Below are 54,448 nucleotides of genomic sequence, written 5' to 3'. Positions count from 1 at the left end.
CGGCTGCGTGCCCAGCGTCGTGCTCGCGTGCTTGAGCAGTTCGGCGCCGATGAGTGAGCCGCCCTCGGTGTTGAACACGAGCTTCAACACGTCGGTGGTGACTTCATGGCGGACCGCTGCCGGCGCCGGGGCGGGCGTGCCCTGTGGCGCCACAGCCGCGCCTGCCGTCGTGGTTGCCGCGGTGCTGCCGGGCACGGACGCGTCGGCAGGGGTCGCCGGTGGGGCATCCTTCGCAGCGGGCGCGGTCACGGCGGCAGACGGGAAAAACGTTGGCGCTTTACCGTTGTGGATCTGCCACTTGTCCCAGATCAGGACCATCGAAAAACCAAAAACCACCCACAGGATGGACCGACGGATGTCATTCATGACGGGTTCTTCTTTTCTGAGGAAGGGGAAACCAGATGGGAAAACAGGCCGGGCGCCACGTCGGGCACCGGATCGTGACCGCCCTCGCACCAGGGTCCGCAGCGACCCAGGCGCCTGAGCATGAGGTAGCCACCGGCCAGTGCACCGTGCCGCTCCAGCGCACCGATCGCATAGATGGAACAGGTGGGTTCAAAACGGCAGCTGCTGCCCAGCCAGGGACTGAGCAGCAAACGGTAGCCCTTGACCAGGCCCACCAACGCCTGGCGCGGCCAGTCAGACACCATGGGGCGCCTCCGTCCGGGTCGCCACAACGGCCGGGCTGACCGGAGCAGGACCGATCACGCGGCCCAGCAACTGATCCAGCTCGGCGCGAACCGCGCGCTTGAGCACATCGGAAGTCGCACTCACAAACAGCTTGCGGCTGAACTCGCTGCGCAGGCGAACCACCAGCGCTGCCTGCGGCAAACCGGTCGCGACGTGGCGGGCGGCTTCGTAGATCTGGCGACGGATCGCGTTGCGCGTGACCGCGCGGCGCGCCCAGCGCTTGGGCAGGAGCACGCCCAGCCAGACATCGGCCACAGGAAACAAGGGACGTCCCAAATGCTCGCTCACGAGCGACGCTCGGTGCAAGGCGAAGTGGGGGGTTTTGGCCACAGGGGCTCCCGCCATGACGGCCTGGAACTGCTGCCGGGACCGGATGCGCTGCATGGCCCGTTGTGCCTCGCTGTCTGTCACCGGGAGCCGGTAACGGAAGTCGGGACCGGCCAATACCGGCGGAGCACGTTCAGGCTCAGAGAGCCAGACGCTTGCGGCCCTTGGCGCGGCGAGCGTTGATCACGGCACGGCCGCCACGGGTCTTCATGCGGACGAGAAAGCCGTGGGTGCGGGCGCGGCGGACTTTGGATGGCTGGTAAGTGCGTTTCATGATGCTCAGTAAATGTCGGGGAAACCCGCAATTATCGCAAATAAAATCAAAGCCCGGCAAGCACTTGGCCGCTTTTCTGTCTGCCTTGCTTCAGAAAGCCCCGGCAGGGCAGCACAGCACAGGGGGAAAACCGCCTTGTGGATAAGTCACCGGCCACACTACAATGGACAGTCTGCCCCGAGTCATTTGTCCACAAAATTCAGCGTTCGCCTTTCCCAGCATGATCGAGGGCACCCCCCCAGACACCCCATCCACCGACGCCCAGTCCCTCTGGCTGGCCTGCGTCGACAAGCTCGCACAAGAAATCCCCGAACAGCAGTTCAACACCTGGATCCGGCCGCTCTCGGCCAGTGTGTCAGCCGATGCCTCCAAGGTCGTGGTGTCGGTGGCCAACCGCTTCAAGCTGGACTGGATCCGGGCCCAGTACGCGTCCCGCATCGCCTTGCTGCTGGAGGCCATTCAGGGCACGCCCGTGACACTGGAGTTGGCGCTCGCTCCGCGTGAGGGCCCCAGCAGGACGTCACCTGCACCCCGAACAGTGCAGGACCAGGTGCTGGCCGAGCTGCCCGATCTGGCGCCTGCAGAGATCACGAGTCCGCGCGCCCCCAAGTCCCGGCTCAACCCGGCGCTGACCTTTTCCACCCTGGTGGAAGGTTCGGCCAACCGCATGGCGCGCGCCGCGGCGATGCACGTGGCGGGCAGCCTCGGACAGCTTTACAACCCGCTGTTCATCTACGGCGGTGTCGGTCTGGGCAAGACCCACTTGATGCACGCGATCGGCAACCACCTGCTGTCCGACCATCCACAGGCCAAAGTTCTCTACATCCACGCCGAACAATTCGTCTCGGATGTGGTCAAGGCCTACCAGCGCAAGACTTTTGACGAATTCAAGGCCCAGTACCACTCGCTGGACCTGCTGCTGATCGACGATGTGCAGTTCCTCGCCAACAAGGAGCGCACACAGGAGGAGTTTTTCAACGCCTTCGAGGCGCTGCTGGCCAAAAAGTCGCACATCGTGCTGACCAGCGACACCTACCCCAAGGGTCTGCCGGACATCCACGAGCGACTGGTTTCGCGTTTCGATTCGGGCCTCACGGTGGCCATCGAGCCGCCCGAGCTGGAAATGCGCGTGGCGATCCTGATCAACAAGGCGGCGGTGGAAAATGCCGTCATGCCCGAGGAAGTGGCGTTTTTTGTCGCGAAGAACGTGCGCTCCAACGTGCGCGAACTCGAAGGCGCGCTGCGCAAGATCCTGGCCTATTCGCGCTTCAACCAGAAGGAAATCTCGATCCAGCTGGCGCGCGATGCGCTGAAAGACCTGCTGTCGATCCAGAACCGGCAGATCAGCGTCGAGAACATCCAGAAGACCGTCGCCGACTATTACAAGATCAAGGTCGCGGACATGTACAGCAAGAAGCGCCCGGCCAGCATCGCCCGGCCGCGCCAGATTGCCATGTTCATCGCCAAGGAGCTGACGCAAAAAAGCCTGCCCGAGATCGGCGAGCTGTTTGGCGGGCGCGACCACACCACGGTACTGCACGCGGTGCGAAAAATCGGCGCCGAACGCCAGCAGAACACCGAGCTCAACCAGCAACTGCACGTGCTGGAACAGACGCTCAAAGGCTGACCGGCGTGAGGCAGTGCGCACCCGCTCGCCACGGCCGGCACAGCCCGCATCTGACGGGGAAGGTGTTTTCAGGACTCGCGCTTCAAAAAGGCGAAAATAGGCGGTATTTGGCTGACAGAAAGCCCTTCTTGGGGCTTGGGAAGTCCCACCCGCCAACAACCGGCAACCAGAGACGAAAGAGTCTGACATGATCGTTTTGAAATCGACCCAGGACAAGGTGTTGGCTGCGCTGCAGTCGGTCGCGGGTATCGTTGAACGCCGCCACACGCTGCCCATCCTGGCCAACGTGCTCGTGCGCAAGACCGGGTCGGCCGTGCAGCTGACCACCAGCGATCTGGAGATCCAGATCCGCACCACGGCCCAGCTCGACGGTGACGACGGCAACTTCGCCACCACCCTGGGCGCGCGCAAGCTGATCGACATCCTGCGCACCATGCCGGGCGACCAGTCCGTCAGCCTCGAATCGAGCGCCGGCAAGCTGATCCTCAAAGGTGGCAAGAGCCGCTTCACGCTGCAGAGCATGCCGGCCGAAGACTTCCCGCTGGTGCAGGAATCGGCCAGTTTCGGCCCGGTGTTTGCCGTGCCACAGAAGACGCTGAAAAGCCTGCTGGGCCAGGTGTCGTTCGCCATGGCCGTGCACGACATCCGCTACTACCTCAACGGCATCCTGTTCGTGGCCGAAGGCAAGCAACTCAGCCTGGTCGCCACCGACGGCCACCGTCTGGCGTTCGCCAGCGCGACGCTGGACGTGGAAGTGCCGAAGCAGGAAGTGATCCTGCCGCGCAAGACGGTGATCGAGCTGCAGCGCCTGCTGTCCGACAAGGAAGGCGCGATCGAGATGCAGTTCGCCGCCAACCAGGCCAAGTTCAGCTTCGACGGCATGGAGTTCGTCACCAAGCTGGTCGAGGGCAAGTTCCCCGACTACAACCGCGTCATCCCGCGCAACCACAAGAACATCATCACCCTCGGTCGCGTGCCGCTGCTGGCCTCGCTGCAGCGCACCGCCATCATGACGAGCGAGAAGTTCAAGGGCGTGCGCCTGAACATCGAGCCCGGCGTGCTGCGCGTGGCGTCGAGCAACGCCGAGCAGGAGGAAGCGGTGGACGAGCTCGACATCGACTACGGTGGCGACACCATCGAGATCGGCTTCAACGTCACCTACCTGATCGACGCGCTGCAGAACATGTCACAGGAAATGGTTCGCATCGAACTGTCCGACGGCAACAGTTCGGCGCTGCTCACGAACCCCGACGACAACGCCTTCAAATACGTTGTCATGCCGATGCGGATTTGATCGTTCCCGATCCAGGTCTCCCCAAAGCCCGACCCGCTGCACAGCGGGTTTGGCCTTTCTAGCGTTTCTGAAAAGTCCACCATGTCCGAAGCCAACAAGCCCGCAGAACCCGAATCCGTTGCCGTCAACACCGGTGAAGCAGGGTCCGCCAGCTCGAATTTCCAGCCCACCATCGACGCCCACCAGGCCGGCGCGAGCGAGGGGTATGGCGAAGGGGCCATCCAGATCCTGGAAGGCCTGGAAGCGGTGCGCAAGCGCCCGGGCATGTACATCGGCGACACCTCCGACGGCACCGGCCTGCACCACCTGGTGTTCGAGGTGGTGGACAACTCCATCGATGAGGCGCTGGCCGGCCACTGCGACGACATCGTCGTCACCATCCACAGCGACAACTCGATCAGCGTCACCGACAACGGCCGCGGCATCCCCACCGGCGTGAAGATGGACGACAAGCACGAGCCCAAGCGCTCGGCCGCCGAGATCGCGCTGACCGAGCTGCACGCCGGCGGGAAGTTCAACCAGAACAGCTACAAGGTCTCGGGCGGCCTGCACGGCGTGGGCGTCAGCTGCGTGAACGCGCTCTCGCAATGGCTGCGCCTGACCGTGCGCCGTGAAGGCCTGGTGCACCAGATCGAGTTTGCCCGCGGCTTCGTGCAGAACCGCCTGCTGGAAACCACCCCGAACGGTATCGAGATCTCGCCCATGCGGACTTCGGGCGCGACAGAGAAGCGCGGCACCGAGGTGCACTTCCTGCCCGACTACGACATCTTCAAAGAGAACAGCGACTTCCACTACGAGATCCTGTCCAAGCGCCTGCGCGAACTCTCGTTCCTGAACAACGGCGTGCGCATCCGCCTGAAGGACGAACGCAGCGGCAAGGAAGACGACTTCTCCGGCGCCGGCGGCGTCAAGGGCTTCGTGGATTTCATCAACAAGGGCAAGACCGTCCTGCACCCCAATGTGTTCCATGCACTCGGCGACCGCGCCAGCGACCAGGGCACCAACATCGGTGTGGAAGTCGCCATGCAGTGGAACAGCGGCTACAACGAGCAGGTGCTCTGCTTCACCAACAACATCCCGCAGCGCGACGGCGGCACGCACCTGACCGGCCTGCGCGCCGCGATGACGCGCGTCATCAACAAGTACATCGAAGAAAACGAGTTCGCCAAGAAGGCCAAGGTCGAAGTCACCGGCGACGACATGCGCGAAGGCCTGTGCTGCGTGCTCAGCGTCAAGGTGCCCGAACCCAAGTTCAGCAGCCAGACCAAAGACAAGCTGGTGTCCAGCGAAGTGCGTGGCCCGGTGGAAGACATCGTCAGCCGCCTGCTGAGCGACTACCTGCAGGAGCGCCCGAACGACGCCAAGATCATCTGCGGCAAGATCGTCGAAGCCGCCCGCGCCCGCGAAGCCGCCCGCAAGGCGCGCGAGATGACCCGCCGCAAGGGCGTGCTCGACGGCATGGGCCTGCCCGGCAAACTGGCCGACTGCCAGGAAAAAGACCCGGCGCTGTGCGAGATCTACATCGTCGAGGGCGACTCCGCCGGTGGCTCCGCCAAGCAGGGCCGCGACCGCAAGTTCCAGGCGATCCTGCCGCTGCGCGGCAAGATCCTGAACGTCGAAAAAGCGCGCTACGAAAAGCTGCTCACCTCCAACGAAATCCTGACGCTCATCACCGCGCTGGGCACCGGCATCGGCAAGGCCGGCGGTGACGGCAATGGCAACGGCGGCTCGGGCGGCACCGGCGCCGACGACTTCAACGTCGCCAAGCTGCGCTACCACCGCATCATCATCATGACCGACGCCGACGTCGACGGCGCCCACATCCGCACCCTGCTGCTCACCTTCTTCTACCGCCAGATGCCCGAGCTGGTCGAGCGCGGCCACATCTACATCGCCCAGCCGCCGCTCTACAAGGTGAAGGCCGGCAAGGAAGAGCTGTACCTGAAAGACGGCCCCGCGCTGGACGGCTTCCTGCTGCGCATCGCGCTGAAAGACGCCAAGGTGTCCACCGGCGGAGCGACCAACACCGTGCTCGAAGGCGACACCCTGGGCGAACTCGCCCGCAAGCACCAGGTGGCGGAGCGCGTGATCACGCGCCTGTCCAATTTCATGGACGCCGAAGCCCTGCGCGCCATGGCCGACGGCGTGTCCATCAAGCTCGACACCCTGGAAGAAGCCGAAGCCAGCGCCGTGGCCCTGCAGGCCAAGCTGCGCGAGCTCACCACCAGCGGCGTGCCCGCCGAAGTGGCTGGCGAGTTCGACGCCCGCACCGACAAGCCCATCCTGCGCATCAGCCGCCGCCACCACGGCAACATCAAAAGCAGCATCATCACGCAGGACTTCGTGCACGGCGCCGACTACGCCGCCCTGGCCACCGCCGCCGACACCTTCCGCGGCCTGCTCGGCGAAGGCGCCAAGGTCATGCGCGGCGAAGGCGACAAACAAAAGGAAGAAAAGGCCAGCGACTTCCGCACCGCCATGCAGTGGCTCATCAGCGAAGCCGAGCGCACCACCAGCCGCCAGCGCTACAAAGGCCTGGGCGAAATGAACCCCGCCCAGCTCTGGGAAACCACCATGGACCCCACCGTGCGCCGCCTGCTGCGCGTGCAGATCGACGACGCGATCGAAGCCGACCGCGTGTTCACGATGCTGATGGGGGATGAAGTGGAACCGCGGCGGGATTTCATCGAGACGAACGCATTGCGGGCGGGGAATATCGACGTCTGATTTCGAAAACTCGGCACTTCGGGTATGCGCTACTGGTGGGTTAACCAGAACCAAACATACCGTCACGAAGTGCCGGGAGGTTACCTGTGGTCCCCAAAGGCGAAGACGAACGGACAGGTCAACCCGTTCTATGAGTTCATGCGTGAAGTCTCGCCTGGGGACGTGATTTTTTCCTTCTGCGATACGAACATCAGAGCAATTGGTATCGCCGAATCGAACGCCTACGAGGCACCAAAACCGCTTGAGTTTGGAAGCGTTGGCGCCTACTGGGAAAAAATCGGGTGGCGTGTGAATGTGCGTTTTGTAGAGCTGAAGAATGTCATTCGTCCCATGAATGAGATGGATCGACTTCGCCCGTATCTTCCAGTTAGGTACTCACCGCTCAGACCCAATGGTCATGGCCAGCAAAATATCTACTTGACCGAAGTTCCTGAACTCTTGGCAACACGCCTTGTTGATCTGATTGGTGTTGAAGCAAGGGGGATCATTCAAGCCTGGAGCGCATCGGAACCGGGGGTAAATGAGTTGTACAGCGGACAGTTGGCTTGGGAAGAACATCAAGTTCAAAATATATTGACTGACACCAAGATCGCCGAAACGGAAAAGCACGCCATTGTTATGGCGCGCCGAGGGCAAGGACTGTTTCGATCAAGAGTTGCTCAAATTGAGAGACACTGTCGGCTGACGGGCGTTTCAAATCCCGAGTATTTGCGGGCAAGTCATACAAAGCCTTGGCGAGATGCAAGTAACGCGGAGAGGCTTGACGGCGAGAACGGTTTCTTGCTCACGCCAGATGCGGATTTGCTCTTTGACCGGGGATTCCTCTCGTTCAAGAGCAACGGGGATGTCTTGGTGTCTCCCGTGGCCGATCGCTGTTCGATGGCCAAGATGGGAATCTCGTCGAACATGCTCGAGAACGTTGGGCAGTTTTCAGCAGGCCAAGGTCAATACCTAGAATTCCACCGAGACATGGTCTTCCTCAGGGCAAACGTGAAGAGATAGTTTTGGAAACTTCGTACTTTTGATGCAAAACTCCTTGGTGATGTAGCAAACGTACCAATCGCCAAAACACTGGTCCAGATAGACCAGCGTCCCTTCCACCACCTGCAGCGTCTGAATCGCTGAAGTCGCAGCAGGAAAAAATTTGGCTACATCTCGCCTATTGGCAAACCGCACTGTCAACTCTTGCCCAAAAAACGTTCGCACTTAGTGCACAGGGCCACAAGGTGTAGGTCAGAACGTTGTCCTACCCTACAAGGTCTCCCGCTGATCAAACCCGGGAGACCCATCAAAGGGTTGCTCTTGGGTCACCGCCACCCCATCCACCCGCGCCCCCATCGGCCCGCGCTGCGCCCAGCCAATGAGCGCCTGCACCGCCTCCACCGGACCGCAAACCACGGCTTCCACGCTGCCGTCTTGCCGGTTGCGCACCCAGCCGCTCAGGCCCATGGCGTTGGCCTGCTGCGCCATGTTCCAGCGGTAGCCCACGCCCTGCACGCGGCCGGTGATGCGCAGGTGGCGGGTGATGGGAGTGGTGTCGGTCATGGGGACGGCTGGGCCATTTGCGCGATGGGTGCGGGCGAGACGAAGGACGGGGTCTGGAAAGGGTTGCCCTGCATGAGCACGATGGCGGCGGTGGGCGCGGCGGCCACGGCAAACAGCACAATGGCCACAGTGGCGGCGCGCAGTTGCTCGACGTGCACGATGGCGATAGACACCATGGTGAGCAGGCCGAGGAAGGCCATGCCCATCCACTTGAGCGGGTTGACATGCATCTGGCTCAGGGCGATGCGCTGGTCGCGGTCGTTACGCAGGTGGACGACGGCGCCCAGCATGAGGCTGTGCACGCTGGCGCTGGCGGCGTGCGCCATGGCGGGGCTGGCGACGAGGCTGAGCAGGTGATCGGCGCTCTGTTGCGCGGCGGGGCTGCTGCTGCGGTGGGCGAGCTGCTGCCATTCAGAGGCGGTGGCGGCGGCGTGTTCGCTCACCGCGGCGCGCAGCGCGGCCTGCGGCACCTCGGGCAGGCCGCGCGCGAGCGCATCGAGCGTGCGCAGGCTGTCGGCTTCGCGGTAGACGGCGCTCATGGCGCGGTCGTGGGCGCTCCAGGTGTCGTTCGCGATGAAGGCGAGCGTGAGGCCGAACAACACGCCCAGGATGTTGAGGAAGGGCGGGACGACACCGCTTAGCGTGAGCATGCCCGCGCGCCAGCGCGGCGCGGCGAGCACGCGCAGCAACAGCAGGGCGGCAACGGCGGTGCCGATCAGGGCGACAGCGGCGTAGGCGTAATGGTCGTAGATGGCGAGGCGGGTGGGTTCCATAGGCCAATCATGCGCGAGTGGCCAAGGCCCTTCAAGCGCGGCGCGGTGCACATGACGCTGACCCGCACCTGGAACGCGGCCCGATCCGATTGGGGCGCGGGTATGCTCCCCGCACGTTTGAATCATTGTTCTCGGGGGTCTGGATCGTGTGGGCTGTTTGTCTGTGTGCGGATTGGTGCAGTGCCTGCCGGGCTTGGCGTCCGGTGATGGCGGAGCTGGCTGCGCGGCATCCGGAGTTGCAGTGGCGCTGGCTGGACATTGAGGATGAGGCCGAGCTGATGGACGCGGTCGGGATCGACATCGAGACCTTTCCCACGGTGTTGCTGTGCCGCAAGGACCAGGCGCTCTTCATGGGTGCGATCCCGCCGCAGGCGGAGGCCCTGTTGCTGTTGATGGACCGGCTGGGTGGGGCGGTGGAATCGCCTGCGGGCATCGGTGGCCCGGCGGCGGTGCTGGCGGCGCATCTGTGGGGCCGGCAGGACGGGCCGGAGATGTCCGCGGTTTAAACCGCCTGCGCCTCGAAGCCGGCTTCCTGCAGCCGGGCCGCGATGTCGTCGGCCGAGATCATGCCGGTGTGGCTGACCCAGGCGGTGTGTTCGGCGAGGTTGACGTCGGCCTGGTTGACGCAGGGCAGGTCTTGCAGCTCGAACATGACGGCGTCGGCGTCTTCCTGCGTTTGCAGGGTGGGGATGTGGAAGGTGGTTTCGGGCATTCGGGCCTCTTTCTAACTGGTTTCAATATAAACTTGCATTTATATTTATCATTAAATATAATGCCGAATTGGACTGTGTTCGGTGGCTTCCGCCAACCCACACCGCCCAGCCGGTGGCATCTCAGGCCCCGGTCAGCGCCGACGCCATTCGGTCGCGATGTTCTGTTGAGCTGCAGACACCCCCACCATTCAGCTTCGCGCAGGTTCGCAACGGCTCAGGCCTTGTGCATCTTCGCAAAACCCGTTCCTGCGGTGTCCCTCGGACGCTGCTCATTCATGCGCTGTCGGGCTCGGCCTGGCTGAAGCGCAATTTCTTTGAAAGGCTCTGTCATGAGCACCAAACTTTACGTGGGCAACCTGCCTTATTCCATCGACGACGCCATCCTGCGCAACAACTTCACGGAGTTTGGCGGCGTGACGTCGGCCAAGGTCATGATGGACCGCGACACCGGTCGCTCCAAGGGCTTCGGCTTTGTGGAAATGTCCACCGCCGAACAGGCCGAGGCCGCGATCCAGAGCCTGAACGGCATGTCGGTTGACGGCCGCTCGATCGTGGTGAACATCTCGCGCCCGAAAGAGCCGAGCACCGGCGGCTACGGCGGCGGTGACCGCGGCTCGCGCGGCGGCTACTGAGCACTGACGCCTCAGTTCTGAAAACCGGCCTTCTGGCCGGTTTTTTTTCGTCTGCGCCGGGCGCAAGCGGGTCACGCTCCGGTGAGGCCCAGGAAGCTGTCGAGGATGTGGAAGTGGTCGTCGTGGAAGCGGTCTTCCATGGCGGCGAGTTCGCCGATCGGCACCCAGCTGGCCGACAAGGCGTCGTCGCTGCCGCTCACCTCGGGCAGCCGGCGCGCGCCCAGATCGAAATGGTGGGCGTGGGTGATGACGCGGCCGCGCTGGCTGCGGTCCGGGTGGTCGAACACGCGCACTCCCTTGAGCGCGTGGGCGATGTCACCGGGCAGCAGGTGCAGGCCGGTTTCTTCCTGCAGCTCGCGCAGGGCCGACTGGTAGACCGTCTCGCGCTGCTCCAGGAAGCCGCCGGGCAGCGCGTACAGGCCCTTGCCGGGCGCGCGGCCGCGCACGATGAGCAGCACATGGCCCGCGCATTCGATCAGCGCGTCCACCGTGACGAACACGGGCGGGTAGGGTGCGCTGGCCCAGAGCGCGTGCTCGGCGCGCAGGCTGGCCCATTCGGCCGCGAGTTCGCGGTAGCAGGGCAGCTGCGCCCAGGCGCGCAGGAAGCCGAGGGTGGACGGCGGCGCCTGGCTGACCAGGGCCGCGAGCGCGGGCTCCAGCGGTTCGCCAGCGGCGCCGAAGAAGGCATCGCGCAGGGTGCTGGAATGCATGTCGCCCTGGCTGCCCACGTCGTCGAGCAGCCAGCCGGGGAAGTCGCTCAGGTACTCGCTGGTGGCGTCTTTGCGGTGGCCCACGAGCACGGTCTGGCCCGCGGGCAGATCGCCCAGCTGCGCCCGCACGCCCTCGCGCACCGCCGCCACCCAGCGCTGCCCATCGAAGTAGTCGCGCACGGGCACGAAGCCCACACGCCCGGCCTCTTCGGCTGTCAGCGCCAGGCGGATCATCTCGACGCGCTCCTCCCACGTGAACGGGTTCTTGGGCGTGCGCGCCTGGAACGCCGAGCCGATGAAGATGACCACGCGCGGCGCGAGCAGCAGGGCGCGGCGGATGACCGCCAACTGGCCGAAGTGCAGGCCCTGGAAACGGCCGATGCAGATGGCTGCGGTGAATTTGTGTGTTGATGTGTTCATGGTGTCTTACGGACTTGCCATCGGAGCGAGAACAAGGCGCAAAGCCGCAGACAGTGCTGTAGCACAGCAAGGCTTTGCAACGCAGTTATCGCTTTGATGGCAAGTCCGTATCAGAAGTGTTGGGCGGCGATGGGCATTTGACGCCCCGAGCCAAAGGCGCGGGCACGCACGCGGATGACGGGTGGGGCCTGACGGCGTTTGTACTCGCTGCGGGCGACCAGGCGGCGGATGCGGTCCACCAGCGCCGCACCATCGGGCAGTTGCACGAGTTGGGCGACGTAGGCTTCGACCTGTTCGCGTTCCTCGTGCGCCAGGCCGTGGCCTTCGATCAGGTGCTTGAGCACTTCGTCGAGCACCTCGTAGGGCGGCAGGCTGTCGGTGTCCTTCTGGTCGGGCGCGAGCTCGGCGGAGGGCGGCTTCCCGATGATGGCGCGGGGAATGATCTCGCGGCCAGTGGCCTCGTTGAGGTGGCGAGAGAGCGCGAAGACCTCGGTCTTGTACAGATCACCGATGAGGCCGAGACCACCGTTGGTGTCGCCATACAGCGTGCAGTAGCCGACCGACATTTCCGACTTGTTGCCGGTGGTGAGCAGCAGGTGGCCCCAGGTGTTGGAATATTCCATGAGGATGGTGCCGCGGATGCGCGCCTGCAGGTTCTCCAGCGACAGGCCTTGCAGCGGCGCGCCAAAGGCGGCTTCGAAACCGGCGCTGTAGCCCTGCACCAGATCGGCAATGGGGTGGCGGTACAGACGCACACCGAGACCGTCGCACAGGGTTTGCGAATCGTCCACCGAACCCGCCGAGGAGTACACCGAGGGCATGGTGATGGCGGTCACGCGATCCGGGCCGAAGGCCGCGGCGGCGAGCGCGAGCGTGATGGCCGAGTCGATGCCGCCCGAGGAGCCGACCACCGCCTGCGTGAAGCCGCAGCGGCGCGCGTAGTCGCGCAGGCCGAGCACGATCTGCTGGCGGTAAAAAGCCATGGTGGACAGGCCGGCGGCGGGCACGGCGGGCAGGGGCTCGCCGTCGGCGGCCCTGAAGCCGTGGGCGTCGATTCGCAGCGTGGTCACGTCTTCTTCAAAACGGCGCGCCTCGAACACCACACCCGCCTTCGGCTCGACGGCAAAAGACGCGCCGTCGTAGACCAGCTGGTCGTGACCACCGATCTGGTTCACATACAGGATGGGCAGGTGGTTGCGGTGGCTGGCGGCGGCGAAGATCTGGTGGCGCTGCTCGCGCTTGCCGATGTGGGACGGGCTGGCGTTGATGGAGACCACCAGGTCGGGCGCGGCGTCGCGCAGGCGGTCGAACGGGTTGACGGCGTAATCGCTGCCGTCGTCGTTCCAGCCGTCTTCGCAGATCAGGAAGCCGACCTGCGCGGTGCCGATGCGCAGCACCTTGGCCACGTCGGGGCCGGGCTCGAAATGGCGGCGCTCGTTGAAGATGTTGTAGGTGGGCAGCAGCTGCTTGGCGTATTCGAGCAGCACCTCGCCACCGCGCAGCACGCGCAACACATTGCGCAGCGGCTTGCCCGGGCCGGTGTGCACCGCAGGCAGGCCCACCACCCAGTGCAGCGCGGGCATCTGGCGCGAGGCCTGGAGCAGGGCTTCGAAACCCACGGACACCCGCGCCATGAATTGCGGTTCGTCGAGCAGGTCGCCGGGGTAGTAGCCGGTGAGCGAGAGTTCGGAGAAGACGACGAGGTCGGCCGCATCGTCGCGCGCGCGTTGCGCGGCGGCGATCATCTTGCGCACGTTGCCGTCCATTTCGCCGACGGTGACGTTGAGCTGTGCGAGGGTGACCTTGATCATGAGTCCTCCGCAAGGATGGGCACGTTGAACACCTGGCGCAGGTAGGCGAGGAAGGTCTGGTCGTCGCACAGGGTCTTGCCCGGCGAGTCGGAGAGCTTGGCCACCGGCTGGCCGTTGGCGCTGGTGAGCTTCATGACGATGTTGAGCGGCGTGAGGCCCACGTCGTTGGTGAGGTGCGTGCCGATGCCGAAGCCCAGCTGCGTGCGGTTGCCCAGGGCGTGGTACAGCGCCAACGCCTTGTCGATGGTGAGACCGTCGGAGAACACGAGGCGTTTGGTGTGCGGGTCGATGCGCAGCTTCTCGTAGTGGGCCAAGGCCTTGTTCGCCCACACCAGCGGGTCGCCCGAGTCGTGGCGCAGGCCGTCAAAGAGCTTGGCGAAATAGAGGTCGAAGTCGGCGAGGAAGGCGTCCATGCCGACCACGTCGGTGAGGGCGATGCCGAGGTCACCGCGGTATTCCTGCACCCAGTCTTCCAACGCCGCCTTCTGGAAATCGCGCAGGCGCACGCCCAGCGCCTGGTAGGTCTGCAGGTACTCGTGGGCCATGGTGCCGATGGGCACGAGACCGAGATCGCGCGCGAGCAAGACGTTGGACGTTCCCTTGAAGAACTGCGGCGCCTGGTCCTGGAATGCGGCCACCACTTCACGTTGCCAGCTGCGCGAGAAGCGGCGGCGCACGCCGAAGTCGAACAGCTCGAAGGGGTGGCGCAACGGCGCTTCGTGGTCCAGGGCGCGCAGCTGGTCGAGCTTGGTCTGCAGTCGCAAACGCCCCTCGGCTTCAGCGGCGGCACGGTCGAAGCGGCGGAAGTAGAGCTCGTTGACGATGGCGAGCACGAAGATCTCGAACGCCATGACGTGCACCTGCGGTCCCCGGGCGACGATGCGCAGGTGTGCGCCTTCGGCGCGTGCTTCGATGAAGTTGCGCTGGAAACGGAAGATGCGCAGGAAGTCGACGAAGTCGCTCTTGATGTAGCGCAGGCCGCCGATGTAGGCCAGCTCGTCTTCGCGGAAGCTGAGCGCGCACAGGGCATCGAGCTCGGAGTTCACCTGCGGCAGCAGCTCGGCCAGCGGGTAGGCGGGCGGGTTGCGGCAGACGAAGCTGTATTCGGCCTGCGTCTGCGGAAAGCGGTGCAGCATGGTCTGCCACATCGTGTACTTGTAGAGGTCGGTGTCCAGCAGGCTGGTGATGACGGGTTCCATGGTGGCTCCTGGCTCAGGCGTTGGCCTGAAGAAGGGGAAGGACTTCGGCGCAGGTGGCGCCGCGGGCACCCTGGCGCTGCATGTCGTCGAGGAAAGCCTGCGCCTGTGCTTCGAAGCCTGCGACCGGACTCATGGCGTCGCTGACCAGCAGCAGCTTGCCCAGCTGGCGCGAAGGCAGGTATTGCGCGAGGTGCTCGGTCGTGGCCTTGACGCAGTGGCTGCTGGCTTCGCCCGCGATGACGATGAGATCGGACTCGTCCAGCTGCGCGATGAGATCGCGGTTGAGCTGCGTGTCGGGGTCGGTGGCGTCGGGCACCTCCGCCTGCATGGCGCTGTAGTGCTCGGTCCACGGGTTCGTTCCCTTGATGATCTTCTGCACCACGCCCAGGCGCTGGTCTTCCCAGCGGTTGTAGGCGGCCTTGACGGCGGGGTGCACGTTGTGGCCCCAGCTGCCGATCTCGCAGTGCACCGGCCACACCATGAGCGTGTAACGGCCGGCCTGCTCCAACGCGTCAAGGTAGGCCAGGGTGCGCGGCAGCGCGGCGGGGTCGCGTGGTGCGTAGCTGCCGGCGCGCACCTGCGCGGCGGTGATGGCGGTGAAGGGGCTCACGGCCTCGCCCGCGCCGGTCTGCCAGAAGGTGGGGTGGGCGATGTCGTAGCGCTGGTGCGAGTCGAGCGTGACGACGATGCTGGAGAGGCCGGCGCCGCCCTGCTCGATGAGTGACGCCAGGCGCAGCATGTCCGCGTGCGCGCCGCTCACCGGCAGCGCGGGCGCGGCCAGCGCGTTGCGCACCGGGTCGAAACCGCGCCAGGCCTCGGGCAGGTCGCAGAAGTCGTTCTGCGGGTCGATGATCAACAGGGCGATGGGGCGGTTCATGGTGTCCTCCTGGGTCGATGGCAGGGTAAACGAATCGGCTGTTTTGTCTTTGAGTTGTACTGTACAACTTATATGGGTTGTATAGTACAACTCAATCAAACGGTGTCAAGACATGTCTTCTTCTCGTGTGGTTTTCAAGGCGGTGGCTTTCGAGCGGCCCCTGGTCACGGTCGATGTGGTCATCTTCACGGTGATGGCCGATCAGCTCTGCGTGCTGCTGGTGCGACGCCCCGAGGGCGCGGGCGAGCCCTACCCGGCGCGCTGGGCGCTGCCCGGCGGCTTTGTCGATGTGGAGCGCGACGCCTCGCTGCTGGCCTGCGCCGAGCGCAAGCTGCGCGACAAGACGGGTGTGGCCGCGCCCTACCTGGAGCAACTGGGCAGCTGGGGTGACGCAAAGCGCGACCCGCGCGGCTGGTCCACCACCCACGCGTACTTTGCGCTGATCCCGCAGCCCGAAGCGGCCGAGGGCAGCGCCACCATCACCGAGTGGGTGCCCTGTGACCAGGCCGCGCGCCGGCGCCTGGCCTTTGACCACAACACCATCCTGAGCACCGCCATCGAGCGCCTGCGCAGCAAGGTGGAATACACCTCGCTGCCCGCCTTCCTGCTGCCCGAGCCGTTCACGCTGCCGCAGCTGCAGCGGGTGTACGAGGTGGTGCTGGGCCGTCCGCTGGACAAGAGCGCCTTTCGCAAGCGCATGCTGGACGCTGCCTATCTCGAAGAAGTCGGCATGGTGACCGGCGACCACGGCCGCCCGGCCATGGGCTACCGTCTGCGCGAGCGCGACCAGGCCACGGTGTTCCCGCGCACGTTCAAGTCGGGGGAGTGAGCGTCAGGCGCTGACCGCCCGGTCCAGCGCCTGATCGATGTCCCACAGGATGTCGTCGATGTGCTCCAGACCGACCGAGATGCGCACCATGTCGGGCGGCACGCCGGCCGCGAGCTGCTGGGCCGCATCGAGCTGGCGGTGGGTGGTGCTGGCGGGGTGGCTGATGAGGGTGCGCGTGTCGCCGATGTTGACGAGGTGGCTCATGAACTGCGCGCTTTCGATGAACTTCACACCTTGTTCGAGCCCGCCTTTCACGCCGAACGCGAGCAGGCCGGAGGCTCCGCGCATCTGCTCTTTCATGAGCCCGTGTTGCGGGTGGTCGGGCAGGCCGGGGTAGTTGACCCAGCCCACGCGCGGGTCGTCTTTCAGGTACTGCGCCACGGCGAGCGCGTTGGCGCAGTGGCGCTCCATGCGCAGCGGCAGCGTCTCCACGCCCTGCAGGATCTGCCAGGCGCTGGTGGGCGAGAGTGCGGCGCCGAAGACGCGCAGGCCTTCCATGCGGCAGCGCATGGTGAAGCCGAAGTCGCCAAAGGTTTCGTAGAACCTCACGCCGTGGTAGCCGGGCGAAGGCTCGGTCATGCCAGGGAACTTGCCGTTGTCCCACGGGAATTTCCCGCCTTCGACCACCACGCCGCCGAGCGTGGTGCCGTGGCCGGCGAGGTATTTGGTGGCGCTGTGCACCACGATGTCGGCGCCGTGTTTCAGCGGGTTGCAGAGGAAGGGGCTGGGCACGGTGTTGTCCACCATCAGCGGCAGGCCGTGTGCGTGGGCCACGTCGGCCACGGCCGCGATGTCGAGCACGACCATGCTCGGGTTGCCCAGCGTTTCGGCAAACACGGCGCGCGTGTTCGGGCGGATGGCGGCGGCGAAAGCGTCGGGGTCCGTCGCGTCCACGAAGCTGGTCTCGATGCCGAACTTCTTGAGGTTGACCGCGAGCATGGTGACGCTGCCGCCATACAGCGCGCCGGCAGCAACGACGTGGTCGCCCGCCTGCAGCAGCGTGGTGAGCGCCAGCGCTTCGGCCGCCATGCCGCTGGCGGTGGCCACCGCCGCGCGGCCGCCCTCCAGCGCCGCCACACGCTCTTCGAGCGCGGCGACGGTGGGGTTGGAGAGGCGCGAGTAGACATTGCCGAAGGTCTGCAGGTTGAACAGGCTGGCGGCGTGTTCGGCGCTGTCGAAGACGAAGCTGGTGGTCTGGTAGATCGGCAGGGCGCGCGCGCCGGTGGCGGCGTCGGGGATCTGGCCCGCGTGGATGGCCAGGGTTTCGGGCTGGAAGCTGCGGTCGGCCATGGTTCAGCCCTGCCTTGGCCGGTGGGCCGAGATGACCTGGGTGTTCACCCCGGCCCAGTTGAGCCCGCCGAAGAGGCGCGCGTGTTCGATCTTCACGCAGCGGTCCCACACCGAGTCGAGCCCGGCGGCGGTGGCGATGCGGTCGGCTTCTTCGCTCATCAGGCCGAGCTGTTGCCACAGCGTCTTGGCACCGATGGCGACGGCGCTGCGTGCCACGGCCGGGATTTCTTCGGCCTTGCGGAACACGTCGACCATGTCGACCGGGAAGGGAATGTCTTCCAGCCGCGGATAGCTCTTTTCGCCCAGGATTTCCGGGTAGCGCGGGTTCACCGGCACGATGCGGTAGCCGTGCTCCTGCAGGTACTTGGCGGCGAAGTGGCTGGGGCGGTGCCATTCGGCCGAGAGGCCGACCACGGCGATGATGCGGTCGCGCGCGAGGATGCGGCGCAGGGTGGGTATGTCGTCTTGCATGGTGCACACACAATAACGGCATGGCGACCGAACGCAAGGCCCTGCCTGTCATCAACCCGACGCGCTGCACCGGCTGCGGCTGGTGCGTGGGCGTCTGCCCGCCGCACGTGCTCTCGCTGGAGACGGCCCCGAACTGGCAGAAGAAGAGCACGCTGCACGACGCGGCGGGCTGCACCGGTTGCGCGAAGTGCGTGGTGAAGTGCCCCTTCGACGCCATCACGATGGTGCGTATACCCGATCCCGCCGATTTGCGCTGAGCGCCCACCACTTGGGTCGGCGCAGCGCCGTCTTCTGCGCGACAGCCGACCTCATTTGCTGCAATGCAGCAAGATGGCCCATCCGCCCACGCCGTGTGGGCGCCCCCCATCGGAGAAAACCCTTGAGCGATCTGTCGTCACCCATCCACGCCCCCGTCCTGCTCGACAAACTGCAATGGCGCTACGCCGCCAAGAAGATGGACGCCACCCGGGCCGTGCCGCAAGACAAGGTGGACCGCATCGTCGAAGCCGCGCGCCTGGCGCCCACCTCCAGCGGCCTGCAGCCCTACGAGATCATCGTCGTCACCAGCAAGGCCGTGCGCGAGCAGATCCAGCCCATCGCCTGGAACCAGGCGCAGATCACCGACGGCTCGCACCTGCTCGTGTTCGCCGCCTGGGACAACTACACGCCCGAGCGCATCAACCACATGTTCGACCTCACGAACGAACAGCGCGGCGGCACCAACGAAGGCTGGGAAAATTACCGCCAGCTGCTGCTCAAGACCTACCCGCCGCGCGACGCCGAAGTGAACTTCCAGCACGCCGCCCGCCAGGCCTACATCGGCCTGGGCGCCGCCCTGATCGCCGCCGCGTTTGAAGAGGTGGACAGCACGCCCATGGAAGGCTTCGACCCGGCCAAGCTGGACGAGATCCTGAAGCTGCGCGAACGCGGTCTGCGCAGTGTCGCGATCTTGCCGCTGGGCTACCGCGCCGACGAGGGCGACTGGCTGGTGAACCTGAAGAAGGTGCGCCGCCCGCTGGAGCAGTTCGCGACCGAAGTGAAGTGATGTGATCTGACCGCGCCGCTGGTCACGGCGCGGCCGATCAAGCGTGGCTACTGCCCCACGGCCTGCCGGGCCAGTTTGAGAAAGCGCGCACGGTCTGCGTCGCCCAGTGACGGCAGGATGTCGTCCTGCAGGCTCCTCACGACCGGGACCAGCGCCTTGAAGATGCGTTGCCCTTCGGGGGTCAGCGACAGTTCGCGCGCCCGGCGGTCCCGCTCGCTGACGACGCGGCGCACCCACCCCTTCTGTTCCAGACGCTCGATGACGCCGCCGATGGTGGCGCGGTCGTAGGCGATCATTTCGGCCACCCGCGCCTGGTCCGTGCCGGGCTGGTTGTGGATCGCGTCGAGCGCCGCAAACTGGATCGGCGTCAGATCAAAGCCCGCCGCCTGCGTGCGCTGCACGAAGACCAGGGTGGACTGCTGGTGCAGGCGGCGGATCAGGTGCCCCGCCATGTCGAGTGAGTCCATCCTCTCGCTCCGTTTCAAAGTTCTGCTTCCCATCGGGTGCGCCGGCTGGCCCCGTTGATAAGTATACGTACCGTATTGACACCAAATAGTAAGTATAGATATCATTTGCACACACACCGAATTTTCATGGTGCTCTTCAAACCCAGGAGACAAGCAATGCAGTTCTACAAGGATGGCTTCCGCGGCGGCAACCCCGACGTCAAACAGGCCGCGCCCAACCGCCGCAACCGGGGCGTCAACGAACCCTTGCCCGAGAAGGTCGACGTGCTGATCGCCGGCACCGGCCCGGCGGGCCTGTGTCTCGCCGCCCAGCTCGCGCAGTTCCCGGATATCGAGACGATGATCGTCGAGCGCATGCCCACCAACATCATCAAGGGCAAGGCCGACGGCATCAACACGCGCACCATGGAGATGTTCCAGGCCTTCGGTTTCGCCGACAAGGTCAAGCGCGAGACCTACTGGGTGAACCAGACCAACTTCTGGATGCCTGACCCGGTCAACCCGCAGCACATCAAGCGCGTCGGCCGGGTGCAGGACGTGGCCGACGACAGCTCGGAAATGCCGCACATCCTGATCAACCAGGCGCGGCTGCACGAGCTGTTTCTCGAAGTCATGAAGAACTCGGCCTCGCGCCTGGAGCCCGACTACAGCTGGGAGATCGTGAGCCTGACGGTGGACCCCAACACCGACGACCACCCGGTGACGGTGACGCTCAAGGACGCCAGCGGCGTGAACTGGTGGGCCACGCGCACGGTGCGGGCGAACTACGTGGTCGGCTGCGACGGCGCCCATTCGGCGGTGCGCAAATCCATCGGCGGCGAACTGCACGGCGACGCCGCGCACCAGGCCTGGGGCGTGATGGACATCCTGGCCAACACCGACTTCCCCGACGTGCGCCAGAAGTGCCTGATCTCGTCGGCCAGCGAGGGCAACGTGCTGATCCTGCCGCGCGAGGGCGGTTACGTGTTCCGCATGTACGTGGAGCTCGACAAGCTCAAGGACGGCGAGAAAGCCGCGAGCCGCAAGTTCACACAGGAGGACATGATCGCGGCGGCCAACCGCATCATCCAACCCTACTCGATCGACGTGAAGGAAGTGGTCTGGTGGTCGATCTACGACATCGGCCACAGCCTCACCGACAAGTTCGACGACGTGCCCGAAGGCTCGGACCGCGCGCCCCGCGTGTTCACCGCCGGCGACGCCTGCCACACCCACTCGCCCAAGGCGGGCCAAGGCATGAACGTCTCGATGCAGGACACCTTCAACCTCGGCTGGAAGCTGGTGCACGTGCTGCAGGGCCGCGCCGACGCCAGCCTGCTGCGCAGCTATTCGAAAGAGCGCCTGACCGAAGCCAAGCGCCTGGTCGAGACCGACCACGAATGGTCGCGCATCATGTCGGCGCCCACCACCCAGGCCGAGCGCGACGGCACCGAGGAGCCGCGCATCATCCGCCAGTTCAAGGCCAACCTCGAATTCACCGGCGGCACCGCGGTGAAGTACGACACCTCAACCCTGTTCGCGCCGCCGACGCACCAGGCGCTCGCCCAAGGCGAAGAGATCGGCCGCCGCTTCCACTCGGCCCCCGTGGTGCGCCTGTCCGACGCCAAGCAGATGCAACTCGGCCACGCCGCCGAGGCCGACGCGCGCTGGCGCATCTACGCCTTCGCCGGCCAGGCCGACAGCTCCAACCCGGGTTCCGCGATCCACAAGCTCGCGGACTGGCTGGAGACCGACCCGAAGTCCCCGGTCATCAAACACACCCGCCAGGGCGAAGACATCGACGCGGTGATCGACGTGCGCGCCGTGTTCCAGCAGACCTTCGACCAGCTCGCCTACGAGCACATGCCCTCGCTGCTCAAGCCCAGGACCGGCCAGCTCGGCCTGCAGGACCACGAGAAGATCTTCTGCGTGGACCACAAGGGCGCGGGCGACATCTACGACATGCGCGGGATTGACCGCGAACGCGGTTGCATGATCGTGGTGCGCCCCGACCAGTACATCGCGAATGTGCTGCCGCTGGACGGGTTTGAGGAACTCTCGGCGTTCTTTGCCGGGGTGCTGCGCTGAGGTAGCGGGTACTGGGACATGGGCTGAGCACCCCGCACACTTCGGCGCAGACCGAAGCATGCGGGGGCCGGCCGGCCGCACAGTGGACTCCCTGTTCCACACCCGTGCCCGACGCCATGGCCGCCACCTCCATCACCTGCTTCATCCGCTACCAGATCGACCCCTTCCAGCGCGAGGCCTTCCGCCGCTACGCCGAGGCCTGGGGCCGCATCATTCCCCGCTGCGGCGGCAACCTGCTCGGCTACTTCCTGCCGCACGAAGGCAGCAATGACATCGCCTGGGGTTTGATCGGGTTTGACGACCTGGCCGCCTACGAGCGCTACCGCGCCGTGCTGCGCACCGACCCCGAAGGCCGCGCCAACTTCGAGATGGCGCAGGCGCAGCGCTTCATCCTGCGCGAAGAGCGCACCTGGCTCGAAGACGTGGCCGGCACGGTCCACCAGCCGCGGCAGGTGGCGCCATGATCGCGGTGATCTTCGAAGTCGAACCGCACGAGGGGGCCGCGCCGCGCTACCTCGACACCGCGGCCAGCCTGTTGCCCGAGCTGCAGACCATGGACGGTTTCATCTCGGTGGAGCGGTTCGAGAGCCTGGCCCGGCCGGGGCGCTACCTGTCGCTCAGCTTCTGGCGCGACGAGACCGCCGTGCGCGCCTGGCGCGAACAGGACCACCACCGCGCTGCGCAGCAGGCCGGGCGCTCGGCGGTGTTTGCCGACTACCGCCTGCGCGTGGCCGCGGTGCTGCGCGACTACGGCCTGTACGAACGCACGCAGGCGCCCGAAGACTCCCGGGCTGCGCTACGCTGAGGGCCATGACCCGCAACCAGCACGAACCCCGCCTCGCCCGCGTGGCCGCCATGGTGGCCGACCCGGCGCGTTCGCGCATGCTGGCCTACCTGCTCAGCGGCGAATGCGCCAGCGCCAGCGAACTGGCCCGTGCCGCGTCCGTGACGCCCGCCACCGCCAGCGGCCACCTCACCCAGCTGCTCGACGCCCGCTTCGTGGTCTGCGAACCGCGCGGGCGCCACCGCTACTACCGCCTCGCCGACGCCGACGTGGCCCACGCGCTGGAAGCCCTGGCCGTGGTGGCCGAGCGCGGCGAACACGAACAGCAATGGGCCTCATCGCCCGAACGGGCTCGGCTGCGCGAGGCGCGCTGCTGCTACGGGCACCTGGCGGGGCGGCTGGGCACCCGGCTGTTCGACGGCCTGATGGCGGCCGATGGACTGCAGCCGGCGAGCAGCGGCTTCACGCTCACCGACAGCGGCCGCGCGTGGCTGCTGCGGCTGGGTTTCGAGGCGCCCGAGCCCGGCAAGAAAAGGCGCTACGCCTACCCGTGCCTGGACTGGTCCGAGCGGCGCGACCACCTGGCGGGCGAACTGGCCGACCAGCTGTACCTGCATCTGGTGGCGCAGGGCTGGGTGCGGCGGGGGACGGGGCGGGATGTGGCGGTGACGCCGGTGGGGCAACAGGCCTTGCTGCCCCTGTTGGCCCCTCAAGCGTGAGGGGCCGGCTTGGCCAGGTCACGGTCCAGCAAACAATCGATGAAAGCGCGCAGCACCGCAGCCTGTTGGTGCCGGTTCGAGTAATAGATGTACAGGCCCGGGCGCGTGATCGACCAGTCGGCCAGCACCTGCACAAGCTGTCCCTGGGCGAGATGCTCATCGACGCGTTCGCGGTCGAAGGCGTAGGCAATGCCCAAGCCTTGCAGTGCGGCGGCGACGCCGATGTCGGACTGGTTGGTGACCAGTGGACCTGTCACCGCCACCTCGACCCGCCTTCCCCGTTTTTCGAACTCCCACTGGTAGGCCCGGCCGTCGGACTGCAGCCGCCAGTTGATGCAGGCGTGGTGATGCAGGTCGGCGGGTGATTGCGGCAGACCGCGCCGCGCCAGGTAGTCGGGCGACGCCACGGCGACCATCTTCACGTCCGGCGTCAGGCGCACCGCGATCATGTCCTTCTCCAGCCGCGCGCCCACCCGGATGCCCGCATCGAAGCGGCCCGCGACGATGTCGCTCAGCCCGTCGTCGACCACGATGTCCAGCGACACATCCGGGTGCGCACGGTGAAACCGGCCCAGCCGCGGCGCGATGATCTGCCGCGCCGCCATCCCCAGGGTGTTGATGCGCAGCGTTCCGCTCATCTGCCCCCCCGCCGCGCTGGCCTCGGCCACGGCGTCGTCCATCGCCCGGAACAGCGGTGCGATGCGGGCGTGCAGCTGCTCGCCTGCTGCGGTCGGCGCCACGCTGCGGGTGGTGCGGTTCAGCAGCCGCGCACCCAGCCGGGCTTCGAGCTGGCGGATGGTCTGGCTCAGCGCGGAAGGCGACACACCGAGGTGCTCGGCGGCCCGGGCAAAGCTGCTGCGCTCGACCACGGCGGCAAAGGCTTTCAGTTCGGCGTAGTCGGAGCCGCGCATTGTGTACTCATTGCTAAATAACCCATTCGGATTCTAGGTGATTTACTAATTTCTCCAGCGGTCGCATCCTGAGGCCTTCAACCACCAGGAGTCCTCACCATGACCACTCTGAAGCTTCCTGAACCCATCGCCGCCTACTTCGCGGCCGACCGGCAGAACCCCGACGCGCTGGCCCGCTGCTTCACCGCGCAGGCCACCGTGCAGGACGAAGGCCACACCCACACCGGCCTGGACGCCATCCGGGCGTGGAAGGCAGCCGCATCAACCCAATACGCCTACTCGACCGAACCCTTCGCGCTCGACCAGGACCACGGGCACCACGTCGTCAGCGGCCGGGTGACCGGCAACTTCCCAGGCAGCCCGGTGGACCTGCGGTACCGCTTTCGCCTGGAACGCGGCCTGATCGCCTCGCTGGAGATCGCACCATGAGCTTCGATCTTCAACTTCAAGGCCGGCGCGCGCTGGTCTCGGGCGGCACCAAGGGCGTGGGCGCGGCCGTGGTGCGTGCGCTGCACGCAGCGGGCGTGCAGGTGATGACGACGGCGCGTTCGCTGCCCGCGACGCCCATCGACGGCGTGACCTGCATCGCCGCCGATCTCACCACGGCGCAGGGGGTGGCGGACGTGGCGCAGTCGGTGCTCAGCCAATGGGGCGGCGTGGACATCCTCGTCAACGTGCTGGGGGGCTCCAGCGCACCGGGCGGCGGCTTCGCGGCCCTGGACGATGCGCACTGGTTCAACGAGCTGAACCTGAACCTGATGCCCGCCGTGCGGCTCGACCGCGCGCTGCTGCCCGCCATGCTGGCCCAGGGCTCCGGCGTCATCGTTCACGTGAGCTCGATCCAGCGCCTGCTGCCCTTGCCGGAATCGACGACCGCCTACGCCGCGGCCAAGGCGGCCCTGTCCACCTACAGCAAAGCGCTGTCGAAAGAGGTGACACCGAAGGGCGTTCGCGTGCTGAGCGTCGCGCCCGGCTGGATCGAGACGGAGGCCTCGGTGGCGCTGGCCGAGCGGCTGGCAAGCCAGGCCGGGACGGACTACGAGGGCGGCCAGCGCATCATCATGCAGTCGCTGGGTGGCATCCCGCTCGGACGCCCGGCCCGGCCGGAGGAAGTGGCCGACCTGATCACCTTTCTGGTGTCGCCGCGCGCGGGCTCCATCTCGGGCTCAGAGCACCTGATCGACGGTGGCACGGTGCCGACGGTCTAGGGCCCGGTGGCCAGCCGTCCGACATCGCTGGTCATGCGCCTTGCCGATGCGGCGGCAGGCGATGCGACCGCCGGAACGCCTCGGGCGTCGTGCCGACCCGGCGCCGGAAGAACTTGACGAAGTTCGTCGGTTCGCTGAAGCCGAGCAGCTCGCCGATCGCCACCGATGTCGACGTGCTGTGCACGAGCAGACGCTGGGCTTCCAGGGCCACGCGCCGGTCCACCGCCTCCTTGGCCGAATGCCCCAGCACGTCCTTGCAGGCGCGCGTCAGGGTACTCGTCGAGACGCGCAAGCGGCGGGCGAGCAGCGCCACCGACGGGCGGGTATCGACCATGGCATCCAGCTCCCGCCGCATGCGCCGGACCAGCATCGCCGGCACCGTCGGCGATGTCGCCTGGCCCGTCGCCGACCGGCTGAGGCGGAGCATCATGCACATGAGCAGTTCGTGCGCCATCGCAGCCGACAGCTCGTCCAGCAACGGCTGGTCGAGTTCCCTGCGCAGCATCGTGGCCAGGGAGCGCCAGTCCGCCAGCCCGTCGGCGTCCATCAGGAAGTGAAGCGGCCACTCCTCCAGACGCAGCAGTGCCATCGTCCCCTGCCGGAACCTGGCGACCGTCGGCTGCACGACCGCCGGGTTGATCAGCAACACATCCGCATCGAAGCCATCCGTCGGCTGCCATTGCTGCACCTGCCCGGGTCTCACGAAGACAACCCCGCCCGCGCGCAACCCGAAGCGCTCGAAATCGACCCGATGGTCCCCGCGCCCGGTGGTGGCCACGAGAACCATGAAGAACTCGACGCGCTCCGTCTCGAAAAACTGCTCCACCGGCACACGGGCGCGCAGTTCCGACAAGCGCATCAGCTCCACGCCGATGGGGTTCAGCCGCGCACTCTCGAAGCGTGTCTCGCGCAGCACCTTCCGGTTCTGGGTCACCAGCCATCCTTTCAACCCATCGATGGGCACATGCGCGATTTCTACCATCAATTGCTCGACGATGACCTAGCAACCCGCCGGGGATGCCGGCACAGTAGGCGCCTCAAACCAACCACTGTTCACTCCGATGCCTTCCCTCCGCACTTTCCCGTCCCGAATCCTCACGCTGGGCCTTCTGGCCGTTGTCGCTGGCTGCGCATCGCCCTCCTCTTCTTCCCAAGGAACCTCCATGTCCTCTCAGCCCAAAGAACAAGTCGTCGCACTGCTCAAAGCGATCGAGACCGGCGAATCGGCCCCCGTGGCGGTCGTCAACCCCGGCAAGTACATCCAGCACAACCTCGCCGTCGGCGACGGCCTGGCCGGTTTCGGCGCGGCGCTGCAGGCGCTGCCCAAGGGCTCGGCCAAGGTGAACACCGTGCGCGTTTTCCAGGACGGCGACTTCGTCTTCGCGCACACCGACTACAACTTCTTCGGCCCGAAGATCGGCTTCGACATCTTCCGCTTCGAAGACGGCCAGATCGTCGAACACTGGGACAACCTGCAGGAGACGCCTGCCAAGCCCAACCCGAGCGGGCGCACGATGATCGACGGCCCCACCGTGGCGAAGGACCTGGACGAGACGGCCGCCAACAAGCAGCTGGTGGCGGCGTTCGTCGACGACATCCTGGTGAATGGCCGCATGGACAAGCTGGCCGGCTACTACGACGGCGACAACTACCACCAGCACAACCCGCAGATCGCCGATGGCCTGTCGGGCCTGGGCGCCGCGCTCCAGGCCATGGCCAAGGCCGGTGTGACCATGAAATACAGCAAGGTGCACAAGGTGCTGGGCGAAGGCAACTTCGTGCTCACCGCCAGCGAAGGCGAATTTGCCGGCAAGCCCAGCGCGTTCTACGACCTCTTCCGGGTCGAGAACGGCAAGATCGCCGAACACTGGGACACGATCGAAGCCATCCCGGCGCGGTCGGCGTGGAAGAACCCCAACGGCAAGTTCTGAAGCAGGACGGACCGATGAACCCCTTGAAGTTTCTGCCGGGCAACGCCCTGCTGACCTCGTTCGCGGTCCCGCCGGACCTGGCCACCGGTCATGGTGGCCAGGTCATCGAAGTGGTGACCTTCCAGCTCAAACCCGGCGTGTCTGTCGCCGAGTTCGCCCCGATCGACCTCGTCGTGGAGCGGGATCACGTCGCCAAGCAGCCGGGCTTCGTGTCGCGCGAAAGCGCTCACGGCGCGCAAGGCGAATGGCTGGTCATCGTGCATTGGCAGTCGGCCCAGGACGCCGACGCATCGATGGCGACCTTCGAGCAGGCGCCCGCCGCCGCATCGTTCATGTCGAAGATCGACGCCTCGACCATGCGCATGAAGCGCTACCAACGCTAGGGTCTGGTTCGTGCCCCGGGTCGACACGACACCGCCCCGGCACGCTTTCGCGATGCGCGCTGTTGCCACGGTCACCTGGCGGGGCGGTATGTGACGGTGACGGCGGGATAGCCCCGACCGGTCAAGGCGTGTCCGGCGCCTACGCCGCGTGGGCGCGGAGCCAGGCCACGATGTCGGTGGTCACCTCGTCGCCGTTGGTCTCGTTCAGGATTTCGTGGCGGGCGCCGGGGTACAGCTTCACCGTCACATCGGCCAGGCCCGCCTCGCGGTAGCGTTGGCCCAGCAGCTGGATCAGCGCGCCGCGGCCGGCCAGCGGGTCGGCGTCGCCGGAGGCGATCAGCACCGGCAGGTCGCGGCGGATGCCGGCCAGCAGCGCGGGATCGGCCACCCGGGGCGCGGGCTCGAACAAGGCGGGGATCACATCGGCCGGCACGTCCCAGCCACACCAGGGGTTGGCCACGTAGGCGTCCACCTCGGCGGGGTCGCGCGACAGCCATTCGTAGCCCGTGCGGTGCTCGAAGCCCGCGTTGAAGGCTTCGAGCCCGGCGGGTGCGTCCGCGGGCGCGTTGGCCATGGCCGCGCCGAACGCGTCCAGCGCGGTCGAGCCGGACAGCACCACACCCGACCATGTGGCGGAGTGGTCGAGCATGGCCGCCTGCGCGGCAAACGAGCCCATCGAGTGCCCAAACAGAAACACCGGCAGGACGCCGTGCTGCGCGCGCAGCGCGGCGCCGAACTGGGCCACGTCGGCGATCAGGCCGCCGAAACCCGCCGCGCCGAAGTCACCCAGGCGCCCGTTGGCGGTGCGCCCGTGCCCACGGTGGTCGACCGCGTGGACCACGAAGCCGGCCGCGTTGAGCGCCCGGGCAAACCGGTCGTAGCGTTCACCGTGCTCGGCCAGCCCGTGGGCGATCTGCACCACGCCGGTGGGCGGGCCGGCCACGTCGGCCCAGGTGTAGGTCGCGATCGGGGCGCGGTCGGCGTCGGAGATGAAGGAGGAGGTCGAGGTGGTCATCGGACCATTCTCACCCCGCACACGCTCCGCCCGACCTAGTGAAAACGGCAAGGCGCTCCGGTCAGGCGTCGATCTGCATCGACGGACGCGCCTGCACCTTCTGCAGCCAGGCGTTCGTGGTCGGGTGCTTGTCCACCGGTGCACCCAGGTAGACGCTGTAGCCGATCACCGAGGCCACGATCAGGTCGGCCAGCGTGTACGCCTCGCCGAGCAACCAGGGCCGCTGGCTCAGGCGCCCATCGAGCACGGTGAGCAGTTCGTCCAGGGCCTTGTGCGCGGCGGTGCCGTGCGCGTCGCCGGGCGTGCCCATGTCTTTCGCGGCCTGCAGCCGGAACACCTGCGCGCCATAGGTCACGTAGGCCCAGGTGCTCCATGACATGGCCTGCAAGTGTTCCGGCGTGCCACCGGCCGGCCACAGGCCGCTTTTCACGCCATAGGTGTGGCCTAGCCACAGTTCGATGGCCAGCGCCTCGAACATCGGCGCGCCGTCCACCGTGATCGTGGGCACCTTGCCATTGGGGTTGAGGGCCAGGTAGTCGGGCCGGCGCTGCTCGCCGGTGGTGATGTCGATCTTGACGCGCTCGTGCGGCACGCCGAGTTCGGCGAGGGCGCAGGCGACCGGGGTGGCGCTGGACATGGGGTGCCAGTAGAGAACGATTTGGGGCATGTTGGGCTCCTTGGTGGTGTGAATGGCGGGCCCGACACCGCGCCGAACCCGTGGCTGCAATGTCGCGCCCATTGCGGACAGTTCCGGCCCTCAATAAAAGTTAGAGTGCAACCATGCTGTCATCGTCCTCGCGCCTGCTGCGCGTCCTTTCGCTGCTGCAAACGCGCAGCCACTGGGCCGGCCCCGAGCTGGCCGAGCGGCTGGCGGTGCACCCGCGCACGCTGCGGCGCGACATCGACCGGCTGCGCCAGCTCGGCTACCCCATTCACGCCAGCAGCGGCGTGGCGGGCGGCTACGCGTTTCGCGCGGGGCAGACGCTGCCGCCGCTGCTGCTGGACGACGAGGAGGCGCTGGCGGTGGCCATTGCCCTGCAGATCGCCGCGGCCGGCACCGTGAGCGGCGTGGAAGAAAGCTCGCTGCGCGCGCTGGTGAAGCTGGAACAGGTGATGCCCACCCGCCTGCGCCGCCGCACGGGCGCGCTGCGCTCGGCCATCGTGCCGGTGCAGCGCATGGGGCCCACCATCGACGCCAGCGTGCTGGCCACCCTGGCCACGGCCTGCCGCGACCAGCTGCAGGTGGGCTTCAGTTACCGCGACCTGCGCGGCCAGACCAGCGTGCGCCAGGTGCAGCCGCACGGGCTGGTGCACACCGGCCACCACTGGTACCTGGTGGCCTGGGACCCGGCGCGCGACGACTGGCGCACCTTCCGCATCGACCGCGTGCAGGGCACACCCCGCACCGGCGTGCACTTCGCGCCACGCCCGGCGCCCGCAGGCGACCTGCGCGCCTACGTCACCGGGGCCATGGCCGGCGTGCACCAGCAGGGCGACCAGGCACGCGTGGTGCTGCACCAGTCGCGCGAGGTGATGGCGAAGACCATCCCCCCATCGGCCGCCACGCTGGAAGCGATTGACGACGCGCACTGCCTCATGCTCTGCGGCACGGGCCAGCTGGACTCGCTGGTCTACTGGCTCATGGCGCTGGACGTGGAGTTTGATGTGCTGGAGCCACCCGTGCTGAAGGAGCGGCTGCGCCGGGCGAGTGAGCGGGTGGGGCGGAGCTTGGCGCGGGGTGGTGGCTGAGCTTCGGTGGCCGCGGCGAACGGTGCAGGGTTCACGTGAAGACCGGTATAGGCTGATTGCGGCATATCAGTCGGCTACCCCACTAAACGATAGCGATGGACCTGCATCAGAGATAGCCCCGGAGAGATTGCCCAGCTTTATACGGTCATTAGCAAATTCAAATGCTGGACTCCCAACCCGCGGCCGCTTGCCGTACAAGTTTGCATTGCACTAGGTTGCGAGCAGCGCACTAAACCTCCTGCACTCACCCTTCTCCCGCCGGCAACACCTTGCGGCCAAACTCAATCTCAAAACCATCTGGCACTGGCTTGAAGGGGTATGCCGGTGAGCGGTGGCTGCTCTGAAACTGGCGCAGCGCCATCACGTCGATCTCGCCGATTACGCAGTAGTCGGTGATGCCGCCCTTGACTCGCAGCAGGTCGCGCTGCCAGCTCTCCTTGAACGGGGCTCGGATTCGGCTGTCGCCGTACTGGCGGTCGTTGCACTGGACGATGAAGGCATGTATGTCCAAGGCGGCAGACTCCACGAGCGCATTGAAAGTTTCGGTGTCCTGGTTCCACTCAGGCACAAAGAGCGCATCTACCTTGCCGCGCAGGGCAGCGCGGTGGCTAATGTTGGTCAGCTCGCTGCACACCAGTAGGGCAAAGCGCAGGTCGCCATGCTGCAGGATGGGTGGTGTCCTCCAGGCCTTGTCCGGCCTTAGTTCCAGCCCGGCCAAGCGCTTTAGTTCCTGCTCTTCATGCAAGGCCGGGCGCTGCTTGTCTTGCCGGTAGATCATCAGCGAAGGGAATCCCAGGCCGTCGTGCGACAGAGCAGCCCACACTTGATTGCGCACCCGTGCCTTGCTGGCGTGGAGGTACTCGATGCCGGTGATCAGCGATATGCCGCGCCCTTGCAGCTTGCGGGCGATGCGGATAAACCAGTGCGCAGGTAAGGCTAGCTCGGGCAACACCAAGTAGCGGCTGTGTTGTGGCTGCGCAATGACCCCATCTAGCAAATGACATAGGCGGGCATAGCGCTCGGCATCGGGATCGGGCATGCGCATAACCGAGGCGGTCCAACTCGCCATCTGTGTTTTCCAGCTGGAAACGGCAATGCCGTACCGGTGCCGTGACTGGCCATCGGGGATTTGCAGTACGTCATGTTTGTCGAAACTGGGCGCAGCGTTACCAAGTTTGAAGCCACGAGCAGCCAGCACGACGGCCTGCATGACCTCGTGCTCAGCAGCGTCATAGGCCGATTTGTTCAGGATGAATAGCTCCGGCAGACTGTATGGGCGAGTGGCAAACAGCAGGCCGTGTGGGAGGCCTTTGAAGCGCGTCCACTTGGCCAGGTGCTGTGTGCCACTGAGCACGGGGTCTGGCAGCAGGTCCGCCGCATGGGCGCAGGTCGACACCGTCTTCTTAGCCGGAATGCCCCGCTGAGCCACCATTTCCTTAGGCAGGCCCAGGAAGCGGAAGGGCATGTGCGCCAGATCGAACGAGAAAAGGCGAGCCTGTTGGTCTTGGAAGCCTTTGGGTGACAAATACCAGCTCAGAAGCGCATCGAGGTCCAGCACAGGCATGTAGTCCGCCATGTGCGCCTGCCATGCTGCCTTGCCGTCTTTCGATAGCCGGGGCGGGAAGGCCGCGCTGATACTCTCGCGCACGGTGGTGTAGAGCTGCTTCTGCCAGACCTTCATTACTTCTGATGCAGGCGGCACGCTGTCGGCTGGACAGGCTTTGACTCCTAGCGCGCAACTATCGGTCAGTTGGGTGCAGAGTTTCTCCAGCGCGCGCAAGATTTTGCGTACGGCCTCGAAGTCTTCGCAGGCTGTTGCCAGCCGTATGACCCGGGGCAGGTACACCGCCAGGTCAAAGAACTGCGGCAGCACTAGCACGTGTTGCACAAAGGCACGGAAGAAGGCATGACGGTGCGCTTGCCAAGCCTCTGGCAGCAGGTCGCGCTCGTAGGCTTCAAAGTCGCGTAGCTTGATGGCAAAGCCAGCGCGGCGCATGGTCAGGGCATCGGCCTTGCGCAGGTTGTCGGCCGCTTCGCCGTCGCTTTGCGTGGCGGCCAGTAGGTCGGTTCCCACATGGCTGGCCGAGCGTGGCAGGCGGGGCATGGCGCGCCACTCGCTGGCCCGCGCATGGATCTGGTGGGCAATGGCATCTACCAAGGTTCTGCCCGGCTCGCCGGCGAGCATGAATACCTTATTTTTGGCGTTGGCAAAGCGGATTTCGCTGTCGTTCAGGTAGGCGGGCTGGAAGCCGATTTGCTTGTGCTCGTGGCCAGACACCCAAGCCAACTTGCCAGAAGATCGGGCAAACAGCCATTCCCAAAGTTCGGCGGTGGATCGGAAGTTCGCTCCGTTCTCCATAACCAGAAGGATGTCGTCTACATAGCGGCCGTAGTACAGCGGCGCGAGCTGCTGCTCTACGATGCGGTCCAATTCGACCAGCGCCACATTCGCTACCACGGCTGACGCCGGCAGCCCGACCGGCAGGCCCTTCTTCAACGGTGTGGCAGCTGCCCACGCCTTCAGCGCCTGAATGAATATGCGATGAAGCTTGGCTTGCGAGCTTGACAATTCCAAGCCCAGCACATCGACTACGAATGCCGGGGCGAGCATGAAATCGGGACTCAGCTCGTGATAGAACGAACTGACATCCGCCGTGAGCGCCACGATTTTTTTGTTGGCATCCAGTGCGGTGCGCATGGCCTGAATGCCTTTGTCGCGCCAGTCGCGAAAGGGCTTGAGATAGGACTCAAAGGTACCAAGGGAGAGTGTGTTGATGGTCTTGCGGTCCTGTGTGCGGCGCAGACGGTTGCCATAGGCGCAGCTCGTCAGCTTGGCATCAAAGAGGTGACCAACCTTCAGCATCCACAGCGTGGACAGTACGTGGAAGTCCAGGCTGCACTGAGCCATTACCCGGAACTCGGCTTTGGGCTTCTGGGGTTTGTCGCCTTCGCCCAGCAGGCAGCAGGCGTGCTCCCATTCCTCGGCGGGTGAGGAATAGATCAGACCGTTGCCGTGCTGCTCGCGGTATTGCTCCCAGCACGACATGTCCACGGACTTGGCGACCAGGGTCCAACCACCGATGAACTCGGGCTGCGTGACCCAGGACTCATCGTCGCCTTGGAGTTTGACCAGCAAGGCGCTGAGATTGTCGTGAAGGGTCTCTTCGTAGTCCGCAATCGCGTCCAGCGAGGCATTGGACGAGTAGTACAGATCGACTTTGGCTTTTCGGTAGGCTAAGCCGAGATCATTGAGGCTGGTCATTGGAGATCTTTCGCTGGGGCATCGATGGTATTGGGGCGTCGTGACGCGCTCGCAACTCATCGCACCTTGAAACAAGTGCTTCGAAGCGATCTGCAGTTTACGCAGTGAATTGGCGTGGGTTGTTCTGTGTCAGTTAGCCCACTGAGCATCGGCAGATGCTGCCGGTCACTAATGTCTGAAACTGGCCATTTCAGCCCTTCGCCTCATGCATACGTAAGGCTCCTGTTCGGTCGCAAGCGGTCACTAATTGCAAGACCTCACACGTCGTGCTCAGTTCTGGCGGCAGCATCTGAACCGACTTCGGGAGGCAAGAACATGTCCACCAGGCGCCGCGAGAACAGCACGCCGAAGATGCCTCTCCCTTCGTCGAGTGCCAGATCTCGTTCGGCAGACACCTGTTCTATGAACTGAAGCGTCTTGTGATTCAGGTGGCTCTTCACCTGGGCAATCATCTCGTCTACCACTTGAATCTCATGAGCCAAACGATGAAGACCAACGGCTTGAATGTCCACACCAACAGTGCGCTCCCAGAGCGACCGGTAGTGTTTGAAGACTGGAACGCGCCCGTTGAAATAGACCTCATTGAACTTGAGCTTGTCGAGTACAACGTTGCCATGGAGGAGGTCGTTTCTCTCGTTAACGAGCGTGTGATAGGCCTTGAACGCGGCGTGCTTGTAGTCGATATGTGATTCGAAGCCGATGCAGGTCATCGACAAGGTCTTAATGCGAACGTCGATTGGTTGCCGGATGGCGTTGTCCCGCAGCCTCTCGTCAGACTTGAGCTCTGGTCGCATGAGCGCGAACAGGAGGAGATTGACGAATGCCTCTGCCATCACCGGAAGCATCGATCGGATTCCAAAGCACAAACCAAGCCCCTTGGAATAGCGCGCACTGATCTCCGACCAGTCGGTGTCAAGCGCTTGCTGAACACTATTTATGTCGGGAATCGCCTCATTCTCGGGTTGGAGGTTCAAAGCGTTTAGCTCACGCCGCAGTGAGCTCACAGAGCTTCGAATGCGCTGATACGGATTGACAAACTCGGTCCAGTCCTCAAGCGATTTCCTCAGCTGAGCCATCTGCTTGCCGTGCACCTCGAAGTCCGCCTTCATCTGCGCGGCGAGGTCCGGCATATCGGCTTGGCTGACGTCCGGGACGTCGAGAAGCATTACAGTGGTTCGAAAGTTCATTCCTTGGAACAGGATCCAGCCCGTTCCAGCGCGTAGCATCCATTCCCAATGAACCAAGTTGTCGGAGCTGTCGTTGCGAAGGAAGTTTTGCGGACCGTTTGGAAGACCGAAGCGTGCGTAGAGATAGCAATAGAGATCGCTGGGAGCAATTTCATTCCTGAGGGCAAAACAGCTCACCCTGGGCGATCGATTCTTTTTCTGCAGCTCAACAATCACCTCCTCAAAGGGCGGGCAGACCAGACTGGCATTGAAGTCAGCGGCAATGGACATACTTGTTCGGCCAGGTGGCGTATTGCGACGATCCGGTAGCTTATCGGACTCGTTTCGTGCAAAAGCTACCGATCCAGCACGTAAGGCACCTCAGCCCTGCCGCGCCAACCAAGCCCGCCAGCTGCCCAGCGCCGTGATATCGGTCCCACCCTCAACCCCGATCGCCTCGCACACGAAGCCGCTGACCCAGCTGCCATCGGCCAGCTTCACCTTGCCGATGCCCAGCGGCGCGGGGATGCCGTCGACGAAGCTGCCGAAGTGTTCGGCGGGCAGTTCCCAGACTTCCATGTGAATGGCGGCGCCGCCTTCGGCTACGCGCACCATGCCGGGCCGCTGGACCGGGCCGCCGGCGAGGGCGTAGAACTTGTATTCGGGTGCGGACTGCACCGCGCCGAGCAGGCGCGCGCCGCGTTGGGTGAGTTGCCAGTTCAGCGGCAGGCCGCTGAGGTGCGCGCCGCAGACCGCGACCTTGACGGTGCCGGCGGTGTTGCTGCCTTTGGGCAGCTCGGTGCCGATGGCGGGGGTGTCGGCCAGCTTCGCGGCGGTGGCGCCGAGTGACAGCGCCGCTTGCGCGCGGTGGAAGCGGTCGGCCAGGCGCAGCAGGGGCACGTCCTTGAACGCGGGCGCGGCCAGGGTCACGCCCCAGGGCAGGCCTTGGGCGTCGCCGCTGGCCTGGAAGCCTGCGGGCACCGCGACGGCGGCGTAGTCCAGCAGGTTCATGAAGTTGGTGTAGTAGCCCAGGTTGCTGTTGAGGCGGATCGGGTCGGCCTGCATGTCGGCGATGCGGTAGATGGTTCCCGCCGTCGGCGTGAGCAGGCAGTCGATGTCTTTCCACACGGCGTCGCACACGCGCTTGAGGGCCTTGAGCTTGTAGCTCGCGGCGAAGGCGTCGGCCGCGGTTTTGGCTTTGCCGCCTTCGATGATGGTGCGCACGGGCGGGAACACGGCTTCGGGTTGTGCGTCGATGAAGTCCTTGATGGCGACGTAGCGCTCGGCCACCCAGGGGCCTTCGTAGAGCAGGCGCGCGGCTTCGAGGAAGGGGGTGAGGTCGATCTCGACGGCGGTGCCGCCCAGGGCCTTGAGGCGTTCGACCGACTCGGCGAACAGCGCCGCCGCTGCGTCGTTGCCGAAGAAGGCCAGATCCTGCGGGCGCGGCACGCCGAAGCGGAACGGGCCGGCCGAGAAGTCCACGCCGAAGGGTTTGGCGGCGCGGCTGAAGGCGTCGGCCTCGTCGGGCACCGCGGCCACGGCGAGCACGGCCTGCGCGTCGGCGGCGGTGAGGGCGAAGATGGAGACGGTGTCCACCGAGCGGCAAGCGGGCACCACGCCGGTGGCCGAGAGCAGGCCGATGGTGGGTTTGAGGCCGACGAGGTTGTTGAAGCTCGCGGGCACACGGCCCGAGCCCGCCGTGTCGGTGCCCAATGAAAACGTGACCCAGCCCTTGGCCACGCTCACGGCCGAGCCCGAGCTGGAGCCGCCCGAGACGAAGTCGGGGTTGAAGGCGTTCTGGCACGCGCCGTAGGGCGAGCGGGTGCCGTTGAGGCCGGTGGCGAACTGGTCGAGGTTGGCCTTGCCCAGCGGCACGGCGCCGGCCGCCACCAGCTGCTGGATCAGGAAGGCGCTCTCGCCGGGGGTGTACGCAAACTCGGGGCAGCCCGCGGTGGTGGGGATGTGCGCGAGGTCGATGTTGTCCTTGAGCGCGAAGGGCACGCCGTAGAGCGGCAGGCTCGCCGGGTCCACGCCGTCGAGGTGCGCGAGGAAGGGTTCGATCTCGGCGTCGGTGAGGCGGTGGATGAAGGCGCTGTTGGTGTCGCTGGCGCAGCGGCGCATGGCTTCGGCGATCACGGCACGCACGGTGACGCCGCTGGCGTAGGCGGCCTGCAGGTTGGCGATGTCGAAAGAGAGGGTGCTCAGGTTCATGTTGGGCTCCTTGAGTGTTTTTTGGAATGAAGGTCAGACCGGTTCGTCGATCAGCACGAGCACGTTCTGCCCCGCGGCCACCGAGCCGCCTTGGGCACACATGAGCCGGTGCACGGTGGCGCTGGCGGGCGCGAGCAGGTTGAATTCCATCTTCATGGACTCGATCACCATCAGCACGTCGCCGGCCTGCACCTGCTGGCCTTCGCTCACCGCAACCTTCCACACGTTGCCGGGCACGCTGGTGGCGATCAGGCGCCCGCCTTCGGGCAGGTCGATCTCGCTGTCGGGCCCGGCCGCTTCCACGTCGGCCTCGCTCGCCACCTCGGCCAGGCCGGCGGCGGCCCAGCGTTCGCGCTCGGCTTCAAACGCCACCTGCTGCGTGGCCTTGAAGGCCGCGATGCTCTCGGCGTTGTCGGCGAGGAACCGGCGGTAGTCCTTCAGGCTGAAGCTGCCTTCTTCGGTGCGCAGCGGATAGCCGCCGTGAGGGAAGTCGGCGCGGATGCGCAGCAGCTCGTCCTGGCTCACGGGATAAAAGCGGATCTGGTCGAAGAAGCGCAGCAGCCAGGGCTGTTCGAACACCGAGCCGGCCTCGCCATGGCGCCAGCGGTTCCACATCTGCAGCGTGCGGCCCACGAACTGGTAGCCGCCAGGGCCTTCCATGCCGTAGACGCAGAGGTAGGCGCCGCCGATGCCCACCGCGTTCTCCGGCGTCCAGGTGCGCGCCGGGTTGTACTTGGTGGTCACGAGGCGCTGGCGCGGGTCCAGCGGCGTGGCCACCGGCGCGCCCAGGTAGACGTCGCCCAGGCCGAGCACGAGGTAGGGCGCCTCGAACACGATCTTGAACACCTCGTCGATGCTGTCCAGCCCGTTGATGCGGCGGATGAACTCGATGTTGCTCGGGCACCAGGGCGCGTCGGGCCGCACCGACTGCATGTACTTCTCGATCGCCAGCCTGGTCTGCGGGTCGTCCCACGAGAGCGGCAGGTGCACGGTGCGGCTGGGCACCACCATGTCGTCCACCGGCGGCAGCGCGGCCTCGGTGGCGATCAGCACTTTCAGCAGCGCGTCGCGGGCGATCAGCGCCGGGTCGAAATGCACCTGCAGCGAGCGGATGCCGGGCGTCATGTCGATGATGCCGGGCAGCTGGCCCTGCGCCTGCAGGTCCTTCAGCGCCGTCATCAGCACGTGCACGCGCAGGCGCAGCTCGATGTCCAGCACCAGCGGGCCGAACTCCAGCAGCATGTAGCGGTCGCCGGCCTGGCGCACCAGCATGGCGGGCACGTCTTCACGCGCGGGGTCTTCGTAGATCACCGGTGTGGTGTGGGCCTCTGCGTCGTCGCTCGGCGCCGCAGGCAGCGCGCCGGCCAGGGAAGACAGCGCAGCCTCCACCGCTGCTTCGCGCTCAGCCGCCTGCGCCAGCGAGAGCCGGTGAAAACGCACCGTGTCGCCCGGACGCAGCTGGCCCAGCTTCCACAGCTCGGCGTTCACCACCACGGCGGGGCAGACGAAGCCGCCGAGGCTGGGGCCATCGGGCCCGAGGATCACGGGCATGTCGCCGGTGAAGTCGATCGCACCGATGGCGTAGGCGTTGTCGTGGATGTTCGAGGGGTGCAGCCCCGCCTCGCCGCCGTCGGCCCGCGCCCACTGCGGCCGGGGGCCGATCAGGCGCACACCCGTGCGGCTGCTGTTGTGGTGCACCTTCCAGTCGGTGGCGAAGAAGGTGGCGATGTCGTCGGGCTGGAAGAAGTCGGGCGCGCCGTGCGGGCCGTAGAGCACGCCCACGTCCCAGTGGTGGCCGTAGGAGGGGATCAGCGTGGCGGGTGTGGCCACGGCCGCCGGCGCGGCCGTGCCCGCGAGGTGCAGCACGTCGCCCGCGCGCAGGTGCCGCCCCGCGTGGCCACCGAACTGGCCGAGCGTGAAGGTGCTGCGGCTGCCGAGGTAGGCCGGCACGTCGAGCCCGCCGGCCACGGCGAGGGACAGGCGCACGCCCGCTTCGGTGCGGCCCACGGCCAGCGTGCTGCCCGCGTTCACCTGCAGGGCCTGCCACATCGCCACCGGCTGGCCGTCGAGCGTGAGCTTCACCGGTGCGCCGGTCACGGCCACCACGGCGTCGGTGTTGAAGCGCAGCGTGGGGCCGGCGAGCGTGATCTCCAGCGCGGCCGCGTCGGGCGCATTGCCCACCAGCTGGTTCGCCAGGCGGTGCGCGTAGGCGTCCATCGGGCCGCTGGGCGGCACGCCCACGTCCCAGTAACCGGTGCGGCCCGGCCAGTCCTGCACGCTGGTCTGCACACCCGGCTCCAGCACCTCGATGGTCGCGGGCCGGTACTCAAAACCGTTGAGGAAACGCGTGACCTGCCGGCCTTCGCGGAACACCGCGCTGCGCACCACCTGGCGCAGGTAGCCCAGGTTGGTTTCGATGCCGGCCAGGCGCGTCGCGTCCAGCGCGGCTTCCATCTTTTGCAGCGCCTGTTCGCGCGTGTCGGCGGTGACGATGAGCTTGGCCAGCATGGGGTCGTACCAGGCGGGCACCTCGGTGCCGCGCTCGACCCAGCCGTCCACGCGGGCGTCGGCCGGGAACACCACCTCGGTGAGCAAGCCCGCGCAGGGCTGGAAGTTGCGTGCCGGGTCTTCGGCGTACAGCCGCACCTGCATCGACGCACCGCGCAACGTAGGTTGCAGCGTGGCCAGTGGCGGCAGGTCGCCCGCGGCCAACTGCAGCATCCAGGCCACGAGGTCCACGCCGCTCACCTGTTCGGTCACGCCGTGTTCCACCTGCAGGCGCGTGTTCACCTCCAGAAAGTAGAAGGCGCCGGTGGCCGCGTCGTAGACGAACTCCACCGTGCCGGCCGAGCGGTAGTCCACCGCCTGCGCCAGCCGCACAGCGGTGGCGTGCAGCTCGCTGCGCTGCGCGTCGGTGAGACCCGGCGCCGGGGTCTCCTCGATCACCTTCTGGTTGCGCCGCTGCACCGAACAGTCGCGCTCGCCCAGCGCGATCACGCCGCCCGCGCCGTCGCCGAACACCTGCACCTCGATGTGGCGCGCCTGCTCCACGTACTTTTCCAGGAACAGGCCGGCGTCCTTGAAGTTGGCCTGCGCGAGGCGGCCCACGTTCTCGAACGCGTCGGTGAGCTCGGCGGCGTTCCACACCAGCCGCATGCCGATGCCGCCGCCGCCCGCCGTGCTCTTGAGCATGACCGGGAAGCCGATGCGCTGGGCCTCGGTTTGCGCCTGCGCCAGGTCACTCAACAGGCCCGAGCCCGGCAGCAGCGGCACACCGCGCTGCTGCGCCAGATCACGCGCGGTGTGTTTCAGGCCAAAGGCGCGCATCTGCGCCGGCGTGGGGCCGATGAAGGCGATGCCCGCGGCCTCGCAGGCTTCGGCGAAACCGGGGTTTTCCGACAGGAAACCGTAGCCGGGGTGGATGGCCTGCGCGCCGCAGTCTTGAGCGATCTGCAGGATGCGGTCGGCGCGCAGGTAGCTCTCGGCGGCGGGCGCCGGGCCGAGCAGGTAGGCCTCGTCGGCCTCGCGCACATGGCGCGCCTGCGCATCGGCTTCGGAATACACGGCCACGCTCTGCACGCCCAGTGCTTTGAGCGTGCGGATGATGCGGCACGCGATGGCGCCGCGGTTGGCAATCAGGACCTTGCTGAACATGGAGTCTCCGGGGCAGGCCGTCCTGCAAATGGGGCTGAAAGCTGCGGGCCGTCCCGCAGCAGTGGTTCACACCAGATCGTTCAGACGGGATTCCAGACCAACAGCTGGATGGGCGTCGGGTTGTAGGCGTTGCAGGGGTTGTTGAGCTGCGGGCAGTTGCTGATCAGCACCCACACGTCCATCTCGGCGCGCATCTCCACGTACTTGCCCGGGCCGGACACGCCGTCGTCGAACTTCAGGTCGCCGCCTTCGGTGACAGGCACGTTCATGAAGAAGTTGATGTTGGGCACCAGGTCGCGCTTGGTGAGGCCGATGTCGGCGTGCTGCAGCGCGATCAGGTAGTTGTCGCGGCAGCTGTGCATGTACTTCTTCTGCAGCGCGTAGCGCACCGTGTTGCTCTCGGCCGCGCAGGCGCCGCCGAGCGTGTCGTGGCGGCCGCAGGTGTCGGCCACGATGGTGAGCATGGGCCGGCCGTCGTTGCTGCGGATGACGGAGCCGGTGGTCAGGTAGATGCCGCCCTGGTGGACCATGGTGTCGGTCGCGCTGTAGTGTTCGGCCGGGTCGTCGCGGTTGTAGAAGATCACGTCGGCGGCCTGGTTGCCTTCGAGGTCCACGATGCGCAGGGTCTGGCCCTTGTTGACCGCGAACAGGATGGGCTCGCCCGCGGGGTGGCGCTGGTTCAGCACGGCATTCGCCGGGTCCAGCGTGCTCTCCAGGATACGGATGTCGGTGGCGGTGTTCATCGTCTGTCTCCTCACAGGTACAACATGTCGCTGTTGTGCAGGGCGCGCGCGTTCTCGGGGCGGAAGGCGCGGCAGAAGTCCTGTGCCGGCGCAGCGCCGCAGCGCCAGGCCAGCAGGCCCACTTTCTTTGGCGCGTAAACCGGCGAAGGGTCGAGCGCGTGCGGCGCGCTGGACACGGCGAGGATCACGTCCATGTCGAAGCGCAGTTCCACGAAATCGCCCGCCTTCGCGTGGTCCGCCGCGAAGCCGAAGCGGCCCTGCGCGTCCACGCTCACCTTGCTGAACAGGTTCACCGGCGCGATCAGGTCGCGCCGCGTCAGGCCGTATTTGCCGATCTCGATCAGCAGGCCGTCCTTGCCGGAGCGGTACATGGCGTTGCGCGCCTGTTCGTAGCGCTGCTCGCCGTATTTGCTGGCCATCAGTTCGTTGTCGAGCAGGGCGCCCAGCGGGTCGTGCCAGCCCAGGCTGTCGGCGGTGACGCTGGCCATGCTGCGGCCCATGTCGCTCATGAGCACATGACCTTTGGTGTAGTGCGCGGTGTGCTGCGCCTTCAGGCTGTCGGGCATGTTGTAGCGCTCCAGCTTTTCCAGCGCGCTGTAGAGCACCAGGCTCATGTTGGCGCCCGCGTCCAGCGCCACGAAGCGGATGGCGCTGCCGCGCGGCATGCGCCAGCTCCAGTGGCTGCCGCCGGGCACCACCTCGCTCCACATCACTTTGTTCGTGTCCACGCCGGCCAGCGCGGGCGCGGGGAAACGTTGCCAGAAGGCGGGCGCGTCCACCGGCGCGGCCAGCGGCGGGTTGGGCATGACGGTGGTCAGCGGGTCGGGGAGGTCATTGAGGTTCATGGGGGTCTCCAGGGTTCAGGCGGCTTCAGTCACCGCGCCGCTCAGGCGTTGCAGCTGTTCCAGGTCGGTCTTCATGCCGGACGTTTCGCGGATGCGTTCCAGGATGTCGCGCTTGAGTCGCAGGAACTCGGGCGCGTGCTTCAGGTCCTGCGTGCGCTGGTCGCCAAAGGGCACCTCGTAGATGGTGTCGATGCGCCCGGGGCGCGGCGCCATCAGCACCACGCGGCTGCCGAGGTAGAGCGCTTCTTCCACGTCGTGCGTCACGAAAACGATGGTGGCTTTCTCCAGCCGGTGCACATAGCGGATCAGGTCGTGCATCACCTCGCGCGTCTGCGCGTCCAGCGCGCCGAAAGGCTCGTCCATCAGCACGATGTCGGGCCGGCCCATCAGCGCGCGCGCGATCGCCACGCGCTGCTGCATGCCGCCCGAAAGCTGGTTGGGCCAGGCGCCCGCGGAAGCCTGCAGGCCCATCAGGCGCAGCAGCGCGTCGGCCCGGCCCGAGGCGGCTTCCACGTCGCTGGAGCTGCGGTCCTGCGTGTGCGCGGCGAGCTGGCGGCAGAACTTGATGTTCTCCATCACCGTCATCCACGGGTAGAGGCTGTAGTGCTGGAACACCATGGCGCGGTCGATGCCCGGGCCGGTGACCGGCCGGTTGTCCACCAGCAGTTCGCCGGCGGTCTGCACCTCCAGCCCACCGATGGTGCGCAGCAGCGTGCTCTTGCCGCAGCCCGACGCGCCCACGAAGGTGACGAACTCGTTGGCGCCGATGTCCAGGTCCACGTTGTCCAGCGCGTGGGTGGGTGCGCCGTCGAACTGTTTGGTGAGGCCGCGGATGGAGATTTTGGGAAGGGTGTTGATGGGGGTGTTCATCGCATCAGCCTTTCAGATAGAGCCATGGGAAGGCGCGGCGGTGCAGCCAGCGGAACAGCTGGTCCGTCACCAGCCCGATGAGGCCGATGACGATGATCCCGGCGAAGATGGTGTCGGTCTGCAGGAAGCGCTGCGCGCGCAGGATGGCGTAGCCCAGGCCCGAGTTCGCGGCCACCAGCTCGGCGACGACCAGGTAGGTCCAGGCCCAGCCCATGGTGATGCGCAGCGTGTCGAGCAGCGCCGGCTTGGCGCTGGGCAGGATCACTTTTTCGAGCAGCTCGCGGCGGTTCGCGCCCATGGTCTGCGCCGCCTCCACCTGCGCGGCCGGCACGCGGCGCACGTCTTCCGCCACCATCAGCACCATCTGGAAGAAAGTGCCGATGAAGATGATCGCGATCTTGGAGCCCTCGTCGATGCCCACCCACAGCATCACCAGCGGAATGAAGGCCACCGCGGGCATGTAGCGGATCAGGTCGGTCAGCGGCTCCAGCAGCGCCTGCACCGAGCGGAAAGTCCCGATCAGCAGCCCCAGCGGCAGCGCGATCACCGCCGAGAGCACGAAGCCCGCGACCACGCGGTAGACGCTGATGCCCATGTCTTCGAGCAGGCCGGTCTCGGTGGCCCAGTTCCATGTCTTGGCCAGCACCGCCGTGGGCGAAGGCAGGAAGGTCGGGTCCATGCCGCCCCAGGCGGCGAGCGCGGCCCACATCAGCAGCGGGGTGATCAGGCCGGTGAGCGCAAACACCCAGTAGGCGCGGCGCGAGATGCCGGTGCGCACCGTCCAGAAGCCAGTGCGCCGTGGCGGGCGTGCAGACGCAACAGCGCCGGGCGCTCCGGCGCGGGCCGGTGGCGGAATGGGTGCGGGCGGAGGAAGGCGGGACATGCGGGGCTCCTGACGGGGGACAAACAGCGAGAGGCTCGTGCGCAAGCAGCGAAGCATCTCCCGGGCTTTTGTCCCTCCGTGGAGCCACACGATCGTGGCCGACTGCTCTCGGACCAGACGGCGCGCTCTACCTATATGTATGAGCAACGCCCGGAACCCTAGCGGTCTTCAAGGCAGCGAATCACCGTTTTGGTGCACTCGCCTCTCTGGGTTACGTAGTTAGCAGGTTTGGTGCCAGGGGCCGGCAGAGCATCGAAATGCCGCTACTTGAGTTCCGGACAGACCACCCGCCGAGCCGCGAACACGATCGCAGCAGAAAGATCGTCCCCAAAGAACGCTGCGAGGTTGGCCTGGGTGGCGGCGAAATCGGCCTTTCCAATTCGGACCCAGTTGCACACCTCTTCGCCCCAGCGGGCGTGTTCGCCCGGTGGCGCGTCGCGGACGGCCTCGATGGCCTCGGTGGTTTTACCTGGCTCTTGAGCCGGTCGATGCTCTTCCTGTGCACAAGCCCTCCACACCGGCTCCCAAGGAACGGGGGGAGGCACCGCTCACACCCCCAGGTACCGCCCCGGCCTGTGGTTGAGCGCCAGGATGGCGCCGATGGCCACCGCGCCCACCACCGACTGCGCGACCTGCATGGGCGGCAGCACCCAGAATGCCGCGAGCACGACGACCAGATCGACCGACATCTGCACCTTGCCGGCGCTGAAGCCTTTGGCCTGCTGCAGCCATTGCGCGAGGATGTTGACGCCGCCCACGCTGGCCTGGTGGCGCAGCAGGGCGAGCAGCCCGAAGCCGATCAGGAAGCCGCCAAGCACCGAGGCAACCCAGGGGTTGAGCAGCTCGAAACGCACCACTTTGGGTGCCAGCGTGGTGCAGGCGGACACGAGCGCCACGGCGCCGAAGCTCTTGTAGGTGAACGCCGGGCCGAGCCGGTACCAGGACAGCACGAAGAACGGCAGGCTGAACAGGAAGAAGAACAGGCCGAAGGGCAGGCCGCTGGCGTAGCTGGCGAGGAAGGCCACGCCCGCCACGCCGCCGGTCAGCAGGCCGGCGTGGCCAAACATGGTCATGCCGAGTGCGACGAAGAGCGAGCCGGCGATGAGCGCGTGGGTGTCGTCGAACCAGGAGTGGGTGGCGGGGGCGATGGGGGCGGCGGAGTCCATGGTGGGGGACAAGCACGGGGCGTGCCGTGGCGGCGGACCGGCCGTGTGGCCTCCCGGCGCACCCCACCCTCAGGCCGTCAGGGGTTCCCTGGACGCCGCCGCGCTGCGCGTGGCCGAAGGCAGCTCGCCGAACAGGGCCTTGTAGTCGCTCGCGAAGCGCGAGGGGTGCCAGAAGCCCCAGCGCGCCGCGACATCGCCCACCGGCGCTGCCCGGTTCTGGCGCAGTTCGCTGCGCACCTGGTTGAGGCGCATGGCGCGCAGGTAGGTGACGGGGCTGATCTGCATGACTTCTTCAAACGCGTACTGCAGCGCGCGTCGCGAGGTGCCGATGGCCTGGCAGAGGTCGGGCACGGCGATCACCTCCTGCGCGTGGACCTGCATGTACTGGCGCGCGCGGGCAACGATGCGGCGCCGGCTGGCGGCCGAGGCGGGCAACGCGCCCGGTGGCTCGCCCGAGCGCAGGCTGGCGAGCAGGGCGTCACAGAGCGAGAGCGCGAGCATGCGGCGCGAGGCGGGGTAGGCGCTGAGGTCGGCCGGGCTGTTGGCGAGGCCCAGCGCGGCGTTGAGCAGCCGGCCGTATTCAGCGCAGGCCGCGCGCGGGGCGTTCAGCAGCAGGGGCACGGCGGGCAGTTCGGCGTCCGGTCCCTCCACCTGGGTCATCAGTTCGCGCAGGGCCTGGGTGTCGACCGAGAGCGCCAGGATCTGCATGCCGGCGCTGGCCACGAGGTCGAAATCGCCCTGTGCCGAGATGCCGATGAGGTGTTCGCCGGGCAGCCGGTGGCCGCAGTACCAGCCCGGTGTGTCCGCGGCGCGCACCAGCGCGATGGACATGCGGTGGGGGCTCAGGTGCCCGGCCTGCATGACGACCTGGTTGGCCCGCTCGGCAAACACCTGCGCCGGACCCACGCGCAGTTCGTCCACCACGCCCTCGAAGCGCCCGGCCGAGAGCTGCTCGTAGCGCTGGTCCCAGTCGGGCAGGCTGGCGGCCTGTTCCGCGGCATCGCGTGCACGTCTGTGGGAGTGATCGAAGTTCATGCCGGTCCGCGATGCAAGTTGTGCGCCATTGTTGGGGCCAGCGCAGATTTGCCAAATACGGATAACCCCTCGGTGCCGGGTCGCCCTAAGGTGCGGACCTTGTCCCAACCCGTATCTCGAGGAGTCCCTCCATGACCACCCGCTCCCTTCCCCTGGCACTGAGTGCCGTCGCCCTCGCCGCCGCCGCGCTGTGGGCCCCCCAGGCCCTGGCCCACGGCGGCAGCGCCCGCATGGTGCCGCTGAAAAAAGCCGCCAAAGACTTCAACGCCACGGTGCACTGGGACAGCTATGCCCGGGTGTTCACGCTCTCGCGCAACAGCACCCTGGTGCGCGTGAAGCCGGGCGCGAAGACGGCGCAGGTGAATGGCGCGACATTGCGGCTCGGCGTGCCGGTGGTGATGCGCCAGGGCGCGCCCTATGTGGCGCACGACTTCTTCCAGCAGGTGTTCCAGTCCGGCCTGGACAAGACCTTCGTGGTCGAGCGCAAGCCCAACCCGCTGAACCCGCTCACGGCGGACGAGATCCAGGCGACGCTGGAGGTGCTGAAGGCCTCGGGCCAGTTCAAGCCTGGCCACCGCTTCACCGAGATCGTGCTCAAGGCGCCGCCGAAAGACCAGGTGTGGGCGCACGCGCTGGAAGGCAAGCCGGTGCAGGCGCCGCGCCAGGCGGCGTTCGTGATCCTCGACGGCCGCAAGCTGATCGAGGGCACGGTGGATCTGGCGAGCAAGAAGGTGGTGCAGTGGCAGCCGGTGGAGGGCGCGCACGGCATGGTGCTGATCGACGATTTCGCCGGGGTGCAGGCGGCCATCGAGGCCAGCCCGGAGTACGCCAAGGCGCTGGCGCTGCGCGGCATCAACGACGTGAAGAAGGTGGTGGCCACGCCGCTGACGGTGGGCTACTTCGACGGCAAGGACGGGCTGAAACAGGAAGAGCGCCTGCTCAAGGTGGTGAGCTACCTCGACGTGGGCGACAACAACTACTGGGCGCACCCGATCGAGAACCTGGTGGCGGTGGTGGACCTGGAGCAGAAGAAGGTGATCAAGATCGAGGACGCGGGCGTGATCCCGGTGCCGATGAAGCCCACGCCCTACGACGGCAGCGCCGGCAAGGGCAGCGCGCCGCACAAGCCGCTGCACATCACCGAGCCCGAGGGCAAGAACTACACCATCAGCGGCAACACGCTGAGCTGGCGCAACTGGGACTTCCACATCGGCCTGAACTCGCGCACCGGGCTCTCGCTCTCGACCGTGACCTACAACGACAAGGGCACCAAGCGCAAGGTGATGTACGAGGGCACGCTGGGCGGCATGATCGTGCCCTACGGCGACCCGGACGTGGGCTGGTACTTCAAGGCCTACCTGGACTCGGGCGAGTACGGCATGGGCACGCTCACCTCGCCCATCGAGCCGGGCAAGGACGCGCCACAGAACGCGGTGTTCCTGGACGCGACCATCGCCGACTTCACCGGCGCACCGATGACGATCCCCAACGCGATCGCCGTGTTCGAGCGCTACGCCGGCCCCGAGTACAAGCACCAGGAAATGGGCAAGCCCAACATCAGCACCGAGCGCCGCGAGCTGGTGGTGCGCTGGATCAGCACGGTGGGCAATTACGACTACATGTTCGACTGGGTGTTCGCGGAGAACGGCACCATCGGCATCAACGCGGGTGCCACCGGCATCGAGGCGGTGAAGGGCGTGAAGGCGCGCACCATGGCCGATCCCAGCGCCGCGGAGGACACCAAGTACGGCACGCTGATCGACCACAACATCGTGGGCACCACGCACCAGCACATCTACAACTTCCGCCTCGACCTGGACGTGGACGGCGAGGCCAACTCGCTGACCGAGGTGGACCCGGTGGTGGCGCCCAACACGGCCGGCGGCCCGCGCACCAGCACCATGCAGACCACGCAGCGCACGGTGGCGACCGAGAAACAGGCGGCGCAGAAGTTCGACCCGTCCACGATCCGGCTGCTGAGCAACGGCAGCAAGACCAACAAGGTGGGCAACCCGGTGTCGTACCAGCTGATCCCCTACGCGGGTGGCACGCACCCGGTGGCCAAGGGCGCCAACTTCGGCAAGGACGAGTGGATCTACAACCGCCTGAACTTCATGGACAAGCAGATCTGGGTCACGCGCTACCAGGTGGGTGAGCAGTTCCCCGAGGGCCGCTTCCCCAACCGTTCCAGCAAGGACACGGGCCTGGGCCAGTTCAGCGCCGACGACCAGCCCATCGTGAACACCGACAACGTGGTCTGGCTGACCACGGGCACCACGCACGTGGCGCGCGCCGAAGAGTGGCCGATCATGCCGACCGAGTGGGTCAACGTGCTGCTCAAGCCCTGGAACTTCTTCAGCGAGACCCCGACGCTGGGGCTGGTGCAGCCCCCGAAGACCGCGAAGTAAACCGCCTTCCGCAGAATCATCCGACAGGCCCTTCACGGGCCTGTCGGCGTTGGGTGACACGCTGCAGCATTTGGACACCTTTGTGCATCGTGCGTTGACACGGCCGCCCTACATTGCGCTCCACACAAGAAGGAGTTTTCACATGGACAAGTCAATGATGAAGGGGATTGCCGTGGGCGGCATCGCCATGGTGGTGCTCGGGGCCAGCGGCTTCACCGGCTACCAGGCGCTGGCACAGCCGAAGTTCGCCGACGTGGTCGCGGTGAAAGAGGTCACGGAGACCGTGGTGACGCCACGGGAGCGTTGCGAGAACGTGCAGGTGCGGCATCAGGCGCCGGTGAAGGACCAGCACCGCGTGGCGGGCTCGTTGATCGGCGGTGTGGCGGGTGGCCTGCTGGGCAGCAACATCGGAGGTGGCAACGGCAAGAAGCTGGCCACCGTGGCCGGGGCGGTGGCCGGGGGCTACGCGGGTAACCAAGTGCAAAAGAACCTGCAGCAGAACGACGTGGTCACGACGACAGAACGCCGCTGCCGGACGGTGAAGCTCAAATCGCAGAAGCTGGTCGGGTACGACGTGACCTACCGGCTCGAAGGCCAGGAGGGCAAGGTGCGCACGTCGTTCCAGCCGGGCGCCACGCTGCCGGTGAAGGACGGGCAGGTGGTGGTCACGCCGCCGACCGGGATGCGTTCGTAAGCCTGGGTTGCCGACGCCGGGTCCGGTGGCCGGGCTACCCGCCTGCGGTCCCGTCGAGGCCTTCCAGTCGGCCCAGGTACGCCCGCACCAGCTCGCGCAGCCGCGCCCGCCCGAAGCTCGGGTCGTGCCCCGCGTGCACCACGCTCACGGGCAGTTCCAGCAGGCGTTCCATGGTGCGTGCGTAGGCCGCGCGGTCGGAGTGGTGCAGGTTGTCGATGAGCGGGCCGTCGTAGATGGCGTCGCCTGAAAACAGCGTGCCGCTCCTGGCTTCCCACAGGCCGATGCTGCCGGGCGAGTGGCCGGGCAGGTGCAGCACCTCGAAGTGGCGGTTGCCCAGGTCGATGACGTCGCCTTCGTCCAACCGGCGCGTGACGGTGGCCTGTTTGATTTCCCAGGCCGAGAGGTCGTAGTCGGGCGTGGGCAGGGCGGTGAGGGCGGGGCCGCCGGTTTGATAGCCGGGCACGGTGATGTTCACCTCGTTGAGGTCGAAGTCGGCCAGTGTGCCGTCGGGGTCGGCGTGGGCGAGCGCATCGGCTTCGAGCCGGTGGCACCAGCATTCGGCGAATTCGTGGTGGCCGCCCACGTGGTCCAGATGCACGTGCGTGGCGAGCGCGGCGATGCGCTGTCCGAACAGGTGGCGCGAGGCGGCGTGCAGGCTGCTGACGCCGAGACCGGTGTCGACCATGAGGTCGAGCCCGCGCCCGCGGATGTGCCAGATGTTGCAGCGGAGAAAGGGGATGACGTGCGGCTCGGTGATGAGGGTGATGCCCTCGCCAAGGCTGCGGAACTGGAACCAGTCGCCGTCGATGGGCTTGAGTGGGGTGGTCATGGGCGTTCGTGCATTTCGGCGATGGCCTCGTTCCGCGTGTCGTCGACCCATTCCAGAACCTGCCACCCGCCCGCCAGCGGGCCGCGTTCCACCCGGGCGCGCGCGGCGTCCACCCGGTGCAGCGCGCAAGGCAGGGCCTGACCTTCCAGCGCGGGCTGGGTCGCGCGCTCCAGCGTCCACACGCCGTGCTCCTGCGTGCCGAACGCGATTTCGAAATCAAGCAGGGCGCCGGCCTGCGACGGGTGGCGCCGGATCAGATCGCCCAGGGGTTCATCGGGCACCAGATCGGCCGGCCAGGCGGCCGCGCGCGGGCGCAGGTGCATGCAGTACACGCCGGCCACCAGCAGGCGCTCGGCGGTGGGCTGGCCTTCTGCGTCGAGCCGCGCGAGCGCGATGCGCCGGCCTGTCGAGCCGGGCAGGCGTTCCCACACCTCGAGGTAGCGACCGTGGATGCCGGTCTCGATCACGCGCGCCGGGGTCTCGAACACCATGTGGCCGGCGTCGGGTGTGCTGCGCGGGGGCTGGAAGTCGATGGTGCGCCGCCAGGTGCAGACCTCGGGCAAGGCCGGGTCGGGCCGGGTGATGGCGGTGGTGCCGGCGAAGCCTTGAGCCTGGGCGCGGCCTTCGGGCGTGTCGCGCGGTGCGTCGGGCGGCACGCGCAAATCACCGTGCCACAGGCCGGTCTGCAGCCAGCGCACCCAGGTGGTGGTGTCGCGGCCCTGGGGCGTTTCGAGCAGGGTGCGCGCCCACACGCCGTGGTACGCAGCGGGTACGACGGGGTGAACGGGTGTGTTCATGCGGAGGCTTTCACGGGCTGCGCTTGCAGCGCCCGCACGCAGGCATCGGTGTCCAGCACCGACCCGAAGATGCCGCCTTCGACGCCGATCATGGCCAGCGCGGGCGCCTGCAGCTCGGGCTGACTGGCGGCGGTGGCGTCGCCCACGGTGGTGCAGGTGTAGCCGCGGTCCACCGCTTCGCGCAGCGTGGAGTGCACGCAGACTTCGGTGGTCACACCGCAGAGGATGATCTGGCCGATACCGAAGGCGGCCAGCAGTGGGCCCAGCGTGGTCTGGTGGAAGGCACCGTAGCCCGGTTTGTCGATCACATGCTCGCTGACCAGCGGGCGCAGCGCGGACACGAAGTCGTGGCCCTGTTCACCGCGCACCAGCAGGCGGCCCAGCGGGCCGTGGCTGCCGATGGGTGCGCCGGCCGCCACGCTGCGCGCCAGCTTGGCGGGCGGGCAGTCCGAGAGGTCGGGCAGATGCCCTTCGCGTGTGTGCACCACCAGCAGGCCCGCTGCGCGCGCGGCGGCCAGCAGGCGCTGCACCTGCGGCACCACGGCCTGCATGGGCGTGATGTCGATGCCGGCCTGGTGCGCGTAGCCACCGGGGCTGCAGAAGTCGCGCTGCATGTCAATGACGAGCAGCGCGGTGGTGGCAGGTTCGAAGGTGGTCAGGGCGTTCATGGCGCGGGGCGGGTGAATCCGGTGGTGATGGCTTCGGCCATGCGGCGCGCCACCTCGTCGGCCAGCAGCCGGCCCTTGGCGGCGTCCGAGCCCTTGGCCGAAGACAGCACGCCCGAGGGCGGCACCCAGTCGGTGCGCGGCGGGTACATGTCGTAGGGCGGGAAGTCGGCCGGGCCGTCGTCGGGCAGCAGATCCATGCGCACCAGGCTGGGGTGGTGGTGCAGCATCATGGACGTCTCCAGCACCGCGGCGTGCTCCAGCGCGAAGCCGGGGAAGCCCTCGGGAAACACGTCGCCCAGGGTCTCGGGCGTCATGAAGTCCCAGTACTCCAGCCGCATCACCTGCAGCGCGCAGGCCGGGTCGGCGGCCCTGGCGTCGCGCAGGCCGAGGTCGATGCCCTCGATCAGGAACCACTGGTTCTCGTAGTGGCCGTTCACGATCACGAGTTTCGTCAGGCCGTGACGCGCGAACTCGCGCACCGCGTCGCGCACCTGACCGATCAGCGTGGCGGCGTCCACGCTGGTGGTGCCGCAGAAATGCTGCCCGCCGCCGCACTTGGGCTGCGACTTGTAGCCGTAGCTCAGCGTGGGCGCGACCAGCCCGCCCACGCGCGCCGCGGTGTCGGCGGCGACGGCGCTGGCGAGCAGACCGTCGGTGCCCAGCGGCAGGTGCGGGCCGTGCTGTTCGAGCGCGCCCACGGGCAGCAACACGGGCGGGTGCTCGCGTTGCACACGGGCCTGGTAGTCCAGCCACGAGAGCTGGTTCATCCACACGGTGTTGGGGCTTGTCATCTCAGACTCCAGTTGTTGCATGGTTTGGGTCGTTGCCGGGTGCGGGGGACTCGCCGCTGCTGCCCAGCGCTTCCACCAGGGCCGCGGTTGCAATAAGCACACCACCGGCCCAGCCCATGGGCGTGAGGCTTTCGCCGCCGAACCACAGTGCGGTGAGCACGGCCACCACCAGTTCGGCCAGCAGGATCACGCCGGCGCGGCTGCTCTCCAGGTGCGTCACGCCGAACTGCCAGGTGGCGGTGGCCAGCAGCAGCCAGCCAAAGCCGTAGCCCAGGATGCCGAGCCACACGCCCAAGCCCATGGCCGGCGCGCTGTGGCCCAGCGCGCTGGTGGCGGCGAGCGAAATCACACCGCAACCGACGAACACGGACAGCGTCTTGGTGCGCATGGGCACGGCCTGCGCGGCGCGCGCAAGGATGTTGTTGGCCGCGAAGGCGAAGCCGGCCGAGAGCGCGAGAAAGTCCACGAAGCCGAGCGACAGCTTCAGCGCCCCCGGCCCGCCGAGCACCATCCACAGGCCCACGATGGCGGCCACCACCGCGGCCCAGCGCAGGGGCGGAATGCGTTCTTTCAGGAACAGCCAGCCGCCCAGCACCGACCACACGGGCGAGAGGTAGAACAGGAACATCACCCGCACCACGTCGCCCATCATCAGCGCGTTGACGAACGAGGTGTTGGCCCAGCCACCCACCAGCGCCAGCGCGAGCACGTAGCCCCACTGCCCGCGCCAGGCCGTGCGGTCGCGCCAGATGAAGGGCAGCGCGCACAGGCCCACCAGTCCATAGGACAGCAGCGAAACCACCGGTCCGCTCAGTCCCTGCGCGATGAACCACTTGAGCGGCATCCACGACAGGCCCCAGAGCGAGGCGGAGAACAGCAGCACGCCGGTAGCGACGCGGTCGGAGGGGTGTTCCATCCTCATGGCATGACCGATCCGCCGTTGGGACCGAGCACCTGGCCACAGTAGAAACGCGAGAGGTCGGAGGCGAGGAACAGCGCCGTGGCGGCGATCTCTTCCGGCGCACCGAGGCGGTGCTGCGGGATGGCGAGTTCTTTTTCCACCCACTCGGCGCTCATGTGTTCGAGCGACACCATGGCGGTGGCCACCGGGCCGGGCGCGATGGCGTTGACGCGGATCTGGTGCGGCGCGAACTCGCGCGCCAGCGAGCGCGTAAGCCCGATCACGCCGGCCTTGGCGGTGCAGTAGGGCGCGTAGCGCTCGCGCCCGAGGATGCCGAGGTCGGACGCGATGTTGACGATGGCGCCGCTGCCGCGCGCCACCATGCCGGGCAGCACCGCGCGGCACATCAGGAAAACCGACTTGAGGTCGCTGCCGAGCATGCGGTCCCAGTCGGCTTCGGTGGTGTCGAGGAAGGCCTTCTCCTGGATGATGCCGGCGTTGTTCACCAGGATATGCAGGGCGCCGCAGGCGGCGATGGCCTCGTCCACCAGGCGCTGCACCGCGCTGGCGTCGCTCACGTCGGCGCTGAGGGCCATGGCCTGGCCGCCGGCTGCCTCGATGGCTTGCACGAGCGAGGCCGCTTCGGCGTCTTGCCCCAGGTGGTTGACCACCACGCGCGCACCGGCCTGCGCGAGCAGCAGCGCGGTGGCGCGGCCGATGCCGGTGGCGGCGCCAGTGATCAGCGCGGTCTGGCCCTGCAACGACACTGAGAAGCTCATGCCATCACCTCACCGTGGCTGGCCACCAGGCACTGGCCGGTGAGCGGCGCGGCACCTTCGCTGGCGAGGAAGAGGAACACGCCCGCGAGTTCGTCGGGCGTGAGCATCTTCGGCACGGCCTGGCGCGACAGGATCTCGCGCTCCACCTCGGCCTCGCTGCGACCGCTCTCGGTGGCCATCGCGGTCAGTGAACGCATCGCCGCCTCGGTGCGCACCCAGCCGGGGCAGACCGCGTTGACACGGATGCCGCGCGGGCCC

The 54,448-nt window shown here is 66.7% G+C and carries 55 protein-coding genes and 1 riboswitch (2 of these 56 only partly in view); of the genes, 20 read left to right on the top strand and 35 right to left on the bottom strand.

The features are described 5' to 3' along the window. From yidC to rpmH, 4 genes are all read right to left on the bottom strand, one after another. Positions 1–366, bottom strand: the 5' end (the start) of a protein-coding gene (yidC, locus tag ACN5W5_RS16845) for a membrane protein insertase YidC (RefSeq protein WP_420049639.1). The gene continues 1,335 nt to the left of window position 1, outside the view; 366 of the gene's 1,701 nt are visible here — the first part of the coding sequence; the start codon lies at positions 364–366; its stop codon lies off the left edge, out of view. After that, positions 363–650: a membrane protein insertion efficiency factor YidD gene (gene yidD / locus ACN5W5_RS16840; RefSeq protein ID WP_420049638.1), complete on the bottom strand. Its 288-nt coding sequence runs from the start codon at positions 648–650 to the stop codon at positions 363–365. Before yidD ends, yidC begins: the two co-directional genes overlap by 4 nt. Next, complete coding sequence (locus ACN5W5_RS16835; protein ID WP_420049637.1) at positions 640–1,074, bottom strand: ribonuclease P protein component; 435 nt, start codon at positions 1,072–1,074, stop codon at positions 640–642. The genes yidD and ACN5W5_RS16835 overlap by 11 nt, the downstream gene beginning before the upstream one ends. Positions 1,075–1,156: 82 nt before the next feature. Continuing rightward, positions 1,157–1,291: a 50S ribosomal protein L34 gene (gene rpmH / locus ACN5W5_RS16830; protein ID WP_177136703.1), complete on the bottom strand. Its 135-nt coding sequence runs from the start codon at positions 1,289–1,291 to the stop codon at positions 1,157–1,159. 220 nt (positions 1,292–1,511) lie between these two features. Here rpmH and dnaA point away from each other — a divergent pair, with 220 nt between their 5' ends. The 4 genes from dnaA (at position 1,512) to ACN5W5_RS16810 (ending at position 7,941) form a co-directional block, all read left to right on the top strand. Continuing rightward, the gene (dnaA, locus tag ACN5W5_RS16825) at positions 1,512–2,918 is read left to right on the top strand and encodes a chromosomal replication initiator protein DnaA (RefSeq protein ID WP_420049636.1); all 1,407 of its coding nucleotides are present in this window, start codon (positions 1,512–1,514) and stop codon (positions 2,916–2,918) included. 187 nt (positions 2,919–3,105) lie between these two features. Then, positions 3,106–4,212, top strand: coding sequence for a DNA polymerase III subunit beta (gene dnaN / locus ACN5W5_RS16820; RefSeq protein ID WP_420049635.1), 1,107 nt, complete (start codon positions 3,106–3,108; stop codon positions 4,210–4,212). Between the two features lie 81 nt (positions 4,213–4,293). Beyond that, a complete protein-coding gene (gene gyrB, locus ACN5W5_RS16815) occupies positions 4,294–6,939 on the top strand; it encodes a DNA topoisomerase (ATP-hydrolyzing) subunit B (RefSeq protein ID WP_420049634.1) in 2,646 nt (881 codons plus the stop codon). Positions 6,940–7,077: 138 nt separating this feature from the next. Further along, positions 7,078–7,941, top strand: a complete 864-nt coding sequence (locus ACN5W5_RS16810) for an HNH endonuclease (protein ID WP_420049633.1) — start codon at positions 7,078–7,080, stop codon at positions 7,939–7,941. A 249-nt stretch (positions 7,942–8,190) separates the two neighbouring features. On the opposite strand, the gene ACN5W5_RS16805 is transcribed toward ACN5W5_RS16810, so the two are convergent. Next, the gene (locus tag ACN5W5_RS16805) at positions 8,191–8,484 is read right to left on the bottom strand and encodes an acylphosphatase (RefSeq protein WP_420049632.1); all 294 of its coding nucleotides are present in this window, start codon (positions 8,482–8,484) and stop codon (positions 8,191–8,193) included. Continuing rightward, on the bottom strand, positions 8,481–9,257 hold the full coding sequence (locus ACN5W5_RS16800; protein ID WP_177136676.1) for a DUF4239 domain-containing protein: 777 nt from the start codon (positions 9,255–9,257) through the stop codon (positions 8,481–8,483). The genes ACN5W5_RS16805 and ACN5W5_RS16800 overlap by 4 nt, the downstream gene beginning before the upstream one ends. Positions 9,258–9,274: 17 nt before the next feature. On the opposite strand from ACN5W5_RS16800, the gene ACN5W5_RS16795 reads away from it, so the two are divergent. After that, complete coding sequence (locus tag ACN5W5_RS16795) at positions 9,275–9,763, top strand: thioredoxin family protein (RefSeq protein WP_420049631.1); 489 nt, start codon at positions 9,275–9,277, stop codon at positions 9,761–9,763. On the opposite strand, the gene ACN5W5_RS16790 is transcribed toward ACN5W5_RS16795, so the two are convergent. Then, positions 9,760–9,969: a heavy-metal-associated domain-containing protein gene (locus ACN5W5_RS16790; protein ID WP_420049630.1), complete on the bottom strand. Its 210-nt coding sequence runs from the start codon at positions 9,967–9,969 to the stop codon at positions 9,760–9,762. The genes ACN5W5_RS16795 and ACN5W5_RS16790 overlap by 4 nt on opposite strands. A gap of 330 nt (positions 9,970–10,299) precedes the next feature. On the opposite strand from ACN5W5_RS16790, the gene ACN5W5_RS16785 reads away from it, so the two are divergent. Beyond that, complete coding sequence (locus ACN5W5_RS16785; protein ID WP_420049629.1) at positions 10,300–10,602, top strand: RNA recognition motif domain-containing protein; 303 nt, start codon at positions 10,300–10,302, stop codon at positions 10,600–10,602. Between the two features lie 71 nt (positions 10,603–10,673). Here the strand turns inward: ACN5W5_RS16785 and ACN5W5_RS16780 are convergent, their stop codons facing one another. The 4 genes from ACN5W5_RS16780 to ACN5W5_RS16765 form a co-directional block, all read right to left on the bottom strand. After that, positions 10,674–11,732 (bottom strand): bifunctional nicotinamide-nucleotide adenylyltransferase/Nudix hydroxylase, encoded by a 1,059-nt coding sequence (locus tag ACN5W5_RS16780; protein WP_420049628.1) that lies wholly within the window; start codon positions 11,730–11,732, stop codon positions 10,674–10,676. Between the two features lie 110 nt (positions 11,733–11,842). Beyond that, positions 11,843–13,543: an NAD+ synthase gene (locus ACN5W5_RS16775; RefSeq protein WP_420049627.1), complete on the bottom strand. Its 1,701-nt coding sequence runs from the start codon at positions 13,541–13,543 to the stop codon at positions 11,843–11,845. Further along, entirely contained in the window at positions 13,540–14,742 is a 1,203-nt protein-coding gene (gene pncB, locus ACN5W5_RS16770) for a nicotinate phosphoribosyltransferase (RefSeq protein WP_420049626.1), read from the bottom strand. The genes ACN5W5_RS16775 and pncB overlap by 4 nt, the downstream gene beginning before the upstream one ends. A 13-nt stretch (positions 14,743–14,755) precedes the next feature. Continuing rightward, a complete protein-coding gene (locus ACN5W5_RS16765) occupies positions 14,756–15,619 on the bottom strand; it encodes a cysteine hydrolase (RefSeq protein WP_420049625.1) in 864 nt (287 codons plus the stop codon). A 112-nt stretch (positions 15,620–15,731) separates the two neighbouring features. Between ACN5W5_RS16765 and ACN5W5_RS16760 the strand changes: the two genes are divergently transcribed. Beyond that, positions 15,732–16,448, top strand: a complete 717-nt coding sequence (locus ACN5W5_RS16760; RefSeq protein WP_420049624.1) for an NUDIX hydrolase — start codon at positions 15,732–15,734, stop codon at positions 16,446–16,448. Positions 16,449–16,451: 3 nt separating this feature from the next. On the opposite strand, the gene ACN5W5_RS16755 is transcribed toward ACN5W5_RS16760, so the two are convergent. Then, positions 16,452–17,738 carry an O-acetylhomoserine aminocarboxypropyltransferase/cysteine synthase family protein gene (locus ACN5W5_RS16755; RefSeq protein WP_420049623.1) on the bottom strand — a complete coding sequence of 429 codons (1,287 nt, stop codon included), beginning with the start codon at positions 17,736–17,738 and terminating at the stop codon, positions 16,452–16,454. Positions 17,739–17,741: 3 nt separating this feature from the next. Beyond that, positions 17,742–18,209 carry a CoA-binding protein gene (locus tag ACN5W5_RS16750; protein ID WP_420049622.1) on the bottom strand — a complete coding sequence of 156 codons (468 nt, stop codon included), beginning with the start codon at positions 18,207–18,209 and terminating at the stop codon, positions 17,742–17,744. A gap of 20 nt (positions 18,210–18,229) precedes the next feature. Here ACN5W5_RS16750 and ACN5W5_RS16745 point away from each other — a divergent pair, with 20 nt between their 5' ends. Next, positions 18,230–18,466 (top strand): ATP-binding protein, encoded by a 237-nt coding sequence (locus ACN5W5_RS16745; RefSeq protein WP_420049621.1) that lies wholly within the window; start codon positions 18,230–18,232, stop codon positions 18,464–18,466. Positions 18,467–18,588: 122 nt separating this feature from the next. Continuing rightward, positions 18,589–19,254, top strand: coding sequence for a nitroreductase family protein (locus ACN5W5_RS16740; protein ID WP_420049620.1), 666 nt, complete (start codon positions 18,589–18,591; stop codon positions 19,252–19,254). A gap of 47 nt (positions 19,255–19,301) precedes the next feature. On the opposite strand, the gene ACN5W5_RS16735 is transcribed toward ACN5W5_RS16740, so the two are convergent. Beyond that, positions 19,302–19,721, bottom strand: coding sequence for a MarR family winged helix-turn-helix transcriptional regulator (locus tag ACN5W5_RS16735; protein WP_420049619.1), 420 nt, complete (start codon positions 19,719–19,721; stop codon positions 19,302–19,304). 156 nt (positions 19,722–19,877) lie between these two features. Between ACN5W5_RS16735 and ACN5W5_RS16730 the strand changes: the two genes are divergently transcribed. The 4 genes from ACN5W5_RS16730 (at position 19,878) to ACN5W5_RS16715 (ending at position 23,291) form a co-directional block, all read left to right on the top strand. Next, complete coding sequence (locus ACN5W5_RS16730) at positions 19,878–21,788, top strand: FAD-dependent monooxygenase (protein WP_420049618.1); 1,911 nt, start codon at positions 19,878–19,880, stop codon at positions 21,786–21,788. Between the two features lie 116 nt (positions 21,789–21,904). Beyond that, positions 21,905–22,252 (top strand): NIPSNAP family protein, encoded by a 348-nt coding sequence (locus ACN5W5_RS16725; RefSeq protein WP_420049617.1) that lies wholly within the window; start codon positions 21,905–21,907, stop codon positions 22,250–22,252. Beyond that, on the top strand, positions 22,249–22,593 hold the full coding sequence (locus tag ACN5W5_RS16720) for an antibiotic biosynthesis monooxygenase family protein (RefSeq protein WP_420049616.1): 345 nt from the start codon (positions 22,249–22,251) through the stop codon (positions 22,591–22,593). Before ACN5W5_RS16725 ends, ACN5W5_RS16720 begins: the two co-directional genes overlap by 4 nt. Before the next feature lie 5 nt (positions 22,594–22,598). Next, on the top strand, positions 22,599–23,291 hold the full coding sequence (locus tag ACN5W5_RS16715) for an ArsR/SmtB family transcription factor (protein WP_420049615.1): 693 nt from the start codon (positions 22,599–22,601) through the stop codon (positions 23,289–23,291). Here ACN5W5_RS16715 and ACN5W5_RS16710 read toward each other — a convergent pair. After that, complete coding sequence (locus tag ACN5W5_RS16710; protein WP_420049614.1) at positions 23,282–24,202, bottom strand: LysR family transcriptional regulator; 921 nt, start codon at positions 24,200–24,202, stop codon at positions 23,282–23,284. The two genes, ACN5W5_RS16715 and ACN5W5_RS16710, sit on opposite strands and share 10 nt — an antisense overlap. A 99-nt stretch (positions 24,203–24,301) precedes the next feature. Between ACN5W5_RS16710 and ACN5W5_RS16705 the strand changes: the two genes are divergently transcribed. Beyond that, a complete protein-coding gene (locus tag ACN5W5_RS16705; RefSeq protein ID WP_420049613.1) occupies positions 24,302–24,631 on the top strand; it encodes a nuclear transport factor 2 family protein in 330 nt (109 codons plus the stop codon). Beyond that, positions 24,628–25,410, top strand: coding sequence for an SDR family oxidoreductase (locus tag ACN5W5_RS16700; protein ID WP_420049612.1), 783 nt, complete (start codon positions 24,628–24,630; stop codon positions 25,408–25,410). The genes ACN5W5_RS16705 and ACN5W5_RS16700 overlap by 4 nt, the downstream gene beginning before the upstream one ends. 31 nt (positions 25,411–25,441) lie before the next feature. On the opposite strand, the gene ACN5W5_RS16695 is transcribed toward ACN5W5_RS16700, so the two are convergent. Then, the gene (locus ACN5W5_RS16695; protein WP_420049611.1) at positions 25,442–26,392 is read right to left on the bottom strand and encodes a helix-turn-helix domain-containing protein; all 951 of its coding nucleotides are present in this window, start codon (positions 26,390–26,392) and stop codon (positions 25,442–25,444) included. A 181-nt stretch (positions 26,393–26,573) separates the two neighbouring features. Here ACN5W5_RS16695 and ACN5W5_RS16690 point away from each other — a divergent pair, with 181 nt between their 5' ends. Next, entirely contained in the window at positions 26,574–27,341 is a 768-nt protein-coding gene (locus ACN5W5_RS16690; protein WP_420049610.1) for a nuclear transport factor 2 family protein, read from the top strand. A gap of 14 nt (positions 27,342–27,355) precedes the next feature. Beyond that, positions 27,356–27,724 carry an antibiotic biosynthesis monooxygenase family protein gene (locus tag ACN5W5_RS16685; protein ID WP_420049609.1) on the top strand — a complete coding sequence of 123 codons (369 nt, stop codon included), beginning with the start codon at positions 27,356–27,358 and terminating at the stop codon, positions 27,722–27,724. Between the two features lie 139 nt (positions 27,725–27,863). Here ACN5W5_RS16685 and ACN5W5_RS16680 read toward each other — a convergent pair whose 3' ends face one another. After that, positions 27,864–28,739: an alpha/beta fold hydrolase gene (locus ACN5W5_RS16680; RefSeq protein ID WP_420049608.1), complete on the bottom strand. Its 876-nt coding sequence runs from the start codon at positions 28,737–28,739 to the stop codon at positions 27,864–27,866. Between the two features lie 61 nt (positions 28,740–28,800). After that, the gene (locus ACN5W5_RS16675) at positions 28,801–29,406 is read right to left on the bottom strand and encodes a glutathione S-transferase family protein (RefSeq protein WP_420049607.1); all 606 of its coding nucleotides are present in this window, start codon (positions 29,404–29,406) and stop codon (positions 28,801–28,803) included. 113 nt (positions 29,407–29,519) lie between these two features. Here ACN5W5_RS16675 and ACN5W5_RS16670 point away from each other — a divergent pair, with 113 nt between their 5' ends. Further along, positions 29,520–30,488, top strand: coding sequence for a helix-turn-helix transcriptional regulator (locus tag ACN5W5_RS16670; protein ID WP_420049606.1), 969 nt, complete (start codon positions 29,520–29,522; stop codon positions 30,486–30,488). 244 nt (positions 30,489–30,732) lie between these two features. Here the strand turns inward: ACN5W5_RS16670 and ACN5W5_RS16665 are convergent, their stop codons facing one another. From ACN5W5_RS16665 to ACN5W5_RS16620, 10 genes are all read right to left on the bottom strand, one after another. Beyond that, complete coding sequence (locus ACN5W5_RS16665; RefSeq protein ID WP_420049605.1) at positions 30,733–33,750, bottom strand: RNA-directed DNA polymerase; 3,018 nt, start codon at positions 33,748–33,750, stop codon at positions 30,733–30,735. Between the two features lie 257 nt (positions 33,751–34,007). Further along, entirely contained in the window at positions 34,008–35,207 is a 1,200-nt protein-coding gene (locus tag ACN5W5_RS16660) for a hypothetical protein (protein WP_420049604.1), read from the bottom strand. Positions 35,208–35,297: 90 nt separating this feature from the next. Next, a complete protein-coding gene (gene atzF, locus ACN5W5_RS16655; protein WP_420049603.1) occupies positions 35,298–37,127 on the bottom strand; it encodes an allophanate hydrolase in 1,830 nt (609 codons plus the stop codon). 33 nt (positions 37,128–37,160) lie between these two features. Further along, on the bottom strand, positions 37,161–40,781 hold the full coding sequence (gene uca / locus ACN5W5_RS16650; RefSeq protein ID WP_420049602.1) for an urea carboxylase: 3,621 nt from the start codon (positions 40,779–40,781) through the stop codon (positions 37,161–37,163). Positions 40,782–40,861: 80 nt separating this feature from the next. Continuing rightward, positions 40,862–41,524 (bottom strand): urea amidolyase associated protein UAAP2, encoded by a 663-nt coding sequence (locus ACN5W5_RS16645; RefSeq protein ID WP_420049601.1) that lies wholly within the window; start codon positions 41,522–41,524, stop codon positions 40,862–40,864. Between the two features lie 11 nt (positions 41,525–41,535). Then, entirely contained in the window at positions 41,536–42,330 is a 795-nt protein-coding gene (locus tag ACN5W5_RS16640; protein ID WP_420049663.1) for an urea amidolyase associated protein UAAP1, read from the bottom strand. A 54-nt stretch (positions 42,331–42,384) separates the two neighbouring features. Then, positions 42,385–43,239 (bottom strand): ABC transporter ATP-binding protein, encoded by an 855-nt coding sequence (locus ACN5W5_RS16635; protein WP_420049600.1) that lies wholly within the window; start codon positions 43,237–43,239, stop codon positions 42,385–42,387. Between the two features lie 4 nt (positions 43,240–43,243). Beyond that, positions 43,244–44,122, bottom strand: a complete 879-nt coding sequence (locus tag ACN5W5_RS16630; protein WP_420049599.1) for an ABC transporter permease — start codon at positions 44,120–44,122, stop codon at positions 43,244–43,246. Between the two features lie 55 nt (positions 44,123–44,177). Continuing rightward, a riboswitch (guanidine-I (ykkC/yxkD leader) is annotated at positions 44,178–44,295 on the bottom strand. Between the two features lie 375 nt (positions 44,296–44,670). Beyond that, positions 44,671–45,288, bottom strand: a complete 618-nt coding sequence (locus ACN5W5_RS16625; protein WP_420049598.1) for a YitT family protein — start codon at positions 45,286–45,288, stop codon at positions 44,671–44,673. 69 nt (positions 45,289–45,357) lie between these two features. Then, positions 45,358–46,323 carry a helix-turn-helix domain-containing protein gene (locus ACN5W5_RS16620; protein ID WP_420049597.1) on the bottom strand — a complete coding sequence of 322 codons (966 nt, stop codon included), beginning with the start codon at positions 46,321–46,323 and terminating at the stop codon, positions 45,358–45,360. 131 nt (positions 46,324–46,454) lie between these two features. Between ACN5W5_RS16620 and tynA the strand changes: the two genes are divergently transcribed. Then, the gene (tynA, locus tag ACN5W5_RS16615) at positions 46,455–48,731 is read left to right on the top strand and encodes a primary-amine oxidase (protein ID WP_420049596.1); all 2,277 of its coding nucleotides are present in this window, start codon (positions 46,455–46,457) and stop codon (positions 48,729–48,731) included. 142 nt (positions 48,732–48,873) lie between these two features. Beyond that, positions 48,874–49,425, top strand: a complete 552-nt coding sequence (locus tag ACN5W5_RS16610; protein ID WP_420049595.1) for a glycine zipper 2TM domain-containing protein — start codon at positions 48,874–48,876, stop codon at positions 49,423–49,425. Positions 49,426–49,459: 34 nt separating this feature from the next. Here the strand turns inward: ACN5W5_RS16610 and ACN5W5_RS16605 are convergent, their stop codons facing one another. The 7 genes in view from ACN5W5_RS16605 to ACN5W5_RS16575 are tightly spaced (at most 1 nt apart) and all read right to left on the bottom strand, a layout consistent with a single transcriptional unit that may run on beyond the window. After that, complete coding sequence (locus tag ACN5W5_RS16605; RefSeq protein WP_420049594.1) at positions 49,460–50,254, bottom strand: MBL fold metallo-hydrolase; 795 nt, start codon at positions 50,252–50,254, stop codon at positions 49,460–49,462. Then, a complete protein-coding gene (locus tag ACN5W5_RS16600; RefSeq protein ID WP_420049593.1) occupies positions 50,251–51,051 on the bottom strand; it encodes a hypothetical protein in 801 nt (266 codons plus the stop codon). The genes ACN5W5_RS16605 and ACN5W5_RS16600 overlap by 4 nt, the downstream gene beginning before the upstream one ends. Next, on the bottom strand, positions 51,048–51,719 hold the full coding sequence (locus ACN5W5_RS16595) for a cysteine hydrolase family protein (RefSeq protein WP_420049592.1): 672 nt from the start codon (positions 51,717–51,719) through the stop codon (positions 51,048–51,050). Before ACN5W5_RS16595 ends, ACN5W5_RS16600 begins: the two co-directional genes overlap by 4 nt. Further along, positions 51,716–52,510, bottom strand: coding sequence for a creatininase (locus tag ACN5W5_RS16590; RefSeq protein ID WP_420049591.1), 795 nt, complete (start codon positions 52,508–52,510; stop codon positions 51,716–51,718). Before ACN5W5_RS16590 ends, ACN5W5_RS16595 begins: the two co-directional genes overlap by 4 nt. A gap of 1 nt (position 52,511) precedes the next feature. Next, entirely contained in the window at positions 52,512–53,432 is a 921-nt protein-coding gene (locus tag ACN5W5_RS16585; RefSeq protein ID WP_420049590.1) for a DMT family transporter, read from the bottom strand. After that, positions 53,429–54,190, bottom strand: a complete 762-nt coding sequence (locus ACN5W5_RS16580; RefSeq protein ID WP_420049589.1) for an SDR family NAD(P)-dependent oxidoreductase — start codon at positions 54,188–54,190, stop codon at positions 53,429–53,431. Before ACN5W5_RS16580 ends, ACN5W5_RS16585 begins: the two co-directional genes overlap by 4 nt. Continuing rightward, positions 54,187–54,448, bottom strand: partial view of an SDR family NAD(P)-dependent oxidoreductase gene (locus ACN5W5_RS16575; RefSeq protein WP_420049588.1) — the end only. The gene runs 518 nt beyond the window's last position; only the last 262 of its 780 coding nucleotides appear in the window; the start codon falls outside the window, past its right edge; the stop codon is at positions 54,187–54,189. The genes ACN5W5_RS16580 and ACN5W5_RS16575 overlap by 4 nt, the downstream gene beginning before the upstream one ends.

It is taken from the genome of Hydrogenophaga sp. ZJX-1 (assembly GCF_048590325.1).
Lineage (GTDB): Bacteria > Pseudomonadota > Gammaproteobacteria > Burkholderiales > Burkholderiaceae_C > Hydrogenophaga.
The sequence above is the reverse complement of the archived record's forward strand: the minus strand, read 5'-3'. Positions and strand labels throughout refer to the sequence as shown.

Coding starts and splice junctions, on each gene's coding strand:
- yidD (WP_420049638.1), bottom strand. CDS start 650: ATGGTGTCTGACTGGCCGCGCCAGGCGTTGGTGGGCCTGGTCAAGGGC.
- ACN5W5_RS16835 (WP_420049637.1), bottom strand. CDS start 1,074: ATGCAGCGCATCCGGTCCCGGCAGCAGTTCCAGGCCGTCATGGCGGGA.
- rpmH (WP_177136703.1), bottom strand. CDS start 1,291: ATGAAACGCACTTACCAGCCATCCAAAGTCCGCCGCGCCCGCACCCAC.
- dnaA (WP_420049636.1), top strand. CDS start 1,512: ATGATCGAGGGCACCCCCCCAGACACCCCATCCACCGACGCCCAGTCC.
- dnaN (WP_420049635.1), top strand. CDS start 3,106: ATGATCGTTTTGAAATCGACCCAGGACAAGGTGTTGGCTGCGCTGCAG.
- gyrB (WP_420049634.1), top strand. CDS start 4,294: ATGTCCGAAGCCAACAAGCCCGCAGAACCCGAATCCGTTGCCGTCAAC.
- ACN5W5_RS16810 (WP_420049633.1), top strand. CDS start 7,078: ATGCGTGAAGTCTCGCCTGGGGACGTGATTTTTTCCTTCTGCGATACG.
- ACN5W5_RS16805 (WP_420049632.1), bottom strand. CDS start 8,484: ATGACCGACACCACTCCCATCACCCGCCACCTGCGCATCACCGGCCGC.
- ACN5W5_RS16800 (WP_177136676.1), bottom strand. CDS start 9,257: ATGGAACCCACCCGCCTCGCCATCTACGACCATTACGCCTACGCCGCT.
- ACN5W5_RS16790 (WP_420049630.1), bottom strand. CDS start 9,969: ATGCCCGAAACCACCTTCCACATCCCCACCCTGCAAACGCAGGAAGAC.
- ACN5W5_RS16785 (WP_420049629.1), top strand. CDS start 10,300: ATGAGCACCAAACTTTACGTGGGCAACCTGCCTTATTCCATCGACGAC.
- ACN5W5_RS16780 (WP_420049628.1), bottom strand. CDS start 11,732: ATGAACACATCAACACACAAATTCACCGCAGCCATCTGCATCGGCCGT.
- ACN5W5_RS16775 (WP_420049627.1), bottom strand. CDS start 13,543: ATGATCAAGGTCACCCTCGCACAGCTCAACGTCACCGTCGGCGAAATG.
- pncB (WP_420049626.1), bottom strand. CDS start 14,742: ATGGAACCCGTCATCACCAGCCTGCTGGACACCGACCTCTACAAGTAC.
- ACN5W5_RS16765 (WP_420049625.1), bottom strand. CDS start 15,619: ATGAACCGCCCCATCGCCCTGTTGATCATCGACCCGCAGAACGACTTC.
- ACN5W5_RS16760 (WP_420049624.1), top strand. CDS start 15,732: ATGTCTTCTTCTCGTGTGGTTTTCAAGGCGGTGGCTTTCGAGCGGCCC.
- ACN5W5_RS16755 (WP_420049623.1), bottom strand. CDS start 17,738: ATGGCCGACCGCAGCTTCCAGCCCGAAACCCTGGCCATCCACGCGGGC.
- ACN5W5_RS16750 (WP_420049622.1), bottom strand. CDS start 18,209: ATGCAAGACGACATACCCACCCTGCGCCGCATCCTCGCGCGCGACCGC.
- ACN5W5_RS16745 (WP_420049621.1), top strand. CDS start 18,230: ATGGCGACCGAACGCAAGGCCCTGCCTGTCATCAACCCGACGCGCTGC.
- ACN5W5_RS16735 (WP_420049619.1), bottom strand. CDS start 19,721: ATGGACTCACTCGACATGGCGGGGCACCTGATCCGCCGCCTGCACCAG.
- ACN5W5_RS16730 (WP_420049618.1), top strand. CDS start 19,878: ATGCAGTTCTACAAGGATGGCTTCCGCGGCGGCAACCCCGACGTCAAA.
- ACN5W5_RS16725 (WP_420049617.1), top strand. CDS start 21,905: ATGGCCGCCACCTCCATCACCTGCTTCATCCGCTACCAGATCGACCCC.
- ACN5W5_RS16720 (WP_420049616.1), top strand. CDS start 22,249: ATGATCGCGGTGATCTTCGAAGTCGAACCGCACGAGGGGGCCGCGCCG.
- ACN5W5_RS16715 (WP_420049615.1), top strand. CDS start 22,599: ATGACCCGCAACCAGCACGAACCCCGCCTCGCCCGCGTGGCCGCCATG.
- ACN5W5_RS16710 (WP_420049614.1), bottom strand. CDS start 24,202: ATGCGCGGCTCCGACTACGCCGAACTGAAAGCCTTTGCCGCCGTGGTC.
- ACN5W5_RS16705 (WP_420049613.1), top strand. CDS start 24,302: ATGACCACTCTGAAGCTTCCTGAACCCATCGCCGCCTACTTCGCGGCC.
- ACN5W5_RS16700 (WP_420049612.1), top strand. CDS start 24,628: ATGAGCTTCGATCTTCAACTTCAAGGCCGGCGCGCGCTGGTCTCGGGC.
- ACN5W5_RS16695 (WP_420049611.1), bottom strand. CDS start 26,392: ATGGTAGAAATCGCGCATGTGCCCATCGATGGGTTGAAAGGATGGCTG.
- ACN5W5_RS16690 (WP_420049610.1), top strand. CDS start 26,574: ATGTCCTCTCAGCCCAAAGAACAAGTCGTCGCACTGCTCAAAGCGATC.
- ACN5W5_RS16685 (WP_420049609.1), top strand. CDS start 27,356: ATGAACCCCTTGAAGTTTCTGCCGGGCAACGCCCTGCTGACCTCGTTC.
- ACN5W5_RS16680 (WP_420049608.1), bottom strand. CDS start 28,739: ATGACCACCTCGACCTCCTCCTTCATCTCCGACGCCGACCGCGCCCCG.
- ACN5W5_RS16675 (WP_420049607.1), bottom strand. CDS start 29,406: ATGCCCCAAATCGTTCTCTACTGGCACCCCATGTCCAGCGCCACCCCG.
- ACN5W5_RS16670 (WP_420049606.1), top strand. CDS start 29,520: ATGCTGTCATCGTCCTCGCGCCTGCTGCGCGTCCTTTCGCTGCTGCAA.
- ACN5W5_RS16665 (WP_420049605.1), bottom strand. CDS start 33,750: ATGACCAGCCTCAATGATCTCGGCTTAGCCTACCGAAAAGCCAAAGTC.
- ACN5W5_RS16660 (WP_420049604.1), bottom strand. CDS start 35,207: ATGTCCATTGCCGCTGACTTCAATGCCAGTCTGGTCTGCCCGCCCTTT.
- atzF (WP_420049603.1), bottom strand. CDS start 37,127: ATGAACCTGAGCACCCTCTCTTTCGACATCGCCAACCTGCAGGCCGCC.
- uca (WP_420049602.1), bottom strand. CDS start 40,781: ATGTTCAGCAAGGTCCTGATTGCCAACCGCGGCGCCATCGCGTGCCGC.
- ACN5W5_RS16645 (WP_420049601.1), bottom strand. CDS start 41,524: ATGAACACCGCCACCGACATCCGTATCCTGGAGAGCACGCTGGACCCG.
- ACN5W5_RS16640 (WP_420049663.1), bottom strand. CDS start 42,330: ATGCCCAACCCGCCGCTGGCCGCGCCGGTGGACGCGCCCGCCTTCTGG.
- ACN5W5_RS16635 (WP_420049600.1), bottom strand. CDS start 43,239: ATGAACACCCCCATCAACACCCTTCCCAAAATCTCCATCCGCGGCCTC.
- ACN5W5_RS16630 (WP_420049599.1), bottom strand. CDS start 44,122: ATGTCCCGCCTTCCTCCGCCCGCACCCATTCCGCCACCGGCCCGCGCC.
- ACN5W5_RS16625 (WP_420049598.1), bottom strand. CDS start 45,288: ATGGACTCCGCCGCCCCCATCGCCCCCGCCACCCACTCCTGGTTCGAC.
- ACN5W5_RS16620 (WP_420049597.1), bottom strand. CDS start 46,323: ATGAACTTCGATCACTCCCACAGACGTGCACGCGATGCCGCGGAACAG.
- tynA (WP_420049596.1), top strand. CDS start 46,455: ATGACCACCCGCTCCCTTCCCCTGGCACTGAGTGCCGTCGCCCTCGCC.
- ACN5W5_RS16610 (WP_420049595.1), top strand. CDS start 48,874: ATGGACAAGTCAATGATGAAGGGGATTGCCGTGGGCGGCATCGCCATG.
- ACN5W5_RS16605 (WP_420049594.1), bottom strand. CDS start 50,254: ATGACCACCCCACTCAAGCCCATCGACGGCGACTGGTTCCAGTTCCGC.
- ACN5W5_RS16600 (WP_420049593.1), bottom strand. CDS start 51,051: ATGAACACACCCGTTCACCCCGTCGTACCCGCTGCGTACCACGGCGTG.
- ACN5W5_RS16595 (WP_420049592.1), bottom strand. CDS start 51,719: ATGAACGCCCTGACCACCTTCGAACCTGCCACCACCGCGCTGCTCGTC.
- ACN5W5_RS16590 (WP_420049591.1), bottom strand. CDS start 52,510: ATGACAAGCCCCAACACCGTGTGGATGAACCAGCTCTCGTGGCTGGAC.
- ACN5W5_RS16585 (WP_420049590.1), bottom strand. CDS start 53,432: ATGAGGATGGAACACCCCTCCGACCGCGTCGCTACCGGCGTGCTGCTG.
- ACN5W5_RS16580 (WP_420049589.1), bottom strand. CDS start 54,190: ATGAGCTTCTCAGTGTCGTTGCAGGGCCAGACCGCGCTGATCACTGGC.